Here is a 57,671-nt window from a genome sequence, read left to right as displayed (position 1 = left end):
ACTTCGTTTAGCCACATGGAATCTGGAACACCTCGCTGAGTACAACGGAAGCGGATGCCGACCTCGAACAGACGCAGATTACGCCGCCATGCGGGCGTATGTAGACCTCGTAGATGCGGACATCATCGCCTTCCAAGAGGTCGAGAATGAAGCCGCTGCTGAACGCGTGTTCGATCCGGCCAAGTACGAGATCGTGATTGAACGACGGGTAGGATCAGGGCGACGCACCGAATGCCGTGGAATGCCTGGCCAGTTCATGAACCGCCAAGCCACGGGTTTTGCGGTTCGTCGCGGCATCACGTTCCAGAGGCACGCAGACTTCACCGACCTTCAAGCCGGAGGTCCCGATCTACGCTCGGCGGTGGACATAACTCTTCAGCCGCCCGGAGGCGAACCGATCCGTCTACTTTCTATCCATCTGAAGTCGGGGTGCTTCGAAGGCACGAGCCGTGGCGACTGCCCTCGGCTCTTCCGACAAATCCCGATTCTAGAACGATGGATCGATGCGCGTGCTCGTGCTGAAGAACGCTTCGCGGTCATGGGCGACTTCAACAGATGGCTCGGCGTTAGCGGCGACCCCGTCTGGGCCGAGTGGGACGATGCTGATCCTCCCAACGCGGACTTGACCCTGGTGTCCGGCGACGAGGGCGCCACGTGTGATCGACGCTATCCGCACTTCATAGACAACGTTGTCGTCGATCGGCTGACGGCGCCGGCGATCAGCGGTTTCCACGAATGGACCCACGTAGGACCGATGTTGTCCGACCACTGCTTGGTGTCGGTGGAGATTGCTCCATCTTGATCCCGCTGGCGTCGGGTGGAAGGTGTCTGCTTCTCGCCGTCACGCGATCAAGTTAGGTCGGTTCTGAGATCGTAACGGTGACGGTTCCAGTAATCCTCACCCAAGTCGGCTGCTAGTTTCGCGATGATGCGGCCCATGCGTTCACGCAGAGTCGAAATAGAAGCGAGAAGTTCCTCTCTGGGAAGCGCTACGTTGGCGTATTCGCCGCCTTGGTCGAAGCCGCCTTGTCTAAAGTGAAAGCGCTCCCCGACGCGGACAGCGATCATCTCCCAGCCTTGCTCGACGTCTGACCACATCTCTCCGTCAGCGGCATCTCGTAGCCAATCGAACACAAGCTCCATTGAGTCCAGCGTGTCATACCAAGCGAAGCCGATTGCTCCGCCGTCCCATGAAAAATGCAGCCGTAGCCACATGTGATGGCTGAACTCATTGTACGAGTGGCCGTATTGGCGGGCCAGTTGCAACACGGCCTTGTAGTGGTCCACGAGCCCTTGCTCGTTCGGAAGAACATCCTTGGACGCGAGGTCGTAGCGTTCAGCGCTCGTCGTGGCGGGTGCGGGAAGAGCAATCGCACCTGCCTCATCCAGGGAGTTCGGGTCCGGATGGTAAGTGGGCGGCAGGGAAAAGGTAATTTCCGCGTCGGCATTCGGCGTCACCACGGACTTGGCGATCCATGAGCGGTCTTCGACATCGAACATCTTCGCCATTCCCCATAGCTGCACGTTCAAACCTGCACTGAGAAGCTATCGCCTGCAATCGAGCAGTGTCCGCCTCGGCCAATGGCGAAAGAGTCTGCCTTTCGCAGGAAGCGGACCCTTTGAATGCGGGTCGCGAGAAGGTAATCAACTTCGCAATGAAGAACCGGCCCTTCCTTATTATCGCGCTCGCCGCAGCCGTTATCGTGTGGTCTCTTTATCAGAGCCTCGGTGGCATTGAAGGAATGCAGCGCGATCCAACCGTGTCGCTCGGCGTCATTGGCATCGTGGTGCTGATCTCCGTGCCCTTCTTCTGGTTTCGCTATCATCGCCTCCAACGCGAACCGATCTACGAGGCGGTGCGTGACCCAGAGCCCACTGCACCACCCGACAGTCAGCTAGACCGAACGCCACTCGTGTTTGTCGCATCCCGCCTCAAAATCCTGGGATTGCTTCTCTTTTCGGTGCTCGCGTTTTCAGTTGTCGCGCTGATGCTGTGGACGCAGCCCGGTGTCTGCGGCGTGGTCGGAATCGCCACCACAGCACCGTTCATTGTGTTCACATTGGCCATGGCCGTCATCGGTCTGGTGGTGCTTGAGCGTCTAGAAATCACGCCGGAGGGTCTGAAGCACTCCACCTTTTGGCGATCACGGTTGTGGTCTTGGGACGAAATCCGCGACTTGACTTTGATTAAGGGGCGAGCGTTCGGCCTGAGTTGGACCTCTGGCATTGTCTTCAACCGATTTTCTTCTGATCGGTATGCATCGGGTCCAGCGCGCATCATGCTGCGGCCAACTTGGCCGATGGCCTCTGACAAGCTGGCGGATATGTTGAACCGCGCGAGGCTTCGATGGTCGTCACCGAAAGCCTCCGAGTTCGTCCCGGTGCGGAAGGGCCTTTCGCACTATCTGCCCGCAGCGCTCGCGTGGCTGTTTGTTGGCATCATGCTCTATCTGCTCATCGGTCGTCCGTGCGCTTGATGGCCCGCGATTGCTCCCACGTTCATGATGTCTGCTCCGGGCCAGCAGCAGAGTCGGGACGATCCGAAAGCCCAAGCGGACAATCTGGACGGTCCGGAGCTAAGTGCTAGTCTCGGCGGATGCCCTTTGACGCTGGCCCACGACGCCCGGAGCCGATGCCCGTACATCCGGTGGACGAGCCGATCGATTGGCTCGATTGGGGTCTGCGGATCATCGTCTTCGGCTCGTTGCTGGTGCTGTGGCTGCTGTGGGCTGCCACGTCGATGTGGAACGCCGTACTTCAGGGCTGGGGACTCTCCTGAACAGCATGCGGATCGGCACCTGGAACGTCGAGTACGCCGCCGGCGCCGATAAGAACGCGAAGCGGATGGAGATCATCCGCGCAAATCCCGCTGACATCTGGGTGCTGACCGAGACACACGACGATCTCGACCTCTCTCCCACCCACATCGCGGTGCATAGCCATCAGCGGCCCACCGGGCGTCCTGGCGCACGATGGGTTTCGATCTGGACAAGCTTCGAGGTCCTGTATCGCATCGATGTCGTCGATCCGGAGCGGACCGTCGCCGCGATGTTGCACACGCCGCTCGGCCCGATGGTCGTCTACGGCACCGTACTTCCTTGGCATTCCGATCGCGGCAAGCACGACGAAGCTGTCGAGGTGCCGTATTGGTCAGAGCATCACCGAGAAATCCGGCGTCAGGCGACGGAATGGTCCGAACTGCGGGATCGTCACAAGGACGCGCTGATGTGCGTGGCCGGCGATTTGAACATGACCATCGGCGGACCGCATTACTACGGCACGAAGCTTGGGAGATCGCTGCTGGCCGAGGCCATGGACGCCAACCGTCTGACATGCGTGACGTCAACGGATCGGCTGCCGCCCGGCGCACTTCGGTATCCGCCCATCGATCACATTCTTCTCTCCGACAACTACGCCACGAAGACCGAGGTTGCGTCAGCTTGGGAGGGCATACAACGTGGGATGCGCTTGAGCGATCACAGCGGGTTGGTCGTCGCCATTTCGGCATGAGGCATCATGATTTTCGAACGAGCATTGGACGGGGATTTCATCAAGGCTCTCAACAGACTTTACGTCGATGGGTCCTGGTGGAAAGACCTGCTTGAAGATGAAGACGTCTTCATCGCCGTACGCGGCAACTATCTGAACGCGTACTTCCAGGGGTGCAGCCTAGCCAAGATTACGTTCGAACAGGGCGAAGTGTGTACATCCACGCACTACAAGTACCTGCTGCGATCCATCCGCTCGCCGTACATCAAGGCGAAGGCCGGAAAATTTCAATACCCTGACGCCTGGAAAGACCCCGGCAGCGTGTTTGCACAGGGCCTGCATGAAAGGGATACGCTGAAAGCGGCTGCTGAGGTTTACAGCCGAGGCACCGAGCGCGAATTCGTTTCAAACGTGATCACGTCAAAGGTTATCAAGGACCTCGGAAACGTCATCGACGTTGAGATTGCCTTCAGCGTGCCCTCCACGGGTGACACTGACGACGCCACCACGCCACGTATCGATCTTGCTGCGCTCGAACGAACATCTGACGGCGTACAGCTTGTGATGTACGAGGCCAAGCTATTTCAGAATCAAGAACTCCGGTCCGGAAGTGAGCAGGTTCCCGTGTTGGGACAAATCGCTCAGTACGAGGCGGTACTTCGGGAGCACCATGATGACGTTAGGCGCTCATATCTGAATACGGCTCGCATCGTATTAGCAATCGACGGCCTTCCTGTGCCCCGAAAACTTTGGGCACGGCGAATCGTTGAGAACGAACAGAGCTTCAGCGTTTCGCCAAAAGCGCGACTGATCATCGGCAACTTCGACAACGATCAGAAACACGGCAAGGCCTGGAAGCCACACCGGGAGAAACTTGAGCGAAACATTGGCGCTTCTCGGATTTTTGCGGCTAAGGCTGCCAAGACCATTGGCGAACAGATTTCACGAGCATCGACGTGACGCTCACGCTCACAGTCCATCGCGCCACAGATCAGATCGGCGGCAACTGCATCGAACTTCGAAGCGGTGACGAACGACTGATCCTTGATGTCGGTCGTCCGCTTGACGCACCGAAGGATGCGACGGGGCTTATTCCTTCAACGCTCGACGTCACGCGTCCTGCCACGATCCTGATCTCTCATCCGCATCAGGATCACTATGGGCTGCTTGAAGAAGCCCCGGCGCACTGGTCGGTGCGATGTGGCGAGCCCACGCGGCGGCTCATGGTCATTACGGCTAACGTCACCGGGCGCACGATCCCCCAGGCGATCGAACCCTGGAGCACGGGCGTCGCCTTCAACATCGGACCGTTCCAGGTCACGCCGATGTTGACGGATCATTCCGCTTTCGACGCCCACATGCTTCTGATCGAAGCCCAGGGCCGGCGCGTTCTTTACTCTGGCGACTTTCGCCGTCACGGACGCAAATCGACGTTGGTCGAATGCCTGATGCGTGCACCGCCCGAAGACCTCGATGTTCTTCTGATGGAGGGAACGAACCTCGGTTCGGATAAGCCGTGCGTGACTGAGTCCGACCTGGAGGGCCGTTTCGTCGAGCTTTTCCGCAAGACGTCAGGTCGCGTGTTCGTGGCTTGGTCGGCTCAGAACGTTGATCGCACAGTGACGCTCTATCGGGCATGCCTGAAGACGGGACGGACGCTCGTCATCGATCTGTACACCGCCGAGGTGATGGAGATGCTGGCCGAGTTTGGCCGGCTGCCGGCGCCAGGATGGCGACAAGTGAAGGTCGTCATGACGGCTGGCCTCAGGCGGCGTTACGGCGGCGTAGATGGCGACGTTTTCGCGGAGCGAATGGCGAAGCTTGGCATGTCGGCGGCGGCGCTGGAGCAGCCCGACGAGCCATTTGTGGTGATGACCCGCCCATCCTTGATCAGAGACTTCGTTCGAAAAGGCGTCGTGCCCACGAGCGATGACGCGTGGTGCTGGTCGCAATGGAGAGGATATCTGAATGCGCCTGATGGAGCGGCTGTGAAGCAATGGTTCGACGCGGCTGGCAGCCGGGCCGACCACATCCACACTAGCGGTCACGCCTCGACTTCTGATCTTCGCGAGTTCGCCAATGCAATTAATCCGAAGACTCTGGTGCCGATCCACGGCGTGAAGTGGGATGAAAATCAGGAAGGCTTTCCGCCGATCACGCGGTTGAAGGACGGGGAGCCGCTGGCACTTTAGGGGAGTAGGCACCATGGAGGCGCAACTTATTTGGAATACGGATGACGAGGAACATGAGAAAATCCTTCGAAAGCTCTTCCGGCAGGCTGTCCGCCTAGAATGTGCCGTGGCTTTCCTGAAATCGTCCGGCCTCAATCGCCTTAGGACACCGCTTCTTGCTTTCTTGAAGAGAGGCGGCGTAGCGAGATTTGTTGTTGGGTTGGATTTTGCCCTAACCGATCCCGATGCGCTCCAGCAGTTGCTTGATTGGACTAATAAGTTCAATCTCACTCTTTACTGCATTGACAACGGCGGCTCGTGTACTTTCCACCCCAAAGTCTACCAATTTGAAACCGCCGCGAAGCGTCGCAGCGCTCTCGTGGGTTCCGCGAATCTGACCGCCGGTGGCTTGGGCGACAACTACGAGTGCTCGGTGCTCCTCCCGTGCAAGGAGCAGGACATTTCTCCCCTGCTGACATCAACCCTCGAAGCGTTGAAAGCGACTCCCTTCAAGAAGGCAGACCTAGCCCAATATCGGAAAAAGCACGCCATCGCGCGCCGAGCACGAGATCGACAATCAGCGATCATTGAGGAACTGACCGCAGAGCAAACTCAAAATGATTTGGCAAAAGAGCTTGTTCTTTTTCGAGCGGACTCTTCGAACCTCGGTTACGCTGCTCAAGCCAAGTGGCGGGCACGCTCTGCTAGAGATGCGCGCCGCGCAATGAGATTGATTGCCTCCCAGCCCTCATCGCCCTCTGCCCTCTACAAGCGCATGGCATCTCTTTCCTCATGCTTTCACTCACGCATTCCAATGTTTTATGCTCCGTCGATTTCACGGAGACCCCAGGCCTTTCGCAAGCTGGTTCAAGCTGCACTAAATGCAGCTTCTCTGTCGCCGTCAGACGCTTACCGTGCACTGGAGGCGAACGCAGTCCCTGGTGTTGGTCCGAACTGGCTCACAGAGATGCTACACGCGGTAAATCCGCGCCGTTTCGCGGTGCTAAATGCAAACAGCAATGATGGGCTACGCAGCGTTCGCCCCAAACTTCCGAAGAGTACTGGTCGGAAAAGTGTTACGCCGGAGCGGTATGAGGTGTTCTGTATTGCTGCACGCGACGTTGCCAATGAGCTTGGGTTACCCGATCTCGGTCAGCTAGACGCGCTGCTAAGCCGACTGTTCTTTTCCAAGCAGGCCGCAAGTCGTTGACTTTCGTCTTCTACGATACCGAGACCACCGGCACATCGAGGCACTACGATCAGATTCTCCAATTTGCTGCGATCTGTACCGACGATGACTTGAACGAGATCGAACGTTTCGAGCTACGATGCCGTCTCCTGCCGCACGTCATTCCCACTGCCGGGGCTATCCTGCTTACGGGCGTCTCTCTGGATCGGCTGCTAGACCCCACCCTACCGAGCCACCACGACTTCATCTGCCAATGTCACGCCAAGCTCACCGAATGGTCGCCGGCAACATTCATCGGCTACAACTCTGTGCGCTTCGATGAGCCACTACTTCGGCAGGCATTCTATCAGAACCTGAAGCCGATCTATCTGACTAACACTGACGGCAACGCCCGCCAGGATGTGCTGCCGCTCATGCGCGCCGCAAACTGCCTGTCGCCCGGCACTTTCAGGATGCCCACCAACGATGAAGGCAAGGTCTCGTTCAAGCTTGATCGCGTCGCCCCGCTGAACGGTTTTCCAGACCACGATGCCCATGACGCGCTCGGAGATGTGCTCGCAACAATTCATCTCGCTCGGCTACTGAAAGAACGTGCACCAGATGTGTGGCGCCGTTCGCTGACGTTCTGCAATCGGACAGGTGTCGAGAGCTTTATCGACGAGAACGAGTGTTTCTACCTGATTGATACCGTTCGCAACGACGGTGCGGGCTACTTTTCCGTCCCGATCGGCAGACCGAAACATAAAGATCGTCAAGTCATCTGCCTCAATCTCAACGTTGATCTAGCTGAGATCGAAGCGATGGATGCCAACGAGCTGGGCAAGTGGCTTCGTAAGAGCCCACGCCCGGTTCGGCGTTTCCGGACGAACGCGGCACCGCATCTGCTGCATCTCGACGAAGTGCCGGAACATCTCTTTGGAGAGATGACCGCTCGCAAGGCTCGGCTTCGTGCTCATCGCTATATGGACAACAGCAAGCTGCAACGGCGGATAGCCAAGGTGCTGGAAGATGATGAGCGGGAGTACGAAGCCGGGACCACAGTCGAAGAGCAAATCTATGACGGCTTTTATTCAAACACGGACAAGCGTCTGCTCGACCAATTTCACGCGGCGCCGTGGTCAGAACGCTGGGGCATCTCCAAACAGTTCGAAGACAAAAGGCTCAAGTCGCTTGCCCGTCGGCTGATCTACTTCGAACAGCCCGACGCCCTTCCCCCATCACAGCAAGCCCAGGTGGTCCGCAAGATGGCTGCTCGAATGCTGGGCCATGAGAAGGACGGCGATTGGACGTGCATTCCGACCGCTACGAAGGAATTGCGGGAGCGGTGGAGAGAAGCTGACGAGGCGCAGCGCGCTTTATTGAAGCCGCTGCGAGCTTATCTGCAAAACCGGAAGAAGTGGGCAAAATCCATGCTAGGCTCCTGATCGGGTACCAGAAAGGCGCAACATCCCGACTTACCCAAGTATAGGACGCGGTCCTGCCCCTTTGCGGATCGAATATGCAACAGACGGGCGTCGAAGATCGGCTTACGCATCTCCGGTGTGCCGCATGCGACCCTCACTTATGCCGAACCCTTCAAAAGCTCCGCGAGTGACTGGATGCTTCTGTCTACCTGAAAATCCGCACTGCGACGACGCGAGGCTTCGGAAATGCGCCGAGCGAGTGAGGTTGTCTCCAGGACGCGCGTAACACTTCGAGCAACACCTTCTACGGTCGCGCCGTCTACGAGCAATCCGCTCACACCGCTTTCGATCAATTCTCGGTTCCCAGGAATATCGCTTGCAACCACAGGCACGCCGGCCATCATCGCCTCCATGATCTGATGACTGCGTCCCTCATACTCAGACAAAGATAAGAACACATCGGATGCCGAGAGCAACGCGAGGTAACTATCGCGCGGCATTGGACCGATGAAGAGACTGTGTTCGTCCACACCCGCTTCTCGTAGCACGTTCTGCATTTGCGATAGGCACGGCCCTTCGCCGATCGCCAGGAATTTGCACGCGTTGACACGTCTGCACACGTGGACGAATACGCGACACGCCTCAACAAGCCGTTTGTGCGGCACAAATCTTCCTGCAACGAGGATTACGCGATCAGTAGGCCGGAGCCCGATTTTTATCCGCGCACTATCTCTCTCCGAACCAGCGCGGAACGATGTCCCTCCATCGATCAGGACGACGCGAGCAGCAGGAACATCCCAAGCGTGTACAACTCGACGCAGATATTCGCTCGGAACGATCACCGCACGAGCAGATCGCGACACTTGTCGCTGGAGACCACCCAACACACGCACCTGCCATGGCGCTCGACCTCGTGCGCCCGCGATGTGATCATCCAGCGAAACAGTGTATGCGAATCGTAGCCGACCCTGCTCCCACGCATAGTCTCCAGGCACTCTCAAGTAGTATGGTTTTCCTGTCGCCAAGCATGCAAGCAGCGTCGGTACGCCTACGCTTACAGTGTCCAGCGCGAGCACCGCGTCGGCAGACGAAAGCGCTCCAGCAATTCGCTTTGAAAATGCGATGTGACGTGAGCCACGCGGCATACTACGCACGGCGCTAAAATGTTGGACGTCAACTTGGATACCCCATTGCGGAAGCAACTCGCAGAGGTGAGCGCAGAACGTGGCCGGCCCACCAATTTCGGACTGCGATAGCCCGGCGGCGACGACCAGCTTCACGGACAGGCTCTAGTGCATCACGCCCGCCTCGCCACTTTTTCCGCGAGGATCGCCAACAACAGACCGAACATTACGAACCCTAGAAGTGACTCGCTCAACAACATCATCTCTGCCTGCTGGTTCAATGGATCGGCCACGGAGTTTCCAATGAAGGTCATCGCGCTGACATAGAGCACCGTTGACAACTTCCCTGGAGGAACGCCACCGACACTGAATTGCGCCCCCTCCCCCAGCGAGAACGGGAGCGGCGGCGCAAAGTAGGCAGCACCGAGAGCCACAGAAAAACACGCAATGACGAGTAGGCACCAGCAGACCCAAAGGAATAGGTTTCTGCCGTAGTCCGACGTAAGCCACCAAAGAAAGAAAAAGACGCGAAACGCCAAGTTGCCGCGATTGGTATACCGAAGTGCATATAGGTAGTATTGATCCCGCGCGTATCTGTAGAAGACGGGGTCGACGTAAGACGCTCTGTCGAGGTGCGTCTCCATCACGACTGTGCCACGAGAGAGAAAGCGATCCTCGGTGTATCTCACGAATCCCAACGATGCACCGTTGAGCCGGCTTTCTCGCAAGTCCGCATCCTCCAAATGCGCCTTGTTGAGATTGGCTGAAGAGAAGTCCACGCGCCGCAAGGTGGCCTTTTGAAACTGCGCGCGGACTGCCTGGGTGTCCGATAGATTGAGATCGGTCAGCCTGCTTCCCTCGAAACGCCAATAGGAAATGTCGAGCCGTCTACGATCGGAAGGGACACTCCTCCACTGTTGGCGTTCAGCCAAGGGAATGATCGTGACATCGAAACCTCGGAGATCGGGCACCAATATTTCTTGACCGTGCACGTCTCGCACTTCGAGTGAAGCTGTGCCTGCTGCGGCGGCGATGTGCTCTGCGCTCGCTCCTTCAGCGAGCAGTCCAAGGACGGCGCGAACGGTGTCCGGTGTCCAACGTTGGCGCCAACGCTCAACCTGCCGCCAACTCGGATAGCGCCCGCCACCGCGCTTCCGTCGATACTTCAAGGGCTGATCCCCCGTGACGTATTCCGAGTATTCGGTTGTCTTCGCCCCAACGGGCCTTGCAGATTCCGCAGGCTTTTCACTCATGGCAATCTAACCTAGGCCGAAACGCCAAATTCTGGGCATCGGCCAAGTCGTATCATAAGATGCGACGAGGTGGCGGGGGCAAGTCGAAAAATCATGAGGGTGCCGGTGTCGTGCACTAACCGGATCGCGACGCTCAGGGTAGCCTTGCGACCGGGGAACGGGCTTACGCCTCGTACCCTCAGAAGCGAGAAACACTTTCTAACGCCCGTTCGCCTTGTCGTAGAAGGCTGATAGCTGCTGCGCGGAGACTGAGATACGCTGAGAAAAACGGCTCGCTGCTTCCATCCTTTCGGCCTCGTCGCTTGGCGACATCTTTGCGATCTCTCGCCCCCATGCCTGCGGACCAGAACCCAGAGAAAGTCGACGAACCAAACCCGCGACTGCGACAGCTTCCTCAGGCACTCCCTCGGACATCACAATGGGCAATCCGGACGCTTGAGCCTCAACCGCCGCAAGACCAAGCCCTTCCACGCGCGACGGAAAAACGAAGACATCCATCGCACTTAGCAACTCGGGGACATCGCTTCTAACGCCGAGCAAGGTGACCTTTTCTCTCGCGCGGGTATAGGCCAACGTTTCGATCTCGGGCCTGAGGGCACCATCCCCGATCAGCAACAAATGCACGTTCGGTCTCCGCGCGGCACACGCGGCAAATGCGTTTATTAGAAACGTGTGGTTCTTGAAACCAACGAAGCGTCCCACATGCCCAACTAGGAGCGTTGCAGGGCTGATGCCTAGTGAATGACGCATTCGAAGTCGCGCCGCTCGATCAAATGCGAAGCGTTGCTCATTCACCCCATAAGGCAGCACCATAGCGAGTTTGCGGGCATCGAGCCCTTCTTTGCAAACATCTCGTAGTGCCGACATGGATGGGCTTAGATATGCGGTCGCACTTGCGCTCAGCATCTGTCTTGCCACCACAGAAACAACCGGCTTCGTGTCAAGACGACTGCCATGACATGCAGATTGCGTGTGGATGTGCGCAATGCGCACCCTTATTCCCGCGAGCGCTGCGGCACCTAGAACAAACCCGCTGCCCAGATGGTAATGCGAATGGACAACCTGTATTTCCGAGTGCTCACGGAAGAATCGCAACAGCCCCATCATCCACGCTGAAGCGCCCTCACCGGATGGCACGCAGTGTAGCTTGATGTGGTTGGGAAATTCCCTCGCCAAGGGCGTCTCGGACCCCGCCTCCAGCAACAACTCCATTTGGTAGCGAGACGTGTCTACAAGCGGCACGACCTGAGACAGCCACGCTTCTATCCCGCCGTGGCCGAGGGAGCGTAGGACATGCAGCACGGTGATCGGCGCAGGCTTCACCAATCAAGTCGCACGATGGGAACTTGGACGCCGTCGAGACCAAACCAGGGGTCTTGCTCCTGCACCAAATAACTCGTGTGTTCCGACAGGAAGTGCATGATGAAGGTGCGCCCGCCTGCGACTGCGGCCACAGCAGCACCCGCGCGAATGTACTCCTCCAGTCGGATACACGCCGCCTCCGTTCGGCCTTGGGCGGCGCCGATACAAAATCGTAAAAACTCGACCATCTCGTGTTGCGTGGTGCAAAGGAGTTCTGACGAGTCGTAGCGCACCCGAATGGGATGCTCCGCGATCGACACTCCTGACAACTTACAGTTGGCAATTAGTTCAAACGCCCATTGGAAGCTGGGGTCTTCGGGACACTGTTCTAATGCTTCTCGGCTCAGCACTCTCATTCCAGTCGCCACGTCCGACAGGCTGCTACTGGAAATAAGGTTGAATGCAGCCACTGCAAATGCGTTTGCGGCACGCTTCGCACTTGGCACTAGATGCAACTTATCGGGATCACAAAAACGACTCCCAAGTACTAGCCCCGCCTTCGTGATCGCCTGATGGCGAAACAGGCCGACGAGGTCAGCGGGGTCATGTGCTCCATCCGCGTCCATGGTACCCACAACGTCGTAACCGCGCCGCATTAGCTCTCGGATTCCTACGGTTAGAGCACGACCAAAGCCGACATGTTCGCTGCACGAAATTACCGAGGCTCCGTTTTGCGCCGCTATCTCCGACGTTGCATCTTCGCTTCCGTCGTCTACCACGTAAACGCGCGTGTGAAGTCCGACCGCTTCTTTCACGACGCGACCAATCGTTTTTTGCTCATTCCACGCAGGGATCAGCACAGCAACACTGGTCATCGCACGCTCCCGACTGCCTCAGAATACACGTCCGACGACATTGAAAGGAACGCGCCTTCCGAAAAGTCACTCCTGACTGTGCGTTGTGCGTTGCTGATGAGGCGCTGACGGTCTTCCGAACTGCAATTCGTCAGACGCTGAATAGCGTCAGCAAAGGCGATAGGCGTTCTTTCGCTCGCCATAACGCCGTTGCATCCGTCAGTAATCAATTCAGGCACACCGCCTACAGCCCAAGCAACGACGGGAATTTTGCGCGTCATTGCCTCCAGCAGCACGTTCGGTAGTCCCTCGGATAGGGACGTGAGTAATAGACATTGAACTTTAGGGGCGTGCTCCCAAACCGATGAACCCGGGGGGAACGCCCGAATGAAGCCAGCCGATCCGCTAGCGCCTAACTGCCGGACCAACGCCTCTGCCTTCTCGCCAATGCGCGGGAAGCAAATCTCTGCTTCGATGCCGCGTTCGCGTAGTAGGACGAGCAGTGGAACTATCAGGTCCACGCCTTTCACATCCTCAACGCGGTGAAGGAAGCCTATGCGTAGGACAGCATCCTCGACGTAATCGCCTGCGACCGCCGGAGAGACGCCGGGATAGACCACCCGCAAGTTCTCGTCGGCGAGCCCAACGCCGAGAAGTTTGCGTCGAACGTCGTGACAAACTGCCATTGTCAGTGAGAAATGTCGCCCCGCATCCATCAGGCGCATCGCTGTCTCGTTGCTCCATTCGTCGGGCCTATAATGCCTGCCGCCGTCCTCCCAACGGGTTTGTGTGACGCCCAACACTGAACGAACCGCCGGAATTCGCACCTGGGACAGAGCCCACGAGAGATACACGTCGCAGAAGACGTGGTGGCTGTGGATGACGTCCGGTTTTATTTGGTCGATGGCAGCAGCCAACGCGGTACCGATCAGCGCCTCTTCTCTATAAGCACTTCGTCGGATTTGCAGCTTTCGCACCATCCCCAAATCGTCGTTACAAGCGTCTGCCGATTCAAAAATAGCCACCACCGAGCTTGAGTGGGTTGGTCGAAGGCCGCGCACAAGCTGGCGAACTTGCGTCCACATCCCTCCCAACTGGAGCACCGGCATCACATGCAAGACTCGCATTGCACCCCATCATTAGCGATGTCGGCGTAAGTCATGAGCCCGAGGGACGCATTGCCAACCACTCAGAGTCGATTATGACTCGCCAAGGGGAAGTAATGAAGTCGGTGCTCATCACCGGAGGCGAAGGCTACCTAGGACGGCACATTCGCCTAGCCATCGAGTCGGCAGGCATCAGAGCCGTCAGCCTGGACAGGAGTGCGCCTGCCAAGGACCGACCGAGCGCAAGTTCATTTGTGGGCTGCATCAGCCACACTCAATTGATCGAACAGATAATCGAAGACTTCGACGTGAGTGGCGTCATCCACGTAGCGGGCTCAAAATCTACAGCTAATTCTCTAAGCAAGCCCCAGGAGTACTACACCAATAACGTTCACGGCAGCTTTGAGCTATTTAGGGCTGCTCTGCGTGCTGGCGTTAAACGCATTGTATTCACTTCGTCGGCGGCAGTGTATGGGCCGTTCGACGTACCTGCGCGAGAACACGACAAAGCTCGACCTCGCACGCCTTACGGTCGAAGCAAGCTGCTGGCTGAGCAGCTACTTGCGTCAATGTGCACACACGCGAATGCGACCTACGCCATTCTGCGATGCTTCAATATCGCTGGCCAAAACGCATTGTTCTCGTCTCACTATCGGAGGGCGTCTGATCTATTCAGTGTGACTGCGAGCGCTTTCGAGGCCTCGCCAAATCGCATCGATGTGCATGGAACTGACTATCCCACACACGATGGGACTTGTGTTCGGGACTTTGTTCACGTGGATGATGTTTCCGAAGCCCATGTGCTCGCCCTCGCCTATCTCTGGGAGGGCGGCAGAAGTTGCCTCGTGAATTGCGGCACCGGTTACGGAGCCTCGGTCCTTGACGTGATTGCCGCATTCGAAACTGCTACAGGACGGACATTGTGCAGGCGCCCAACGGCGCGTCGTCCCGGCGACGTGCCCTTAAGCATCGCTGACACTTCACTCATGGCCGCGCGACTAGGGTGGAGCCCTTCGCGCAGCGACCTCTTAAGCCTCGTTCACTCGACGATCGCTGTCGGAACACAGGAGCGGTGACTCTCAATTTCGTTCGTATTCGAGAGCCGCTTGGCCGGCCCTGCCCCATCAATCGAAACTCTCCCTAGATTCCCTCAAATCTATCTCTCGTAATTGACTCTCTCAAAACATGAGGCTACAATCGTTTTTGATAGACAGTTGGAGAACGAATGGCCCTGGTGGGTTATTGCCGCGTGAGCACGGGGTCCCAGGACCTCGGCCTGCAGGTTGCGGCGCTGAAGAAGGCCGGCTGCAAGAAGCTGTTCTCAGAGACCGCCTCAGGCGCACAGCGTGACCGTCCAGAGCTTTCTAAGGCGCTGGAGTACCTTCGCGAGGGCGACACGCTGTGCGTCTGGAAGCTGGATCGGCTGGCACGCAGCCTCAAGCAGTTGATCGAGACCGTCGAGCAGCTTGGCGAGCGTGGCATCGGCTTCAAGAGTCTCAGCGAGAGCATCGACACGACCACCCCCGGTGGACGCCTCGTCTTCCACGTCTTTGCTGCGCTCGCTGAATTCGAGCGGGGCATCATCCGCGAGCGCACGAGGGCTGGTTTGGAGAATGCGCGCCGCTTGGGGCGCAAAGGTGGCCGTCCACGATCGATGTCGCCAGATGATGTCGCGGCTGCCCGAGCCTTGTTGAACTCGCCTGACATCACGGTCGAGGCCGTGGCCGAGCGGATGGGCGTGTCGCCGGCTACGTTGTATCGCTACTTCCCGGGCGGAAGATCGGTCATCTAGACTGGTTGCTCGCGCAGGCGACCTGTGGCGGACTTTATCAAGCGTGCCATGCCCGGAGGGCGCTGGAGAGCCCGCTTTAGCTCGCCACAACGGCGGGATCGGGATAGTTGCGCGCAAGGGGACTCGCAAAAAGCTGCCAGACGCCCTCCACGGCCTCGTCGATCGCCTTCTGAACGGCAAGGTCTGTTAGGTCCAACATTCTGTATATGCCGCCCTCCGCCGTGATCGCTTCCACTCTTCGATAGGTGCTCGCGTGATTGCGAGCGTACTTCACCAAGCCCTTCAACTTCGGCAGCGCATCCGTGAAGTGAGTCGAATGCGGATCGACAATGTCCGCCGCAATGGACCCGTCAGCGAGTTTGGAGAAGAAGACAAAATCGGGACGAACGATTTTCGACTCGCCCGCCTCTTCATACACAATGCCGAGAGAGTCTTGCGATGCGCGACCGGGGTTTCGGTACCATGCGACAAATCCAGGTCGCTGCATTTCTGTCGATAGCACCTTCTCTTCCCACGATGAGCCAAAATCGACTGGAAAGAGCTTGTCACCACCGCACAGTAGATGGTGCTGGAAACGGGGAAGATCGATTTTCTTGCCGTCGGTTTCCAGCGCGGTCGTTGGCTGTATCCAAACGGTTGGACGAGCGAGGTCCACGTCCATAGGCCGAGCACTCATCTCTTGGACCTGACGATAAATCTCCTGACGCTCATCGGTGAGCGCCTTGATCGCCTCCTTGTGCTCGGTCAACCATTCATTCGCCACCTTCTCGGCTCGATCATTTAGGACTTGTGCAGTCGCCGGCACCAGACCGAGCGCTGCAACAACCGTGTGAGCCTCGATCAGTGCATTCTCAGAGTCATCATCGTCGGCCCCGGAAGCGAGATGTTCGCTGTATGTGGTTGCGACATCCGGACTGATGATACGCCCTGCTCGCTTATAAGCGTCTTCGATCACTGCGTAGTCAGACGCTTCCAAGAAGTCGTTGAAGGTCATGGCGTTCGTGTGCAGAGCAGACGTAACAGTCACACCTTCCACCGTCAGCACCGCGCTGCGCGCCCTTTCGATTTCCGCCTCAAACTCATTCCGCGCGCCGTCCAAGACCTTGTGCAGTTCGGCGTGAGCTTTCTTGCCGGCGTCCGGAAGAAGGCCGTCGGCAGCAAGCTCATGCGCCAACAACGTCAGTCGCTTCACCGGTCGAGACTCTCGATTTCCCTTTGCTTGAGACGGCAAGCTCAGGAGCTTCGTCCACACGTCTTCCGGAACGTCGGGATTGGGCGTCATTTCCTCCGGATTGATTAGAACACGGCGAATTGGAGGGCCGTCGCCAGCGTCGCCTCCCGTCATGAGCGACGCGACGACTTCCTGAACGGATTTCTTGTCGAATTTGGGCAGAAGGCAATCGACAGAGTTTAGCCGCTCGTTGCCGGGAATACGTCGAGCCAGCGGCGCCCGAACCATGCGCCCCAAAAGTTGCGTGATATGAGTTCTGTCCGTTGCCGCGCGGAACGACACCATGACTTCAGCACGGGGGCAGTCCCAGCCGGTGCTGATTGCATCCTTCGCGATCAGAATCCGAACGTCCTTCGACTCCTGAACACGTTGCGGCTCGATATACGGCACGGAATAGCTGCCGAACACCTCGGTCTTATGCTCGCCAAAAACGTTTGCCACATGCTCTGGCCGCAGATCGGACCACCTCTCGAAGATCGTGTTGAGAGCCTTTCCGATGTCGTTCCGATCGGGCGTATTCTGCACCTGCAAGACCATGAGGGGGACCACGGCGTCCACTTCGCCTTGCTGCGTCGCGTAATTCGCCCAAGCCTCGGACAACTCCTTCAACTTGTCCGTGCCGCGCCGAACAAGGACTGTAGAGAAGTCTCCCTGCTCGTCAGGAATTTCAAGGATGATGACGTCTTTCAGAAGACCGGAATCCTGGACCTTCTTTGGATCGACAACGACGTTCGAAAGCGTATCGCGTCCCTTCGCGCCCTCCATCGCCTTGTTGAAGCGGTCAACCGTGGCGGAGATGCCCCAGACAACAGGGACCCCAGGCACTGAACCCGTTCCGTTTATAAGCTGTTTGACGATAGTTGGCTTGGCGTCGGCGCTCTCCTTCATGCCCCGATGCGCTTCATCCAGAACGAGGTACAGCGTCAGACTGGGGTCTTCGATCGTGTTCTGGATAATGTCCCAGATCGTGAACGACCGAAGGTCCGGCATGATTTTAAGCTGAGCATCGTCTTCAGTTGTCCCGCCGCCGGGATCGTGGCCGCGCACCAGAAGGCTGTTCTTCCCGAGCTTCTGCGTGTTGAGAAAGTAGATTTTACCGGCCTCAAGACTGTCTCGGTTGAAGGTGTTTTCAATCGTGACAAGGTCCGAAATCGTCAGCTTGTCGGACGCCTCATGCAGCCGCCACATGGATTGAACGTTGAGTGAAGGATCGTCGCTGAACCAGATAACGACCGCGCCTGGGTCAGATTCAAAATTGTAGTCGTCGTTCCCGTAAAACAGTGCTTCGAACACTGCGGCAGCCATCACCGTTTTACCGGCCCCCGTCGCCGCTGTGAGCGAGAAGGCGTGTCTGTCGCCGTCCTCATGCCAGCGCCTGCGCGCCTTCTTTAATCTGTCGAGAACGTCTCTTACCGCCTCTTCCTGGTAGTCCTTGAGCGTAAACTTCATGACTCAACGCCCCATCGAGAAACGGAAGTTGTTGAGATATGACTCATAGAGTCTCACCGCCTCAACACGCTCCGGCAATCGACGCGTAACGGACTGAAAGCGGCGTTCGTCATCTGTCACGATGTAGGCGATGCGAATCGCCGCATTCTTCTTCACGGCCTTACAAAACGGCGTGGTCTGATCGAGATCGATTAAGAGGCCGTACGTTTCTACAACATCCCATCCTTGGGCTGGTATCTTTTGAATCCGGCGTCCTTCACACCCAGCACGCATCCACAGAAGTGGCGCTATGCGCTCGAACGCGCGGTTGTGACCGATAGCGACCGGTGTTTCGTATGTGAGCGTGAAAAATTCTGCGTTCTCTTCGAACCCCTCCGACATCGGGAATTCGTCGTTAAACTTATAGTCGCCTTCGATGTCCTTACCGTCCGGCGTTCTGCCGGTGATGGCCGCTTCAATGCGCGGTTTTGTAACGTAGTCGCAGATACCCCACTTTTCCCAGTCACTTTCGCCCGGGCGAAGACCCTGCTTGCACAACGCCACCTGTTCGTCGGGACCGACTTCATTGTTTGTGATGGAGATGCACTGGCGTCGTCCTTCGTCCTGCCTGTTTAGGCGCATGACGGCATGTGCAGTCGTGCCTGACCCACTGAAGAAGTCCAAAACCACTGCCGTGGGGTTGTCCTCCACAAAAAGGCGCAGCACGTCCTCAACCGCGTACAAAGATTTTGGGAATGGAAAATTCCTGCCGGGAATAATCTGCCTAAGCAGCATAGAGCCGTGCTCGCTGGCGCTGTGGCTTACGTTGTCCCAAACTGTTCGAGGGGCGGACCGCCGCCCTCCATCTTCGCTAAAATATACTCGAAGGGACCCCGAAGGTGTCCGCCCCTTAACAACGAGAGTGCCGTCTTCGATTGCCTTTAATTGTTCCGACGTGAGGTAGAAGATCGGAAACTGGTTCTTGGCCGCATCTACTTTGCCGACCCGAACCGCTCCCATCGCCAACAGTGACTTCAAGGTTTCGGGCACAACCGACCATCGCCCATCTTCACCATTTGGGCGAGGCGTTGGCCACACGGCGTGCAGGCCTTCCGGCGCCACGTAGTCTCTGGGGCCTTTGTCCGCCGGCAACGCTTCGCCAACCTGCACAATGCGTCCCGACTGATCGAAGAGGATCGGGTAAAAGGCGCCGGGTGATTTGCTCCGAATCCCGTTCGCGCCCGTGCGCGTCAGACCTCTCCACCTAACTTCCTTGCCAGCACTGCCTTCTTTGATTTGTCCCTGGACCTCCATGGTCCCAAACTGACAGACGAATATGTACTCATCGACGCGAGAGAATCCGTCCCGAGGAACACCTTTGGGATTGATTACAGAAGAGAGCATTTGAATGCGTGCCTCTGGAAATATCTGCTCCAGAAGCAGCCCGAGGCGGAGATACTCTTTCTCGTCAATCGTGGCGATCAAAACTGAAGAGGCTGGATTGAGGAGGTCTTTGGCGATCACCAACCGCCGCTCCATCATCGCAAGCCACTTCGAATGCCTATAAAGGTCGTCTTTCTCCACATAGTCGTTGTTGTACTTCCAATCTTTGGCACCTGAGTTGTACGGAGGATCGATGTAGATCGCGTCGATCTTTCCTCGATGCGTGAATGTCAGCGCTTCTAATGCGTGAAAGTTCTCGCCATTTATCACCGTATGGAAAGGCTTGTCGCTGCCGCGTTCCTGTTTTCCCGTGCTCACTAGGCCGGGATAGATGTAGTCCTTAAACTCCGCCACAACGACAACATCTTCGACCGGAACCTTCTTGCGTTCTGCGTCGGGTTCATTAGGCGGCACCAGAAATGCCGTTCGCTTTCCATCTTGTCTTTCGAGACGCAGGACTCGCCAAAGCCTCTGATCGCCCTTCGCATTCGATCTTCTAGGAGGGAGGATGCGAACCTTGTCGCCTTTACGTACGAGTCTGCCGGGCAACTCTACACTCTCGGGGCGATGGCGCTCGAAATTCAACCCGAATGAGCGGCGTGACGAAAGAACCTTGAACTCGCGCTCAAGCTCTTGGCCGAGCGCCGCGTCTTTCGCCTTCGCTTGCGCAATGAGATCAGTAAGCCTTGACAAGCCCTACCCCTATTCCCGCCCGTCTTGTCGTTCACGCTCCACCTGAAGCGCGAACAAGCAGCTAAGCGCGCGGCAGCTTCCCGATGGCCTTCTTCAGCATCGCTTCGATCCGCTGCTCGCCGTGCTTCAACTGGCATTCCCAGATCACCAGAACCCGCCACCCGAGCATTCGAAGGGCCTTTCGCACTCTTTGGTCCCGCTTGGCGTTGCCCTCTAGCTTGGTGCGCCAAAATACACTGCGAGTCTTTGGAATTGAAGCTCGCTTGCATCGGGGATGTCGATGCCAGAAACAGCCGTGAACAAAAACGACGAGGCCGTGCTTCGCCAACACGAGATCAGGGCTACCCGGCAGATCGCGCCGATGAAGCCTAAACCGCAAACCCATCCTGTGGGCGGCACGACGGACGACTAGTTCCGGCGTCGTGTCCTTCGAGCGGACAGCGGCCATGTTCGCCGAGCGGCGAGCGTCAATAAGGTAGCCCATCAGCTACGCGCGTAGCACGTGCCTCTCTGCGCGGACAGAGCTTGAGCATGTCGCAATTCACGCACCGATCGGGCCGACGCGCAGACGGGCCAGCGTCGAATCTCCGATCGCGAATATCCTTTGCCACCGTCACTATCTCTGCCCTCACTTCGGTTAGCTTCTCATCGGATAGCGTAACGGCCATCTCCGCCTTTGCGGTATCACGCTCTCCGATATACCGCACGAGACCGTGCTGTGGATCGTACTCCAATTCGGACTTGGCCGCTAAGCCGTACACGCCGATCTGAAACCCCATAAGTTCAGCCGTGAGGCCGGACGCATTTTCTGATGTCGAGTCACCGGATTTGAAATCGATGATCGTAACGCGAGGCGGATCGTCGAGGCGAACGACGTCAATCGCCCCCGTGATAAGTAGGTTCTCTTCGGGTATCAGGGTCTCGAAGGGTTTCTCGGGTTCATATTCAAGCCGAGAAAGCTCTCCCTCATAGCGATTCACGTAAGTCACCACCCCTTCCGAAGCCTTCTTCAGAAGATTCTTCAGCGGCTCCCCTGTCGTGTAGCGCATATAGAAAAGGCCGGCCTCCTGGAGCTTGGCTATTTCATCCTTGAGTGCATTCGGATCGCTGGCCCGCGCTGCCCACGCCGCCGGATCAGCATGCACCGCGCGCAGTAAGTTGTGGACGCCCCGACCGTAACCGAACTCCTGCCCGATCGTCGGCGTAAACCCGAGAACTACACGAAGGTAGAAATCGTGTGGGCACTCCATGAAGTACCTGATGTCCGAGAATGAGGTAGCGAACCGCTGATCTCGGTTGAAGGCGCTCGGCGCGTACTCAATGGTCGGGCCAATATCCGGCGGAACGTTTGCCGAAGCAACGACGCCGCCGACACCGGCTACCATAGGTGCCAACTGCATCACGAAAGGCGACGTCTTCTGTCCGGAGCAAGTGATGAATAGGAAACGCTCCGCCCGCGTCAGACCCACATACATCAAGCGGCGCTCACCGTCGTAGTTCGGGTTGTCGGCTTGGCGAGCCGGATCGACCTCCGGAAGCGCAGCTAAGTCGTAGGGCACTTGGTCCACACGCTTCGCCTGATTGCTCGGGAAGCGCAGTGCATTCACGTCCGCCACGAACACGACCGGGAATTCGAGGCCCTTCGATGCATGGATCGTCGTGATGGAAACCGCGTCTAAGTCGGCCAGCAGCGGCGCTTCCTCAGCCTTTGCAGCACCGGCGCCCCACTGAAGCAAAGCGATCGCTTGCCACTTCAACTGGTTGGGCGGGGTCCAACCTGATGTTTCTATGCTCTTCACCAGTTTGCTGATCTGACCGACGTGGAACAACGCCGCCTTCGCGGCAGTGCCATCTCCCCATGAAGGCATCCCCGCTTCGTACAAGAGCCAGTGGAAAATTGTCTGCGGAAAAACGCGCCGCAGCGTGCTCGTCGCCGAGAGCCATCGCACCGCCTCTCTACAAGCAAGACCAGTCAGAGACGTTGTCACCTGACCGTTTTCGCAGCGTTCAGCGATGGCGCGGCTTAGTCGAACGAGTCGATCCTCGACACCCGGGGGAACGTTAATTCCATTACCCCGCAAAACGTCGGCAGCCTTGGCGATCACATCCTCAGTTGAAGAACTGGAGTTGAGGACGCTCTGAGCGCGATTGGCTAACGCCTTCGGGTTTGTAGCGCCACCAAAGAAAGAGGTGATGCTTGCCGCTCGCGCAAATGCCGCAAGCACCAAGAGCACTTCCGGCTGCGAGAACAAGTCCGGCCCCGCTCGAACCACCGCAGGGATGTTTCTTGCGCGCAGTGCATCCTGATAGGTACGCACGTCGGTCGCCGAACGGACGAGGATCGCCACGTCGGAGTACTTCAGACCCCGAACTGAGCCCTTGTGGTCGTGTTTTGCGCCGTCACCTAAGTCAGGGCGCACAAGCTGCGAAATCGACTTCGCAATCCAGTCGGCCTCATCGCCTCGCGTGGCGAGCCGAGCAAGTGCAACGTGAGCCGAGTTGTGATCGACGCGAGCGGTGTTGCCATGCGACATATCCGGGTTCGACATACCGGCAGTATCTTGAATTGTCTTCGACCACCCGTTGGCCAGCTTGATGATCCTTTCCGTTGATCGATAGTTCGCTGGAAGCTCCAGAACCTCACCATTCTCGGACGCTGCTAACTCCTGAAAAAGTCGCCCCATGAGATCAACACGACCGCCACGAAACGCGTAGATGGCCTGACGATGGTCTCCGACGGCGGTCAGCCGGCCAGCATCGCCAACGATCGATCGAATGATGTTATCTTGAACCGGGTTGATGTCTTGCACCTCATCAACGACCAGGGCCTTCCATCGCGCGCGAAATCGCTCCGCGAACTCGGCATCACTCAGCAGCCGACGCTGCAACTCGGATTGAACAGTGGGGAAATCGAAGAAGCGTCGCGCCCGGAGGTAAGCGTAGTACCGAGCCGTGGTCTCTGCGAACGCTTGGTTCAACGCTGAATTGCCGACCGGTGTGTTGAGAGTCGCAGCAGCACACCAATCCCGTTCGTTGTGAAGGTCTGCGGGGGGTGCCTCAGTGGGAAGGGTTACGTCGAGCACACCGTACTCGTTCAAGAGATCGTAGCCCGTCATGAAGAGGTCGATCGCGGCGTACTTACCGCCGGCGACGCCAGCATCCTTCGCCTGCTTCTCAAACGCGGACATCGCGAGGACACTGAATGAACCCTGCGCGATGAGCGACATCCGCCCCGCGTCGTCGAGCACATCAGACATGTAGTAATCATTTGGCGCCAACTCGCGCAGCGCCTGCAAGCAGAAGCCGTGAATTGTGCCGATGTACATCCCACCAATCGAGACTTCTTCGCCTTCCGAGGCGGTGAGTTGCAGCCATTTGCGAATGCGAAATTTTAGCTCTTCAGCGGCAGCCTCAGTAAACGTAAAGGCGACTATCTCAGACCTGGGATAATCTTCGACCGCGATCCACCACGCGACGCGGCGAGCCATGACTTCGGTCTTGCCCGAGCCGGCGCCGGCGATGACGAGTAGACGTTCCGCCGGCGAACTCACGGCAGCGGATTGTTCGTCGTTTAGATTGGCCGTCAGAATTTGTCGGGCTTCATCCGGAGATACGGGCACGGCTAGCTCCGTCCGCGACGCTTGCATGATCGCGTCAGTACTTGTCGCAACGCAGCCGCATGACTTCGCGCAAGCCCCGGAGGGAAGGCATTGCCGATCATTTGCGCCGCCGGGTAACGACCGCGTTCCATGCTGAAGTAGTACTTCTTGGGAAAGCCTTGCAGCAATGCCGCCTCGCGAAGCGTGATGGCGCGGTGCTGCTTGGGATGCAGGAAGCGGCCCTTCGAGGGATTGATGCAGCCTCCCGTCACGGTTGGTGCCGGAAGGGACCACGACATGCGTCCATACACATCGTAGAAGCCGTCGCAATCCAAGTGGCACTGAAGCTGTTCGGATTTCGGCAAATCACTGCGGCTGCCGCCATTCAAAGGTATCTTCTTGATCAACGCATCTACATGCGGCGCCCTGTTCACTTCGTAGTCATGTAGCGGATCGGTGCCACTACCCGGCTTCGGCAGTCCGTAGATCGCCGTCTTCACAGTCCGTCTCGACCGAGCCCGCCGGCCAAATTGAGGTTCGAAATCTCGCGTGCCGATCAGAATCATCCGACGCCGGCGCTGCGGCACGCCGAATTCTACGGCGTCGAACACATCCGCCTTGCACCGAAAGCCCAGCGCCTCCAATCGAGTGGTCACCTGCTTCAGGCGTGCGTCGTCGAACAACCCAGGCACATTTTCCAACATGACAGCACGAGGAAGCGCTTCTTCAACAATCCGCACGAACTCGAATACGAGGTCGTTCATCGGCTCATTGATCTTCACACCGCCGTTCAGTGTTCGCAGCGACGAAAACCCCTGGCACGGCGGACAACCGGCGACGAGATCAAGCTCACCCTTTCTCAGGCGAGCGCTGCGAAGGAGCTTCCGACCCGTGACTGACCGAATGTCATCGCTAATGACGGCAGTAGTCGGATGGTTCTTCTTGTAAGTCTCCACGGCGAGTGGATCGACGTCGAGCGCCGCCCGAACCTCGAAGCCTGCCTGCTTGAGTCCGAGCGTCAGCCCTCCGCATCCAGAAAACAGATCAACTGCCTTGAGCTTCACCGCCGCCCCGCCGAATCGCACCGCACCCATCGAAGCTCTACGACAAGGTGCAGAGAAGGTCTTAACGGTCGTTGCGGTTGCAGATCAAGATAGCGGCGCTCGCGAGACCGCTCCTTTGGCAGCGAGCTACCACCTCGGTTCGACCTCGTAGGCGATCGTCTTCAGCGCCTTATTGGCATCCCCTCGCGTCCCGTAGACGCCCAGCAGCTTGCCGGCGTCATCGACGTTCGCGATGCGAAACAAGCTCCACCGCTTGTCCTTGCCTTGGGCGATGCGAAATGCCCGACCGTTCTTCCGGCAGAACAAGTCCTTCGACTGGCCAACCTTGATCCACGGGCTGTCCGCGCCGGCGAGAAACATTTGCTCCAAGCGGGCCTGCTCTTCTTCTCGAAGACGCTTGTACCGCGCCTCTCCCTCGACCCTCAGGCGCTCTTCTTCGGCTTCGATGAACTCTTGAAGCGCGCCGATGATCGCCATCATCTCGGTCCCAGCCGCCTGCTCCATCTCGTACAACGCCAAGCACGCGTCCTTCACGTCCTCGTTCGGATAGCCGTTAGACGTGGTTTCCTCCCAGATCGCACGGAGGCGCTGGTTCACGTCGGTTATCGTCAACTCGGGACCTGGAAGCTGATTGAGGAACGCACGGAGGCCTTCAACAGGAATCCAGCAGTACGCTGCCGCCTTTGCAACGTCGTCGCGCACGCCATCCCACTTGCGCCAGACCGAACTTGCTTGATCGAGCGAAGTCAAAATCTCCTTCGCCAACTTGTTCACGCTTTGCGGGTCGCGGATGTGCTTCAGCGACGGGCTCTTGACGTACTCAAGGAGCCTGTACTTGACGGCCCAGAAGCGATCGCTTTCCATCAACCTGCCTCCGTGGGCAGCGCTACCTACGTGGGATCACGCCATTTTGGGATGACCCTCGTCAAGAATTCGTCTTGCCGACTTAGTAAGCGCCGCCCTGGTCAACCCGCACTTGAAGTGGGGGATCATTGGCATAAGCGTCACCCGAACAAACGCAACCCGCTCTGCCACAGGCTTTGAATAGGCGTGCTGCAACATTTGCCAAGTGGTCTTGAGGCGATCGTCGATGGGGTTGTCGATGTTCAATGACATAACGTTCTCTGCTCCCATTGAATCCCACTCGCTTTCGAGGACCGATATCAGTTCCTCTAAGAAGGTGCCGTAACTGGGATCGGGATCGCAGCCAATGCCTTCTCGATAGCACCTCGCGAGATGACGCACGGGGACGATATCAAGCGCCTGTGCGGCGACCTGGAAACATTCGAAGGCACGAACTGGATCGACCGCCACCCCGATCCCATCCCTGTACATCACACCGAGGTTGTTGATCGCGGGAATATGACCCTGCTTTGCGGCTTGTTCGAAACAACTGCGCGCCACATCGGTATCCACCGTCCTTGACCGCAGCCACCAACCATCCGCATGCGTGCGCGCAGAGAAGCTGAGGCACCACCCTATCGAGTTGACTTGTTCGGCTGTTGGTGGGGTGGACGGTTTAGTCAGCCAAATTCTAAGCGCTTCATCGTCGTTCAACCAGTTTGGAACAGCGAAGGTCTCAGTTCTCAGCGCCCCGTTCTGATCAACCCTTACACAAGAGACCTCGACCATGGTCGGATCGGAGGGGGACCATCGCCAGAACGCCGGTGCGTCTCGAACCCAGTCGCTAGCGACATACAAGTATTTGCTCGGCAAGTGCTCCCACTTCGGAACACGAACACGGTCGAACTTGCCAACGCCTGCAATTTCCTCAGCGAGTAGCGGTCGCCAATCGTACGGCGACATAGGTAGTGGTTTGGCCTTCTCGGGCGCTGTTGGCGCCAGCACCGGCTCATCGTGCCATCGGTGCTGCGGTACACTCGACCGTTGGTGATCGGTGCACCAATGTTTTGGCCAAGGCGGACCCAATTCATCGAAAAAGACCCGCCCCCCAGACGGGGCTCGATAGAAATAGACGCAAGCACCGCACACAGGGCAGAGAGCATTGGGATTCATGAATGTCGCATATCTAGGTTTGCGATCGGTTCGCCAATCTAGGCCATCAATCGCGCGCGAGTGTCGATAAGGACTAGCCCCCGTATCACCGCCCCATCCACAGTCGCAATCGGGGGCGTGATTCCATGCGTTGCATCCCACTTTCCACTCCACCGTTTGACGCGCTGATGCTCCCGCGAATGAAGGACGAGATTCCTTCCTTGCGGTCAGCGTTGTTCTCGCAAACAGCGACGACTCGGGAGTGGAAACAACGACCGCGCGAAAAGCCCCAATCGGCTATGGCATCACAGGCGCCATACGCGCAGGATCACACTGCGCGGTCTTTCAACTCTCTCAGCATCGGGCGGAAGACGTTGACGAACGCATTCAACGTCTCGGCGATCCAAGCCTTCTTCTCATCTTCATTCGCAAACGACGTCCAGGGTCGTTCGCGCCCGAACACGATGCCGTGCTTCTCCGAGCGAGCGAATGATCCCTCCGGTAGCTGAGGCAGTATTTCTTCGCGCAATTCTTCCAGCAGTGGGTTGAGTGTCTTCTGAGAGAGAGGGCCACCTTCAACTATCGCACTGATTGTGGGTTCTTGGCTGTTTCTATGGCTGCGCGACGGATGGCTCAGATGAGTTTCGATTGGCGAAACGCCGCTCGATTGCCCATCAACATTGGCGGCGGACAGATACCGACCAAGCGGCACTTCCTACGCCTTAGAGGTCCGCATTGGATCGCCGCCTACGGCATCCACGACAATCCCCGCTTCTATAAGCACTACTGGAAAATCTGGACCTGGATGGACGTCATACCTGCCGACGACCTTCCAGAGTTTAGGCGCCGCTTCGGCCCCTACCCCTGGCTTGCAATCGTCCCAGAACTCTCGTTCAGCGAGGCGATCAAGAAAATGAAACAGTATTGTGATCGCCGCGAGCGCTTCATGGTCATTGACGAGCGCGTTAAACGGGATGATCCGGCGGCTCCATGGGATATCGGATTGACCAAGTCAAAGGGCGGTCGCGTGGCGCCGGCTTACGATAATGACCCGGACAAACCGTTCTTCGAGCACAAATAGAGGATCACGATTGTCAGTCCCAATCGCCTTAAATAGTCTAGGTGTCGTGGCGATGTCGGGGATACAAAACAAGGCACGTTCGTCGGGGGCTCTCACCGCCCTGGTTCTCTATTGGCTCGCGTGCGGATGCGGGTTGCAGGCTACGAGCCCACAGGAGCCGCATATCAACGTCACTGAGGACGACTCAACCGTTCGCGTTTTGACGGCACCTATTGCGCCTTCTGCTTCCGCCTCGCCGCCCCCGACTGAACGAGGGCGTGCCGACATTTCCAGAGTCGTCCAAACGGGCGAGCAACTGATCTCATATTCAGGTTCGCGAACGCCACCCGATCTACAAGCAGTGCACTTCGCCGAGGTTGCCCGTATTAGAGGGAATGATCAGTGGGCCGACTATCCGTCGCAATTTGACCACTGGCATCAAATCGACCTGGATGGTGACGGTCAGGTTGAGCGCCTTGTGTTCTTCACGATTGAAGGGTTCGGTGGCGGCAATAGCTATTCGCGCTTTTTGATCGTCTACCGCTACGTAGAACCCGTATGGTTCGCCTCAGATGTTGTAGGCGTTGGCGGCAAGGGCGACTACCAAGTCATCGGCGACGAAGTTCGACTATCTGGACGAATGCTGAGCGTCGGAGCCAAATTCTACGACGATGAAGACGGCATGTGCTGTCCGAGCATCCCAGCCGACATTCAGTTCACAGTAGGACCCGGCGGACGCCTTGAGCCCTACATTTCAGATGAGCATGCGGAGTTAGTGGGTAATCGGCTCGCGTACTACACGCTCACCCCGCGCGAATAGTTAGTGGCAATATATGCAAGGGGGGCTTCAGGGAAGTAGTGCTCTGAGATGCACGTCTACTAGCGTGGAATCCGGCTCACGAAAGAGTCCGCCTCGGTAAGAGCGTCCCGCTGAGAATCCTGAATCCGACGAATGTCATTGTTACCAGCCTCGACGTATTCGTTGATGCAGTCGATGTAGTTGTTTGCATCTGCACGAAAGCTCTCCCATGCATACCGGTCGTCGCTGTACGGGCGAGACGGTGCATAGCAGCGGTGATCGGGATAGCCCATCATCGACAAATTGCTGGGTCCGAACACTAGGGCTGCGGCTGTGCCCGTTATGAACGTCGAGAACAGCGCGACCAAAGTCATTTGCTTTATTAATTTCGGCATTGTGGCCTCCCCACCGCCCACCATAGCCTGAGGGGATGGCTCAGCAACCGGGTAGGCACTTTCCTGAGGGGCATAAGAGCCTCCGACTCTTCGTTTTCGCTTCACAAGTTGCGTTGTTTCGAACCACCGCCGTTTGATAACGCGAGACCTCGCCAGGTATTCCGGAATGCTCATGGGCTCACGCGCTGTGGCAGGACAGGTCGTGGGCGCATGAAGAAGCGAGCGCCAGGAGAGCGCCTGACACGCGGGTCGATTGTTTGGATCGGAGACCGATGGATGACATCGATTCTGCTGGAAGTCACTCAGGAGTCTTCAAAAGGCACCTGACCTCTTCCAAATCTTCCGGCCCGACAACAGCAAACTCGCCACCAACACCTAGCTCTCGTTCACGCAGATGCTCAAGCAGCCGTGTCTCAGCGGCGAACGCGTCATCGAACGAACCATACTCCCTGCAAGCCATCACCCGCCACTCAAGTGATAACGACGGCGGAAACCCGAAGTTCAACTCGGCTTCCCGTCGCTCGATATCGTTCGACATGCCTACTTTGATCGCACAGGTGCCCGACGAGCGATTAGCGAGCATGGTCTCCGGCACGCCATGAAGGACCATCAAGTAAATACTGCATGGCCCATCCGTGATCGTGAATTCACGACGCCCACCTTTTGGCTTCGGGCCTCGCCTGAAGTTTGGCTGGCGTGGTTGAAACTCATCTGGCCCTCGGCCTTCCGCTGCCCGGCCAAAGCTCCAGATGACTCGAACCGGCGTTGAAGCATCAGCTTCAACCGCTCTTCCCACCCCGGCGAACGTGAAGGGAGAACGGTCCTTGCCGCGCCAAAAGACGTAAACATCGAAATCGCCGCCAATCATCTCTTGGATGCGTGGCTGGTCGATCCGGGTATTGGACTTTCCAAACCAGATCAGGTCCCGGCCATCCCAACGGTTGGCGTAGTCGTGCCCAGTTCGGCCTGCGTTTCCGACGTTCGCGAAAATGAAGTAGGCGTCATCGTGCTTGGTGTAGCCGGTGTCGAAATCGCCGCCGCCACGTTTCTCTTGCGGATAACCGATGATGTCTGCGACCTGATCACGGGTGTAAAGCCCATTGAGCCGGAGTCTGTCGAGCCATCGCGGTGCTTGGCGTTCGTCATTGTTCATGACGACTTGGAATCCCAGCGCCACCAACACGGGTTGGACCGTTCTTTCACCCCCGGTGAATTCGCCACTCCGAAGTGGGCTCGCATCTGGCGACGTGAAACCATGTGCCACGCCCGCAATGGCCTTTGAATCGTAGTAGCGGCCATTGTGGACGAGAAAATAGCTGCGCGATTGGCCGAAGCCGTATCGGTCGAGAAAGGCCTCACGACCAAGTTGATCGAACTCGACAATGGCTTGAAGAACGCTTTCTCGGGTGAGGTTTTTGAGTGCCATCTGGGAGCGCTCAGTACAGACCGTCAGCGTATTGTTTGACCACGCGCTTCATCAGGCGGACATAGTGGGCGGAGTGTTCGGCGGGGTTTCTGACGACGTTTATCGGGACCACGATCTCGTAATACACATTCAACCCAGGCCTCGATATCAGCAGCCGAAAGAGCTTTCGCGAGATGAGTCCGGCTTCGTACAGCCTAGCCGAACTGCCGAAGTAATTCGACACCAGCCTGGAGTGTCCCCGAATTGCTTTTGCCGCGTCTGGGTCCGTCTCATTGAGAGCAATCCAAGCGGCGCCCGAGTCAGGAAAGCTATCTCTTCGCTCTCGCCAAAATCTTCCAAGCTCCAACAGCGCTTCACGCATCGCGGGATCGCCATAGTCCTCCATCAGACGAAGATAGGCATTGACCTCGTTGCCCTGCGCCGTTCCTCGGGCTTGAGCCAAGCTGGTGAGCGCCGCGATCGCTGACGCTACCGCCGACACCGCCGCCAACCCGAATACCCAGTTTTCCATAGTCCACTCCGCCGCATCGCAATTTCGTCAGGACAGCGAAGTCGATGTCAATAGCTGGCACGGGCTGACGCCCGAGTCCTCCCCCTGTTGATCCCTATGCGATCGGCTTGGCCGACTTCGTGTGATCCATCGCACCCAACTCGTTCAGAAACGACCAGCACGCCAAGTGAATCTCATCGTCAGCCTTCATCGACGCTGACGTTAGACTCGACAAGCACTGCTCCATCAATTCGCGCCGGCGTTCATCGGCATTCTTCACCATGCCGTGCCGCTCGAAGATGCTACGAATGCGCCGCTCCGTCACGCCGCTTAGTCGTGTATTTCCCACACCCTTCATTTCGTCGATCACCAAACGGCCCCCGATCAGTGGCTTCACTGACACAACAGCGCGCTCCTCCCCGTTCACGACATAGAAAGCGAGCGAGCCGCTGGCGACCTGATCAGCGTAGGCCCGCATGCAGTTCTGAAATTCAAGCGCGATCCGCCGGAGATCGTCGAGGTCCGCAACCGGCCTGACATCGGGATGGTCGATTACCGGTGGCGCAGGAAAAACGTCCGACTTCCTCACCACTTTCAGAAGCATCTCAAAAAAATCGTAACGCGAGCCCGAAGCGGTGATGGAAACGAGCAGCAGTGCGGCCTTGTCGGTTGTGTCGCACACACGGGCCAGTACGCTCGCCTCAATGGGCCGACGTACATGACGACACACCTTTGCGGCCCGGAGCATCGGCGGAAGCTCGTGCAACACCGCTACCAGGGCAGGCGTCACTTCACGGGCATGCCGCATGACCGTCATGGCCTTTTGGCACACCACAAGCGACCAGAGCTTGCGATAATCCTCGAAGGCCCACAGCGGCAGGGGCATCGACGATAGGATGCGTTCGAGGCCGTTCGGGTAAGGGTCTGCAACCAAAGTCGCTGCGTCGTGCCACTTGAGCGACCGCAGCCTATCGAATTCAATCACATCCGGGTCAGAGCCGGTGATCAGCATGCCGAGCAAATGCATGCGCGCCGGCGCAAGCTCAAAGAATGGCTGATGCGGAAATGGAAAGTGGGCGGCGATGTCGTCCGCCAGATCGGGCGCCAGGGCTTTCAGAGCGCCGGAGATGCGAGGAAAGGGTTGCTGCATACGAAGGCCTTGTTGGGTCATCTTCGCATGCGGGGTTCCTCCTTCGTCATGCCCCTTCACTATCCGCAGCGTTTCAAAAACTCAAGACGCCGAGCGAAGACCCTGGGAGGCCCCTCATGAAGCACGGACGTTCGGTTTGTAGTTATAGGCGAGAAGTCGAGCACGCGCCCTCTCGATTTCATGATCCGCGAAGAGTGGATGCCACTTCGGATTCTCAACCACCACCGCTTCAACAGTGAGTTTTAGGAAGCCGCGCTCATACAAGCGAGTGTACCCATCCGACGGCTTGGCTGCGTTGATTAGTTGCTTAGCAGTCGCCACGCCGCCTTGGCGCGTCAGCATATTGTGGAACTCGGAAGCGGTGTATTTCGCTTCCTCTTTAGCTCGTACATAGACTTCCAGCATCGCAGCGTCGAACTGCTTGGCGAGATCAGCCATTTCCTATCCCTTGAGCATCTTTTTCACCGCCTCGAACCGGGTTGATCCTGTCTCAGACCATTCCTCAAACCCACAGCGCCGGGGCGGGCGGTGCCGGTGAAGCAGGAGGCGCAGGGGGATCGACGAGTGTAGCAGCAACAGGCACCGAGAACACTTCGTGGTCGAAAGCGACGCCAACTGCGGTAGGCGCCGCCAGCTACGCGATCCGCAAGAATGGCCACACCGTCAACGTCACCAACAACGCACGATCTCGGGCACGGTTGATTAAGACAGAAGAGACTAGTTGAACACGCCGGCCTTCCAGTCATCAATGAACGGCATTGGAAACGTTGAATCGTGTCCCGCCCGATAGGTTCGAGTCTTACCAGTCGGCAAATGGGTGATCGTGACGGTTTGATACCATGGGCCGATTTCCGCGACCGTAGCGCCGGCTGGTGCAGGCGTGGGGTCGTCCACGCAGCGATATTCGAAGTCCTGCGGCTTGAGGTCCGTGTTCATTGTGCGGTTGACTTCCTCGAAGAACTCATTGGCTTCCATCTTCCGCTCCCATCGGCGCAAAGTTTGACCTACCGCACGCTATGCGGCTCCGTCAGGATTCTGGCAACTTGGTAAGATGGCAAAGAAACTTTGAATTGTGGCCTCTGAGGAAATATTGCCGGTGACGCTGTGTGGCCAGACGCTGTGTGGCCATCCGCAGTCTGGACGGCGCCCTGGTCGCCGGCAGCACGAGGCGGCGAATGTGTCTCACTGTCTCAGCGTCTCAGCCCAACCATACTGCTCTCCGGAGTCTATAATATCTGAATCCGGAATTTCCTGACGAGTATGGAATCGCGTGAGACACTGAGACAGTGAGACAAGCCCCATCACCGGCTGCTCCCTTGGTGTGGAGCGGTGCCGATGTATTGGGGTTCGTGGTTCGCTAAACACAGCGATTGATAGTGATCACGCACCTGGACCGAGGTCTTCGACCGCCAGCTTTCATGGTTGCGGACGATCCAGAACCGCTGCTTCTCGCCGTAGACATGAAGGTTCGTGCGCTGCTGACCACGATCCGGCAGCGGTTCAACACCCGCCTTCCGCAACGCTTCGAGCAAGCTTGACTGCGTTACGCCGGGCGCGATGGCCGTGGCCCACGCCCACAGCCAGCGATGACCCGCGATTTCCAACCGAAACGGCCCGTCACGCGCTTCAACAGCGTCGCGCACGGCGGTCTCCAACCGCGATCGAGATGACTCGATCAATTCGGTCTTCGCCGCCGTCATCGGCGGGCCGCTCTTGGCAAAGAAGCCAGACAGATCAGTCGTGCTGAGCAGATGGGCGACGGCAGCGACGAAGTCCTCCGATGGCTCCCAGAACCGGCGGAAGTAGTTGTCGGGCATGGTAGGCACGCTCAACCGGCGCACAACGAACAGACGTCGGTCGCTGTCTTCGATCTTCATCGGCACGGCTTTGTTCGAGAAGATCACCACGCCGCGTGGCGTGTCCATGTTACGGAATGGCATGCCCTTCTCTTCGGCCAGGAAGTCCTCATCAGCCAACACCATTTTGATGGAATTGTAAAAGCCAACACGGTCCTCGCTCTGGACTTCGTTCATGCCGAGCAGGACCCGGTCGCCAAGCTGCATCCGAAAGCGGTGATCGGCGTGATCGCCCTCCACCATGTGGCAGTTGCCCTTGCCAAACACGTGCGAAAGCAGTTCGAACAACGATCCCTTGCCCAAGCCCTGGTCGCTCAAGACCATCAAGGCGTGCGCGATCTTAATGCCGGGCCGTTGGTAAAGATGAGCAAGGTAAGCGAGCGCATGGCGCCAACCTTCCTCGCCAAACACACGCTGAAGAAGTTCAAGAAAGGCCGATGCGTCTCCCGCCTTAGGAACCACGGTCGGCGCCCGGTAAGTGTTGAGGATCGGGCTGGCGCCGAGGTTGGAGAACCCAGATGGCCGGGACGGATCGAACCGACGTGCATCCGCTTTCCGCAACAAGCCGTCAGCGATCATCATGTCAGCCGACAGAAAGCCACGTTCGTGCGCGTGCCGATCATCGAAGCTCTCCTTGGTAAGACCACGAGCCACAATGCCGGGCTCGGTCGCCTCAAGGTCGAAGAAGCGCCCTTCCGTGACGGACAAGATGTACCTCTTCAGTGCGAGAACGTTGTTCGACTTCCGACCGTCGGCGCCGAGCGTCAGCGGCGTCGTAATCGGCTCTGCGCTCTGACGGAATGGGCACGTCTTGCACGCGGGGGCGTTGAGGCCCCGCTCAACGAACGCGCACGTCACCGGTCCATCCGCTTTCAGAGCTTCGCCAAGTTTCTGATCGGTCTCAAACGGCGTGTACTTGGGGTAAGGCGCCGAGATGGCATGGGCCAATCGTTCACCGCCATGGCAGCGACCGATCACACCGAGTGCGTGAAACCAATCATTGTAGCCCGTGCTCTCGGCGTTCTCGACAACATCGCGCATCCAGCCGCAGCCTTCAGCCACGGCGGCGAAGTTCTCCTTCGGTCGTTCGCCCTTCTTCAGGTCCTGCTTTGCCCATTCGATCGAGCGGATCAAATCCCACGCCGCAGCCGTGTCGCCAGTCGTGACCGACACACCCGTCGAAGCGGTTCGCGCTGGCTTCTGCGGCTTACCGATCGGCACGCCGAAGCGCACGATCTCATCGACGATCGTCTGGAGCGGGTAGCGTCGGCTGTCGGGATCGGTGCGCCAACGAACCGGCAACGGCGTCTCGCCTTTGACGTTGAAGGTGCCCGGCAGGCGCCCAAGACGCGGTAAATCGGATGTTGAATCGAACTTCCAATCGAACGTCTCAAGAGCGAAAGTGCGAAACGCTGAACCGAATGCGGCGGCGACATCCACCATGTCCGCGCGCGTCTGCGCGCTGTCGATGCCGACGGGCTCTTCTAAAATCCAGTAGGCGTGCAGCCCCCGGCCCGTTTCCACGATAATGGTCGGCGGTAAGAAGCCGCCAGAGGCGAACATCTTCAGCGCCTCGACATCGTTGACCGGCAGCCGGTCTTCCTTCTTACCAGGGTTCTTGAAGTCGATGTCAGCGAAGAACGCCGGCACGCTGGCGACGTCCTTGAGCGATCCCCGGCTATGACCGCCAATCGCCGTGGTGATCGGGTTTACCTGGAAGAACACGTTGGCGTTCAACAACGGCGTAACAGCGTCGGTGAGCGCTGGTGTCTTCGTCTGATCGACGGGAATGGAGAAGAACCGCTTGGTGCCAGCCGGATCGAAGATGGCGATGTTCATGTAGCCGTCGGCGCAGCCACGATAGAGTTCAGCGCCGAACGAATGGGCGCAATTCGAGTATAGGTTGTAGTCCATTGTCTTTCTCGCACCGGATGGCGAGTGTCCCGCCCTCCGTACCGCTATTTAGAAAGTCGGCTCCGTCTTTTGATTTTGCGGCAGGAGGGCGGGCTCTCGATGTGCGAGATCGACGTCGGTATTTACACGCTCGGCACTCGTTACGGACGCACAGCGCCACACCAGCCAACGCGTCAGGCGATTGAACTCGGCCTGCCCCAGGATGCGGACCCATGGTCGAGCCGAAGCCGGGCTTGTGCACCTCACGCCGGCAGTAATGGAAGACGGCGACGTCATCTACGGCCCTGCCTCCTGGTGGCCATCACCTGCGTATGCCATCGGAGTGCGGTGAACTCCGTCGTGAATTCACCGTCCAAAATCGTTTCGAACTCATCGACGCGCGAAGGCACGGTCACCATCATAGTGGTATGGCCCTCGCCAAGCTCGCGTCCCTGAAGCAAGCGGACCAAGTCCGGGCGATCAGCCGGTAGCGTGTATCTCAGGTGCTGGATCAGATCGAACGCTTCGCCGCTGGAGGCGATCGCATCCTCGTCCATCGGCTCAATCACGATCTCATAGAGGAAGTGCGGCAGCCTCAACCACTCGGGTGTGGTTAACTTTTCAAGACACGTCGGGCAATTGCACGCATCAATCGAACCCAACCGAACGCAATCGTCGGTCAGGTTTTCACTTCCGAGTGCGACCGCACCCGGGAAAAACAATTCAAACATCTCAAAAACGAAAGTCCATCCAGCAAATGCTGGCAGGTAATATGAAAGCCTTCATATCGTGATTCTGTGGATATGACGACGCCGGGTCTTACAGCGATAGAACTCGCCGCAGCGTGACTTACTGCTCTGACAACCGCGATCCCCGATCGTTGTTTGCTCGGACGCAATTCTCTGCGCCTCAAGGATCGACGTGTTGACGCTTCCGTCCCACTTCACTGGGATGATCGCCGTCGTCCGAAGTCGCCTTCGTCGGAGATACCTCTCAACGATCCGTTCCACGATGTCGCCGTCGAGCGGTTCACGTCCGCCCAGTTCAATTAGCTGCGCGGCGACGGCTTCGACGGCAGCCCACACTTGGGGGCGACGCATGATGTCCCGGGTCCTGCACCAGACGCGGTCCAATACATCCCAGCGTTTGGCTTCATCCTTGTAGAACGGCAATAGCGCGTCGTGAGCGTGCTCCAGATCACCGTCACCACCGTCGGGGAAGCAGACGTCGTCGAAGAGGTCGCCATCCCCCAGAAGCTCAGCCTGCGCGAACGGGCCGGCAGCGGCGATGAAGGCACGGTTGACCGCTCGTGCAAACGCCATCGCTCCATTGTCGGGATTTTCGATCAGGCTCTGAACCGTCAGTTCGGCAGGCTGGTTTCCAAAGGACGTTTGGCACAGCCCCATCACCGTCAATGCTCGGGCCCGATCGTCGTAAGTTAAGGTCGGTTCAGCGAAAGCTCTGACGTCGTAACAAATGTGACCCAGAAGTCCGACATTGGCCACGGCGTGCCCGGCCTCGTGAAAAGCGCTGCGCTCGAGTTCGCCGGGCTCGATGCTATCGATCGGAATTGGACGCGATGTTCGTGCGGCCTCGACGCTGGACGTGGGGTTGATGTTGGTTCTCATTGAATACGCCTCGCTCTCTCCGGATGACGACTCAAGTCGCGATCCGACTCAAATCGTGGCATGATTTGCGGGCATGAGAGTCGCACTGGGCGATCTTCTTTGGCGCCGGCACACCGACGTTCGCTCTAGGTGGCCATCGGGGCGCTGTTCCGCGATTAAATCCCCGCGTACGCACTCGGGCACTATCGGCAAGAACTACTGCGGACCGCTCTCGGACATCGTGGTGCCCGGCGCGATGTTCAGTCTTCCGCATCGAATTACTTGGCGTATGCCGACTTCGGCCACGTATTGCCGAGGGCGCGAAATTACTACTGGGCTCCAATCGCCCCTCTCTCGCGCGATCGAGGCCGAACAGTAATTTGGCACACAGTAGTTTTTCGCTGAGCCAAGTCATACAGCAGCGCGAAGTCCGACATCACAGTATTGGGCGTGGTTCGAAGCGGCCTTTCCACGCACGCCCGACGCACTGCCTTTGATTCACGCCGTCCTTGCTGATGCGCTCACCGAACGCGTCCTGTCGCGCGCGCTGATCGCTCGGCGGACCACACTCAACGTCGTGGACGACCAGTAAGAGATGATCCTCATCTCGATGAGAACTTGGCTTTCTTCTTGAGCCACCGCCGGGTACAAAAGTTCAAGAAGGGTCGCACTAACGACGATGAGGCGCCGCCGCTTCGAACGGCGCGTGGTTTGCTACCGATATAACCAACGGCGTCGCCTGCACGGGCCCGAAGACCCTTCGACATAACCTCTTCGTCGTCGCCACGAATTCCGGATGATCTCCGAACGCCGCCGTCAGTGCCTCGACCGCCGGCTTTCTCGCGCCACGCAAGGTCCAGATTGTAGCAACGGCGGCAGCGGCGGCTGGCGTGAGCCGTGACACGAGTCCCTGAGCGACCTCGCCACCGGCACCTTTCCTGGAAGCGATCTTCGCCACGTCGTGTGCGATGTCAGGCATGGCGGTTTCCAAGATGCCTTGGGCGGCACGACCGAATACAGCCGCCATGTCACGACGACCGCTCTGCTGTGCGGTTAAGGCGCGATCGACCAGGAACTGAAATTCGAGGGATGCGGCGAGCGAGTCGGTAGTCAGCACTCGTTATTTAGTTCCCCGCGAAGTGCTCTTAGATCGATCCTGGGATGCGAAAGTTTTTCGATCGCTTCAGCCAAGATCGGCAGAGCGAAGCCCTGACCTTCTTGGTCCCGACCGTATTTGTCGCCTTCGTCGGACGACGCGTGACCGGTAAGAGCGTCGTTCAGAGCCTTTGCCACACCGGCATTGCGGAGTCTGCTCTTGAAAGTATGGCGAAAAGAATGAAACGACTTTCGCCTGTCAGAAACGACCATCCTCGAATACTCGGACCACCATTTCGACCAATACGCAGTGACTTTGTCGCTCTTGTCACGTTTCTTCGCGTCACGCCACCGGAGCAACGGAAACACGTGAACGTGATCGGCGCGACGCTGAACTTCTACGAAGTCCAAAAAGCCGAGTTCGAGAAGGACGGAATGGATCGGCACCTTTCGATGCGACGTCTTATTCTTCAGACTACGCAGGAAGCCTGGGTCCACACCGTCGTATCGCTCCTGAAAGTGAATGTACCTGACGCCCTCTTCTGTTTTCAGATCAGTGATTGCAAGCTGTCCAAGTTCTTCAAGCCGCGCACCAGTATAGGCAGCGAGTAGCGGAATCCATTTTTGCGCTTCAGCGCCCGCCCTGTTGTCCGACACCGACGTCCCGCGAAAGATCGCGCATGAGAACAAACTTCCGATCTCCTCATCCGTGTATCGTAGCTTTGATGGAGACACGCTCTCAGCCTCTTGAACCGAGATGTTCAGCATCGGGTTGACGAGATTGTTTTCGCTGTCATTGACGGCATCGGCAAACACAGCGCGAACCGCCGCGAACACCTTCTCGTTCAGCGTCTTGGCCGACAACCGTTTGTAGGGTGCTGCGCCCACCGTGGTGTATCGCGCCACAACGGCGCGAATGGGCTCACGGCGCAAAGCGCTTGGAACGTTAGCCGGATACTGCGCCATCAGGTCTCGAAACTCGATGCAATGCCGACGCGTAATTTTGTCGAGCGGCAGATCACCGTGGACATCGATGAACCGATTGATCTGTGTCTCGAATTCCCGTGCAGATTTACCCGCGTCCTGACCATGCCGTTCACGCTTGCTTCGCCAAGCAACGAAAGCGCTCCACACCGTTATTGTGCTCTCGTCGGCGTGCAGATGCGTAGGAGCAACGATCGAACTTGAAGTCGCAGTGGAGTCGATTTCGCCGGGACGAATGGTGCCGTTTCGAAGATTATCTTCATACTTTACGACATCATACCACGCCGCTTGGAAAATCGGGCGAAGGCGCTCCATCGCGGGATGTTCTCTACTGATACGAACGCCTTGACTGCTGAGTGCGGCAATCAGCTTGGTGTCAAATTGCGGAATGTCCCTCCATCGCCCAGCCTTTGAAAGGCCATCGCGAAGTTCGTGATGCCTTACAAGAAAATCGCGATACTCCGCGAACCGAGTGGTCGCGTCAGGAATTTCTTCGTCCGGTTGATTGAAGGCGCGAAGCTCTGCTCGCGCCAGTTCCGCCAATTTCCACTGGTCAACCGCTTGGACCGCCTTCCTCGGATCAATCGCGTCGGTGGAAGGATGTTCGCCTAGGCGAGCCGCCTCGATCACCCGCTCGAACTCACGAAGGATCGGTGGAGCCAGCCGCACCGCATCGGCATAGCGGGTAGTCCCGAGCCGGCGCGTCATGTTCTTCTTCCCCACCCGCTCCCGACAATCCTCAGGCACAACGAGGATGACCTCGTAGGTCCCATCACGAAGAACCCGAGTGCCAGGAACCCTCTTTTTGTTCTTGCGGATCGTGCTGGCTGCCATGGGGCATTTGTAGTGGCAGTTTGTAGTGCGTGAAGTGGAAAAAATCCTCCAGTATCAGGATTTACTATTGTTCCAACACACTAGGGCGCGGCTGGCGGAGAGGGAGGGATTCGAACCCTCGGTACGCTTGCACGTACTCCGGTTTTCGAGACCGGCCTATTCAGCCACTCTAGCACCTCTCCGGAGGCTCGCTTAATGGCGAGCGCCGGCCGCTCTTGCAAGAGCGGCGCCCAGTTTTCCGGGGGCGAATTCACTCCAAGGGCCGCACGCGCGCGAGCGTCACCACCGTGTCGCCGAACTGGATCGGGGTGGTTTCGGCCGGGCGGGCGGCGCGGATCGGCGCAGCCGGGCGCGCGGGCGCGCCGGGCGTCTGGCCGATAATGAACCACTCGCCGGTATCGCCATCGCCGGAAAGGACGATCTCGATCGCGGCGCCGTCGCAGGCGCGGCCCTGGCAGGCGAGGCTGACGAACTCGCCCGCGCCGTCGCGTTCGCCGAAACCGGCCGAGACGCCGGCGACGCTGGCGCTACGGGGCGCTGCCGCGCGCGGGATGCGCAAGCTCGCGCGGTAAGCGCCGTTCATGGCGAGGGTGGCGCGGACGATGCGTTCGCCGCCCGCCTCGGCGACGGCAATGTCCGTCAGCGTCGGCGCGGGCGCCGGCGCAAGCGCTGCCGGCGCGGCCCAGCTCGGCAAGCGGTCGCCGGGCAGGACGCGCTCGGGCTGGAAGTCCGCCGCCGCGGCGATCGGCGCCGGCAAAGGCCGCGCCGCGCTGCCGGCCAACACGCGCGCTCGCCCTTCGTCGACGTCGACGAAGTAATTGAGATTGAGCGGCGCCGGCCGCGCCGATGTCGCCGCAGGCGCGAGCGCCGCGCCGATCGCCGCAGCGATCATGCCGGCGCCGAGCACGGCCGCTGCGCCGCGCCAGCGCGTCTCGCCCTGGCCGCGCACGAGCAGGCCGAGCCAGGTCATCGCCGCCAACGCCATCAAGGCGGCGGAGGCGAACGGAAACTCGAATCCGAGCGCAAGCTCGGTGAGATAAAGCGCCGGCGCCCAGACGAGCAGCGTCAGCAGCGCCGCGGCGATCGCGCCAACGGTTCGCGCCGGCGTCCAGAAGAAGCCGATGGCCGCGAACAGGGCGTAGGCCAGCGCCGGGATCGCGAACAAGATCGAAATGCCAGGCAGGAGGAACGATGCGACGAACCCAAGCAGCGCGAACCACAGCATCGCCGCCGCCCCGATCAGTTCGCCGTTGCGCGGCGCGCGCGTCGCCATCAGCGCCAACGGCAGCGCCGCGAGCGCCGCCAGCGCGCACCAGGCGCGCGTCCAGGCCGGCATCGCGAACCAATACGTCCCGCCCGGCCGCAGCGCATCGAGCGCAAACCCTGCCGCCGCCGCGCTCAAACCCGCTATCAGCAACACCGCTGCCGGCGCCGCAAATGCGCGCCACCGGCCCTGCATCTCCGCGCGCCAGAACGCGAACGCGGCGATGAGCACGCTCACGCCCAGCGCGCCCTGCGCCGCCCAAGCCGGCGCGCGCACGAACAGGCGCGAGGCGATGTCGGTGTACACAAGCGGCGTCGCATCGCCCCGGTCCGGCCCGCCGGCGAACGCGCGCACCGTCGCCAGCGCGCTGTCGCCCATGTGCTGCAGGCTCGCTACGTCGGCCGAGGCGAGCGAGTCCTGCGGCGTGTGATAGTGTTCGAGCCCCTCCAGCAGCGCGATGTTGACGACGTCGAGCCCCGGCCGCGTCAGCGCCGTCACATCGGTCGAATTCGGCAGCAGCGCATAGACGTCGGCCATCACCGAATTGGCCATCCCCCGCGGCGCCCGCGCAAACGCCGCCGCCGCATCGGCGTTCGGCTGATTGCTCTCGAAAAACACCGCCGGCCCCCGCGTCCCCCGCGCCTCCAGATTCACCAGCGCCCCGACCTCCTCCATCCCCCCGCTCTGCACGAAAGCCTGCGCGCCGAGCAGCGCTTGTTCCTCCCCGTCGCTGATCAGAAAGATCACCCGCCGCTCCAGCGCCTCGTCCCGCAGCATGCGCGCGATCTCGAGCCACGCCGCCACCCCCACCCCCGCATCGCTCGCCCCCGGCCCAGCCGGCACACCGTCATAGTGCGTCGCCGCCAAAATGGCCGGACCCCTTTCCGGACCGGCGCTGAACAGAACATTGCGCACCATCGCGCACTCGATGCGCAGCCCCTCGCCGCGGCAGACGAACTGTTCGCGCACCTCCGGCGTGAAGCCGAGCGCGCGGATCTCCGTCAGCAAACGCGCGCGCACGACGTCCTGCGCCGCGCTGTCGACCGGATGCGGGCTTTCGTCGCCGAGAATCCGGCCCAAACGCGCGCGCGCGGCGGCGGCGTCGAACTGATGCGCCGCGTTGGCGGCGCGCAGCGGCGGCGGCTCGACCAAAGCGCCTGCGCTCATCAAGGCCGCAAACAGCAGCGCGAGTATGAAAAGCGCATAAGGGAAAGGGCGGCGAGCGGGCTGCGGCGGCGTGTCGGTCATCGCCGCCGCTCTAGCATTGTTCCCGAGCTATTGCGACGGCACGTCCCTGAGCGGCGTCGCAAACGAGGGGCCGCCGCCGAAGGCGCGGTAGATGGCGATCGCCGCGCGCGCGGCCTGCGCTTCGGCGTCGATCCGGGTGAGATTGGCGTCGATCAGCTGCTGCTCGGAGCGGAGGCGATCGGCCAAGCTCTGGATGCCGGCGCCGTAGGCCGCGCGCGAGCCGCGCGCCGTCGTTTCCGCCGCGGTTTCGGCGCGCCGCGCCGAATCCAGCCGCAACCGGCCTTGGTCGAGGGCCACCAAAGCATTCGAGCCTTCGGCGATCGCCTGCGTCACCACTTGGCGATATTGCAACAGCGCCTGGTCGAATTGCGCGTCGCGCTCGCGGATGCGGGCGAAGCGCTGGCCCCAATCAAACAACGGAATCGAGATCAGCGGCGTGCCGGTGGCGAACGTCGCGCCGGCGCTGACCGGATCGCCGATCAGCGCATCGGTGGTGAGGACCGCGCCGGTGAGATTGAGCCGGGGCAACAGATCGTTGCGCGCATTGGCGACACCGGCGGCGGCCACCAGCGCCTGCGCTTCCGCACGCGCCACGTCGGGCCTGAGGCGCACCAGGTCAGCCGGCGCTGCCGGCGCTTGCGTCAGATTGAGCACGGGGATCGGCCGGCCCTGCGCATCGAGCACGGCGCGCACATCGGCCGACTCCGTGCCGGGCGCGAGGCCGCGCAGCACCGCGAGCACGTTTTCGGCGCGCCGCTCTTCGATCACCAAGCCCGGGAGACGCGTGCGCGTGGCTTCGGCCAAACGGCGCGCGTCGGCGGCGTCCGCTTCGGAGGTGATGCCGGCCTCGTAGCTGATCTGCAGAATCCGCGCGAGCTCGTCCGCGGTTTCGACCGAACGCGCCAGCGCCGCGCGGCTCGCCTGCGCGGCGCGCAGATCGACATAAGCCTGCGCCACATCAGCCGCGAGCGCGACTTGCGCGGCGCGCACATCGGCCACCGCCGCGCGCGTGTTGGCGCGCGAGCCGACAAACGCCGCCTCGATGCGCGAGAACAGCGGGATCTCCCACGCGACCTGCGCGCCATAGGAGCCGGTCATCTGCTCGCGTTCGACACCGCCGCCCGCCGTCGGCAGCGCGCCGTCTTCGACCGCGCGCTGGTATTGGCCCTGCCCCGTCGCGGTCAGCTCCGGCAAGAACTGAGTGACGGTCGAATGCGAGAGGGCGCGCGCTTCGCGCACGCGCAACAGCGCCTGCTGCACGCTCGGCCCCTCGAGCAGCGCCTGATCGACGAGGCTGACCAGCGCCGGATCGTTGAACTGGCGCCACCAGTCGGTGACCGGCTGCTGAGCCACGGCCGGCGCGTCAGTCCAGTTCGCCGGCAGGGTGGGATTCAGCGGCCGCTCGTCGGGCATGGTGGAGCAGGCCGTCAGCGCCAGCGCCGCAAGCGCAGTCGCCAAACCCCGCCGGATGGAACGGGCTGAGTTCATATTCCGTTGCTCCACAGACACTTAACGGCTCCGGCGGCAGCCTCTGGCCTGCACGCCGCGCCGCTCGACTTGGGATCTGAGCTTGACGCCGTCCAGGCTTAACATTTAAAGAACGAACATTCGTTTTATATGCGATGCAGCGTGGCCCGGCAAGCGGCCTCTGTCTGTGTGTCGAGGTTCCGTGGCGCGACTAGCTGACCCCCAACTGGCTGAGCGCCGCCGGCGCCAGATCATGGACGCGGCCATCGGCTGCTTCCGCCGCCGCGGCTTTCACCAAGCGACGATGCAGGAGATCTGCGCCGAGGCCGGCATCAGCGCCGGGGCGCTCTACCGCTATTTCGCCTCCAAGGCCGAGATCATCGCCGCCATCGCCGAGGACCATCGAGGCGAGGGCGACACCGCCTTTCTGCGCGCCGCAGAGCAAGAAGGATTGATCCCCGCGCTCTGCCTCGCCGCGCGCAACTTCCTGCAGAAGTTCGCCGATGGCGACGGCGCGCTCATCGCCGACATCATCGCCGAAGCGTTGCGCGACGATGTGCTCTCCGCCTCGCTGCGCGCGACCGACGTGCGCAGTGTGAAGCTTTTTGCACAAGCGATCGAAACTGCCCAAGCGCGGCGTGAAATCGACGTCACGTTGGACCCAGAGGAAGCGGCCGAGACCTTGTACGCCGCGATCGAAGGCATAGGTCTGCGGCGGGCGTTCCTGCGCGACACCGACACTGACGAGGCGGTGGCGCAGTTTTGCTCGCTTGCGGAACGTTATCTGAGCTCCCGCCCATGAACAAACCCGAACGCCCCGAGATCTTCAACAAAGCCCAGGGCTTTTTCAAACGCGCCGCCGAAGGCGGCGGCCGCGCCTTCCGCAATGCGCGCGACGCCAGCCAGAGCGCTTGGGCGCGCGCCACCGCGTCCGAGACAGAGGAAGGCCATCGGCGCAAAGTGCTGATGCTCTTGGGCGGCGGCATTGTCGCCATCGTCGCCGTGCTGTTCGTGCTGTCGCGCTTGGGCGGCGAGGGCGCCGTGCGGACGGAAGTCGCGACCGCGCAAGCAGTGACGGCGATCACCGTGGGCACACAGAGCTTCAGTCCCGCCATCGCGCTGAACGGCGAAGCGCGTCCGGTGCGCGACATCCAAGTCGCGGCGCCGGCGAGCGGCGTGCGCGTGCTCGAAATCCTGGTCGACGAAGGCGACTACGTGCGCCAGGGCCAAGCCATGGCGCGGCTCGACACCAATCTTGCGCAGGCGCAGATCCGCGCCGCGCAAGCTTCTGTCGCCGAAGCGCAATCGGCAGCCGTGCGGGCGCGCGGCGAGTACGAGCGCGCTGAATCCATCCGCGACTCCGGCGCGCTCTCGACCGAGGCGATCGAAGCGCGCCGCGCCGCCGCGATCGCCGCCGATGCGCGCCTGCTCGCGGCGCGCGCGCAAGCCCAGGAAGTAAACGCCCGCCTTGGCGGCGGTTATGTCCGCGCGCCGGCAAGCGGCCTCGTCATCGACCGCATGGCCGAAGTCGGCCGCGATGTCGCCGGACAAGTGCTCTTCCGCATCGCCGCCGGCAATCAGCTGGAAGTCGCCGCGCAAGTCGCCGAGGGCGAGGCGCTGGCGTTGCAGGAAGGCGCGCCCGCCGTGTTCACCCTGGTCGACGGCTCGACCGTGCAAGGCCGCTTGCGCCGCCTGCCCGCGTCGATCGACAGCCGCACGCGCACGGGCGAAGCCTTGTTCTCGCTCCCAGAGAACACGCGCGTCCGCGCCGGCATGTATTTGCGCGGCGAAGCGCAGCTGCCGCCGCGCGATGTGATCGCCGCGCCGCAAAGCTCGGTGCTCTACGATCGCGGGCAGGCGTACGTGTTCGTGATCGCCCAGGTGCGCCGCGAAGGCGAGGAAGAGCCGGTCTATCTCGCTCAGCGCGCCAACGTCGAGCTCGGCGGCCGCAGCGGCGAGATGGTCGAGATTCTCGCCGGCCTCACGCCAGGCCAGCGCATCGTCGGCTCCGGCGCGGCGTTCCTGCAGCACGGCGACGAAGTCCGCCCGCTTGCGCAAGAAGCGCCCGCCGCCGCGCAGGCGCCGAACCCAGCGCAGCCGACCGGGCTGCGCGGCCGGGAAGACTGAGACATGGCCTGGAACATCTCCGCCGGCGCGATCCGCAATCCGATCCCGCCGATCCTCTTGATCCTCGCGCTCGTGTTCGCGGGATGGCAGGCCTACAACCGGCTGCCGATCAATCAGTTGCCGAACGTCGATTTCGGCGGCTTCACCATCACCGTCGCCCAGCCGGGCGCGGCGCCGGTGGAAATGGAAACGCAGATCACCCAGCGTATCGAGAGCGCGCTGACGGCGGTCGAAGGCGTCAAGCGCGTCAATTCCACGATCTCGCCCGGCGTCTCGACGACGACGGTGGAGATGGAGGGCGAAACCGATCTCGCCCGCGCCGTCGACGACGCGCGCGACGCGATCAACCGCATCCGCGCCGAGCTGCCGGCCGACATCACCGAACCGGTGATCACCCGCATCGAAGCGGCGAGCCAGCCGATCGGCTATTACGCCGTCGAAGGCCAGGGCATGACGCCGCAGGACATTTCCTGGTTCATCGACAACGATCTGCAGCGCGAACTGCTTGCCGTGAGCGGCGTCAGTCAGGTGCAGCGCATGGGCGGCGTCGATCGTGAGATCCGCGTCGAACTCGATCCCGCGCGCATGCTCGCCTACGGGGTCTCGGCCGATCAGATCAACAGCCAACTGCGCGCCCGCAACGTCGACCTGCCCGGCGGCCAAGCGCAAGTCGGCGGCCAGGCGCAATCGATCCGCACGCTCGGCGGCGCCGAGACCGTGCAGGAGCTGGCCGAAACCCGCATCGCCACGTCCGACGGCGGCACGGTGCGCCTCGGCGATCTCGGCACGGTGACCGACAGCGCCTCCGATATGCAGTCGATCTCGCGCTATAACGGCCAACCGGTGGTCGGCTTCCTGGTGCTGCGCACGCGCGGCGCATCGGAAGTGCAAGTGTTCGACCGTATGGACGAGCGGCTGCGCGAGATCGAGGAAAGCCACCCCGGCATCACCATCACCGAGATCGGCTCGACCGTGGAATTCATCCGCGGCATGCACGAGAGCTCGATCCACGCGCTGATCGAAGGCGCGCTGCTGGCCTGCCTCGTCGTGTTCCTGATCCTGCGCGACTGGCGCGCCACCCTGATCGCCGCCGCCGCCATCCCGCTCTCGATCCTGCCGACCTTCGCCGCGATCGAAGTGCTGGGCTTCACCTTGAACATGGTGACTCTGATCGCGCTGGCGCTCGTCACCGGCGTCCTCGTCGACGACGCCATCGTCGAGATCGAGAACATCGTCCGGCACATGCGCATGGGCAAAGGCGCCTACCCCGCCGCGCTCGAAGCCGCCGACGAGATCGGCCTCGCCGTCGTCGCCACCACCTTCTCGATCATCGCCGTGTTCGTGCCCGTGAGCTTCATGTCCGGCGGCATGGGGGTGTTCTTCAGGGAATTCGGCCTCACGGTCGCGATCGCCGCGTTCTTCTCGCTGATCGTCGCGCGCCTCATCACGCCGATGATGGCGGCGTTCTTCCTTTCCAACAAAGGCAATGAACACGAAGCCAAGCCCGGCACGCTCACGCTCGCCTATCGCGACATCCTGAGCTGGTCGATCCGCAATCCGTGGAAGACGACCGGGGTCGGCCTCGGCGTGTTCGTCGTCTCGCTCGGTTTGGCGATGACCGTCCCCGCTGTCGTCATTCCACGCTTCGACAGCGGCATGATCCAGGTGCGCGTAGAAATCCCGCCGGGCACGCCGGTGCTGCAAGCGGACCGCATGCTGCAGAGCATGTCGACGCGCATCCGCCAATCGACGCCGGAGGTGGAAGGCGTTTTCACCTCGATGAGCGGCGCCGACGGTTCGGCGCCCGACGCCAACATCTTCATTCAGCTCACCGATCGCGATGACCGCGACCGGTCCGCCTACGCGATTCAGCAGACGCTGCGGCCGATCCTCTCCGAGTTTCCGGACTACCGCTCCCAGTTCATCCAGGATCAGGGCGGCCAGACCGGCTCAGACATCACCGTGCAATTCGTTGGTCAGGACCCGACACGCGTGAACGCCGCCGCCGAGCGGCTGGCCGCCGCGATGGGCCAGCTTCCGGTGCTGGTCGACGTGCGCGCTTCTTCGGCCGTGCGCCGGCCTGAGATTCAGGTGCAGCCGCGCGATACTGACATGGCGCGGCTGGGCGTCACATCGGCCAGTCTCGCCTCCGCAGTGCGCATCGCCACCAGCGGCGACGCCGAACAGAACCTGCCGAAGTTCGATCTCGCCGATCGGCAAATCCCGATCCGCACCACGCTGCGGCCGGACAACCGCACCGATCTCGACGTCATCAGCGCGCTGCCAGTGCAGTCGTCGCTTGGCCCGCCCGTCCGGCTCGATGCGGTCGCCAACGTGACGTTCTCGCTCGGCGAAGCGACGATCGAGCGCCGCGACCGCGAGCGCGCGGTCAGCGTCGGCGCCAACGTCGTGCCGGGCGTCGAGCTGAGCGAAGCGCAGCAAGCGGTGTTCAACCTGCCCGAAGCGAAGGAGCCGGGCCAAGGCGTGCGCCTCGCCACCGGCGGCCAGACCGAAGACTTCGCCGAGATGACGGCGGCCTTCGGCACGGCGATGCTGTGGGGCGTGATCCTGATCTACATCGTGCTGGTGCTGCTGTTTAAGGACTTCTTCCAGCCGATCACGATCATGACCGCGCTGCCTCTTTCGCTCGGCGGCGCCTTCGTCGGCCTCATCGTCGCCAATCAGCCGCTGTCGCTGTTCGCGTTCATCGGCCTGCTGATGCTGATGGGTCTCGTCACCAAGAACTCGATCCTGCTGGTCGATTTCGCCGTCGAGCGCATGCATCACGGCATGAGCCGCAACGCAGCCTTGATGGAAGCGGGCATGCAGCGCGCGCGGCCGATCATCATGACGACGTTCGCGATGTCCGGCGGCATGCTTCCGGCCGCCCTGGGCTGGGGCGTCGACGGCACGCTGCGCCAAGGCATGGGCGCGGCGGTGATCGGCGGGCTGATGCTCTCGACGCTGCTCTCGCTGGTGTTCGTGCCGGCGATGTTCGTGCTGATCGATCGGCTGGAGCGCTGGGTGCAGGGCTTCCTGCCGAAGCCGCAGGCACGCGAAGAGGACGACGCCGTGCGCACGCCGGCGGAGTGATTGCGAGCATGGCGACGCGATGCTAAGGCTGGTCCATTGCTGTGGAGCAACGTATGCGCAGCTTGGCCTATTTCTTAGCTATCGCCGTAGTGACTGTCGCGGCGCCTGCTTCCGCGCAGTGGAGCATGGACAACAGCATCGGCCTTCCGCAGCTCGGCTCCGTTGGCACCTCTCATCATTGGGACCGATGCACCCATGAGGAGCATGTCTTCGACCCGGCCGAATCAATTGCGAGCTGCGATCGTCTCCTCGCGGAGAACGACTCTCGCAGCATGAGCGGTTACATCCTTTGGTTTCGCGCAATGCGCCACCGTGATGCGGGTCAGCACGCTCAATATGAGTCGGACCTGAGGAGCGCCGGAGACATTTTCTCACAGGACGTCACCGCTAATCCACGAAGCTATGACGGCTACTACAATCGCGGTCTCGTCGCCGCGCGATTAGAGAATTACGATGCCGCTCTTTCCGATTACGAGCGGGCCGCCGCGATCGAAAGTATGGCGCCAGCGCCTCACCGAGGACGAGGCGCCATCTTATTCAGGCGCGGCGACTATCAAGGCGCAAGCGAGGCGTTCGACCGCGCCGCTCGCATTTCCGCGCGCGGCTATTCGACCGACCCCGGCCTTCACGCAGACCGTTGCGAAGTGCGGGCCGCGCTGCGCACAGATCTTGAACGAGGTTTGAGCTTTTGTAACCGCGCGGTCCGCAACTCCGATACCCCCTCCTCGGCGCTGACCTCGCGCGGCTACTATTTCTTCATGCAAGGCGATCTCGACCGCGCCGCCGCGGACTTCGCTAGAGCCGTCGAAGAAGACCCGTACAACGCCGCCGCGCTCTACGGCCGCGGCGTGGCGGCGGTGCGGCAGGGGCGGAGCGCCGAAGGCGAAGCCGACATGGCGCGAGCCCGCGAAATGGATCGGCTCGACGTCGAATATTACGCCAACGCCGGCCTGGCGCCCTAAGCGCAACGCGCGAGTCACTCGATCTCGAACTTCACGCCCTGCGCCAGCGGCAGCGTGCGCCCGTAATTCACGGTGTTAGTCGCCCGGCGCATGTAGGCTTTCCAGGCGTCGGAGCCGCTCTCACGGCCGCCGCCGGTTTCCTTCTCGCCGCCGAACGCGCCGCCGATCTCGGCGCCCGACGGGCCGATGTTCACGTTGGCGATGCCGCAATCGGAGCCGCGCGCGGAAAGAAACTGCTCCGCCTCACGCAGATCGTTGGTGAAGATCGACGACGAAAGCCCTTGCGGCGCGGCATTGTTGAGCGCGATCGCTTCGTCCAGCTCGCGATACTTCATCACGTAGAGGATCGGTGCGAACGTCTCGCGCAGCACGGGGCCTTCGTGGGCCAGCATCTCCGCCAACGCCGGGCGCACGTAGAACGCGCCGTCGCCGCCGAGATCGATACGCTCGCCGCCCGTCACGGTCGCACCTGCGCCGCGCGCCTCAACGAGCGTGCGCTGCATCGCCGCGAACGCCGCACCATCGATCAGGGGCCCGACCAGCACGCCTTGCTCGAGCGGATTGCCCACCTTCACCGACGCGTACGCCTGCTTCAGCCGCGGCGCGAACGCGTCATAGACGCTCTCATGCACGAACAGCCGCCGCAGCGTCGTGCAGCGCTGACCGGCCGTGCCCATCGCCGCGAACGCCACGGCGCGCAGCGCCAGATCGAGATCGGCGCTCGGGCACACGACAGACGCGTTGTTGCCGCCGAGCTCCAGCAGCGCGCGCCCGAACCGCTGCGCCACACGCGGCCCAACGGCGCGGCCCATCGCCGTCGAACCAGTGGCCGAGACCAGCGCCACACGCGGATGATCGACCAGCTTTTCACCGACGCCGCGCCCGCCTTGCAGCAGCGCCGACAAACCTTCCGGCGCCGCCCCGCCTTGCGCGCGAAACCGCGCGGCGGCGCGCTCGAACAAATTTTGCGTCGCCGCCGCCGTCAGCGGCGTCTTCTCCGACGGCTTCCAGACGACGGCGTTGCCGCACACCAGCGCCAGCGCCGCGTTCCACGCCCACACCGCCACCGGAAAATTGAACGCCGATATGATGCCGACGACGCCCAGCGGATGCCACGTCTCCATCATTCGATGCTCGGCGCGTTCGGTGGCGATCGTCAGGCCATAGAGCTGGCGCGAGAGACCGACCGCGAAATCACAAATATCGATCATCTCCTGCACTTCGCCCAAGCCTTCGCTGACGATCTTGCCCGCTTCGAGCGTCACCAGCCGACCAAGCGCCGCCTTGTGCGCGCGCAGCTCTTCGCCGAACAGCCGCACCAGCTCGCCGCGCTGCGGGGCGGGAACGTTGCGCCACTCCAGAAACGCCGCATGCGCCCGCTCGATCTTGGCGGCTGCGCTCGCCGCATCATCCGCCGCCGCTGCGCCGATCCGCTCACCGGTGATCGGCGAATGCGAGATGAGACTGCCGCTCGCGGCGCCCACGCCCAACGCCGCCAGCGTCTCCTGCGCCTCCTTGGCAATGCTGATCATCATCAAATCCTTTCGCGGCGAGCCTATACGCGCCCGCCGGCGAACCTGCCATCCCTCGCCCCGCGCAGCGGGGGAGGGACACGCGGCGAGCCGCGAGGAGGGAGACAGTGTAACTCCCCTCCCTAGCCCCTCCCCCGCTCCGCGGCGCGAGGCGAACGCTTGCCGCGCCCACTATTTCATATATAAACTACCGCCATGCGCATCGCCTGCGCCGGCGGCGGTCCCGCCGGCCTTGTCTTCGCCATCTCGATGAAGCTGCGCGACCCGCGGCACGACATCGTCGTGTTCGAACGCAACGACCCGGGCGACACGTTCGGCTGGGGCGTGGTCTTCTCCGACCAGACCATGGAGAACCTCCGCGCCAACGATCCCAAGAGCGCCGACGCCATCGAAGCCGGCTTCGCCCATTGGGACGACATCGACGTCCATATTCACGGCCAAACCATTACATCGTCCGGCCACGGCTTCGTCGGCATCGGCAGGAAGCGCCTCTTGAACATCCTGCAGGACCGCGCCCGAGAACTCGGCGTACGGCTCGCGTTCAAGACCGAGGTCGAAGCCGATCCAGCGCTGCTCACGCAATACGATCTCGTCCTCGCCAGCGACGGCGCCAATTCGAAATGGCGCAACGCCCACGCCGACCACTTCGGCGTCGATATCGACATCCGCCCGAACAAATACATCTGGCTCGGCGCGGACAAAGCCTTCGAGGCCTTCACCTTCGCCTTCGAGCAAACCGAACACGGCTGGATCTGGGCCCACGCCTACAAGTTCGAGGAGAATGCCTCGACCTTCATCGTCGAATGCAGCGAAGCCACGTGGCGAAGCTTCGGCTTCGATACGATGAGCCAAGACGAAACCTGCCGCACGGCCGAAAAGCGCTTCGCGAAATATCTCGACGGCGCGAGCCTCTCCACCAACGCCAAGCACCTGCGCGGCTCGGCCTGGCTCAACTTCCCGCGCATCGTTTGCGAGACGTGGCACAAGGATAACCTCATCCTGATGGGCGATGCGGCGCACACCGCCCACTTCTCGATCGGCTCCGGCACCAAGCTCGCCATCGAAGACGCGATCAAGCTCGCGCAAGTGCTGCATGGCGGCAAACCGCTCGCCGAGGCGCTGGCCGAGTACCACGCCGAGCGCCAAGTCGAAGTGCTGAAGCTGCAAAACGCCGCGCGCAATTCGACCGAATGGTTCGAACACATCGATCGCTACGCCAAGCTAGCGCCGCTGCAGTTCGCCTATTCGCTGCTCACCCGCAGCCAGCGCGTCAGCCACGAGAATCTGCGGCTGCGGGACAACCGCTTCTTACAGAATGTAGAGCGATGGTTCGAAGCCAATCTCGGACCGCCGGCGCCCTCGCCGGCAAGGGCCGTAGAGGCAAGCTCCGAAACCTCAGCGCGTGGCGCAAACGTCGCTGCCGGCGAGGGCGCCGGCGGTCCGGGCTCGACACCCCCCATGTTCGTGCCCTTCCGCCTGCGCGACATGACCATCGCCAACCGCGTCGTCGTCAGCCCGATGTGCATGTACTCGGCCGTCGACGGCGAAGTGAACGACTTCCACCTCGTCCATTACGGCGCCCGCGCCAGCGGCGGCGCAGGCCTCATCTTCACGGAGATGACCGACGTCTCGGCCGACGCTCGCATCACCCCTGGCTGCGCTGGCATGTACGATCCAAAGCACGTCGCCGCCTGGAAGCGCATCGTCGATTACGTGCACACCCACACCGCCGCGAAATTCGCGCTCCAGCTCGCGCACGCCGGCCGCAAGGGCTCAACCCGCGCGCCGTGGGAAGAGGATCATCCCGATCAGCCGCTCGAAAGCGGCAATTGGGAGATCATCGGCCCTTCGCCGATCCCCTGGTCCGACCGCAACGCCATCCCGCGCGCAATGACGCGCGCCGACATGGACCGCGTCAAATCCGACTTTGTTCGCGCCACGCTCATGGGGGAGCAAGCCGGCTTCGACATGCTCGAACTGCATTGCGGCCACGGTTACCTGCTCTCGTCCTTCCTGACGCCGGTCAGCAACCAGCGCAGCGACGAATATGGCGGCAGCGTCGAAAATCGCCTCCGCTTTCCGCTCGAAGTGTTCGAAGCCATGCGCGCCGCTTGGCCGCGACACAAGCCGATGAGCGTGCGCATCTCCGCCACCGATTGGTGCGAGGACGGGCTCAGCGCCGAAGACTCCGTCGCCATCGCCGAAGCGTTCGCCAATGCCGGCGCTGATCTCATCGACGTCTCCGCCGGCCAGACCACGCCGCTCGCGCGCCCGGTCTACGGCCGCATGTTCCAAACCCCTTTCTGCGACCGCATCCGCAACGAAGCCCGCGTCGCGACCATGGCTGTCGGCAACATTTTCGAGCCGGACCACGTCAACTCCATCCTCGCCGCCGGCCGCGCCGATCTCTGCGCGCTGGCGCGTCCGCACCTGGTCGATCCGTTCTGGACGCTGCGCGCGGCGGCCGAACTCGGCTATGGCGGCGTGCACGCGCCGGTGCAGTATGACGCCGGCGAGCGTCAGCTGCGCCGCAACGCGCAGCGCCGCGAACCGGTCACGGAGAAGGTATGAGCGATCTCAATGGCAAGCACGCCTTCATCACCGGCGGCGGCACCGGCATCGGCCTCGCCACCGCGCGCCTGCTCGCCGCCCGCGGCGCCAAGCTCACGCTCGCGGCGCGCAATTTCGCGCGGCTGGAGGCGGCGGCGGCCGAGCTCGGCGCTTTTCCAGTCTCCGTCGACGTCGCCAACGAAAGCTCCGTCGCCGCCGCGTTCGAGGCCGCGCGCGCGCACCACGGCCCGGTCGGCATCCTCGTCAACAATGCCGGCGTCACGCCGTCCGCGCCGCTGCACAACACCGAGCTTTCGATGTGGAACGAAGTGCTGGCGATCAATCTCACCGGCGCCTTCCTCTGCGCGCGCGCCGCGCTCGCCGACATGTACGCCGCCAAATGGGGCCGTATCGTCAACGTCGCTTCGATCGCGGGCCTCAAAGGCGGCATGTACATTTCCGCCTATTGCGCCTCCAAGCACGGCATGGTCGGCATGACGCGCGCGCTCGCTTACGAAACGGCCAAGCGCGGCGTCACCGTCAACGCCATCTGCCCCGGCTATGTCGAAACGGACATCGTCACCCGCGCCGCCGAGAACATCGCCAGCAAGACCAAGCTCAACGAAGACGAAGCCCGCGCCATGCTCTACGCCGGCAACCCGCAAGGCCGCTTGATCACGGCGGAGGAAGTCGCCAGCGCCATCTCCTGGCTCTGCAGCGAAGGCGCGGCTGCGACGAATGGAGCCGCGATCCCGATGAGCGGCGGGGAAGTTTAGTGAGACGCTCCTGCTTTCGTCATCCCGGGGCAATGCGAAGCATTGAGCCCGGGACCCAGGGGCAACCGACGCACTCGCGGCCCCTGGGTTCCGGGTTCGCGCTGCGCGCGCCCCGGAATGACGAGGGTGTGGGTCTCCCATGAAGGACGCCCGCGACACCGTCCGCCTCTCGCTTCGCCTGCTCACCACCAGCCGGCTGATCGAGCGCGAAGTCGACACGCTGATGCGCGCGCGTTTCGGCTCGACCATTGCTCGCTTCGATTTCCTCTCCGCGCTCGATCGCCACGGGCCGCTCACGCTCGGCGAAGTTTCGCACAATCTGCTCGTCTCGAACGGCAACGTCACGCAGCTGCGCACGCGACTCGAAGCCGACGGCCTCATCGAAACGCGCCAAGACGAAAACGACCGCCGCATCCAACGCGTCCGGTTGACGCGCAGAGGCGAAAGCGTATTCAAGCAGATGGCCAAAGCGCACGCCGCTTGCGTGGACGCGCTGCTGCGCGAGCTCACGCAAGCCGACAAACAAAAGCTGTCGCAGCTGCTGGACGGCGCCAAATCGTCCATCCGCCGCAAGCTGACAAAGGGAGGAGCAGCGCCATGATCGGCGACGCCTGGAAGAGCGCGGACTACCGCGCTGAGCATTTCCTCTGGAGCGTCGCCGACCGCGTCGCCACCGTCACGCTCAATCGCCCGGAGCGCAAAAATCCGCTGACGTTCGAGAGCTACGCCGAACTCCGCGACCTCTTCCGCCGCCTCCCTTATGCCGACGACTGCCGCGCTGTCGTCCTCACCGGCGCGGGCGGCAATTTCTGCTCCGGCGGCGACGTGCACGACATCATCGCCCCGCTCACCAAAATGAGCATGCCCGAGCTCATGCGCTTCACCCGCATGACCGGCGATCTCGTCAAAGCCATGCGCGCCTGTCCGCAGCCGATCGTCGCCGCCGTCGAAGGCGTCTGCGCCGGCGCCGGCGCGATTCTGGCAATGGCGAGCGACATCCGCTTCGCGTCACCCAACACGAAGACCGCATTCCTCTTCACCCGCGTCGGCCTCGCCGGCTGCGACATGGGCGCCTGCGCCATGCTCCCGCGCATCATCGGCCAGGGACGCGCCTCCGAGCTGCTCTACACGGGCCGCTCGATGGGCGCGGACGAGGGCCTCGCCTGGGGCTTCTTCAACCAGGTGGTCGATCAACCGCTGGGCGTTTCCCTGGATATCGCGAGGCAGCTTGCCAGCGGCCCGACGCTCGCCCATGCCATGACCAAGAAAATGCTGCACGAGGAGTGGAACGTCACGGTGGACCAGGCGATCGACATGGAAGCGCAGGCGCAGGCCGAGCTCATGCTCACCCAGGACTTCCGGCGCGCGTACGAAGCGTTCGCCGCCAAGCGCAAGCCGGTATTCGAGGGCGACTGATGGACAGGTTCGTCCATTACGGCTGGCCGTTCTTCGAGGACAAGCATCGCAAGCTCGCCGCGGAGGCCGAGGCGTGGGCGAAGGACAACCTCGCGCACGCCCACGGGGAAGACGCCGACCGCATCTGCAGGCGCCTGGTGCAGGACCTCGGCTGCGCGGGGCTGCTGCGCCATTGCGTCTCCGAGGCGCCGGACGTGCGCTCGATCGCCGTGCTGCGCGAGATGCTGGCCTACCACGCCGGGCTCGCGGATTTCTCCTTCGTCATGCAGGGGCTGGGCAGCGGCCCGATCGCGCTCGCCGGCAGCGATGCGCTGAAGAAGCAATACCTGCCGAAGGCGGCGAGCGGCGAGGCGATCGCCGCCTTCGCGCTGTCGGAGCCCGATGCCGGCTCGGATGTGCAGGCCATGAGTACCGTGGCGAAGCGCGAGCGCGACGGCTGGGTACTCGACGGCGTGAAGACGTGGATTTCGAACGGCGGCATCGCCGACTTCTATGTGGTGTTCGCCAAGGC

48 protein-coding genes and 1 tRNA gene (1 of these 49 running past the window's edge) are annotated in these 57,671 nt (G+C 60.9%); 21 read left to right on the top strand and 28 right to left on the bottom strand.

All coding sequences use genetic code 11. The features are described from left to right. Window positions 1-802: the 3' portion of an endonuclease/exonuclease/phosphatase family protein gene (locus tag VEA80_RS02180; RefSeq protein ID WP_325059046.1), read on the top strand. 77 nt of this gene lie to the left of the window's left edge; 802 of the gene's 879 nt are visible here — the last part of the coding sequence; the start codon falls outside the window, past its left edge; the stop codon is at window positions 800-802. Window positions 803-849: 47 nt separating this feature from the next. Here VEA80_RS02180 and VEA80_RS02175 read toward each other — a convergent pair whose 3' ends face one another. Further along, window positions 850-1,509, bottom strand: a complete 660-nt coding sequence (locus VEA80_RS02175; protein ID WP_325059045.1) for a hypothetical protein — start codon at window positions 1,507-1,509, stop codon at window positions 850-852. Between the two features lie 56 nt (window positions 1,510-1,565). Here VEA80_RS02175 and VEA80_RS02170 point away from each other — a divergent pair, with 56 nt between their 5' ends. The 7 genes from VEA80_RS02170 to VEA80_RS02140 all read left to right on the top strand — a co-directional run bounded on the left by VEA80_RS02170 (window position 1,566) and on the right by VEA80_RS02140 (window position 8,273). Continuing rightward, on the top strand, window positions 1,566-2,477 hold the full coding sequence (locus VEA80_RS02170; protein ID WP_325059044.1) for a hypothetical protein: 912 nt from the start codon (window positions 1,566-1,568) through the stop codon (window positions 2,475-2,477). A gap of 155 nt (window positions 2,478-2,632) precedes the next feature. Next, window positions 2,633-2,779 carry a hypothetical protein gene (locus VEA80_RS02165; RefSeq protein WP_325059043.1) on the top strand — a complete coding sequence of 49 codons (147 nt, stop codon included), beginning with the start codon at window positions 2,633-2,635 and terminating at the stop codon, window positions 2,777-2,779. Between the two features lie 5 nt (window positions 2,780-2,784). Further along, on the top strand, window positions 2,785-3,510 hold the full coding sequence (locus tag VEA80_RS02160) for an endonuclease/exonuclease/phosphatase family protein (RefSeq protein WP_325059042.1): 726 nt from the start codon (window positions 2,785-2,787) through the stop codon (window positions 3,508-3,510). A 6-nt stretch (window positions 3,511-3,516) separates the two neighbouring features. Beyond that, window positions 3,517-4,449 (top strand): hypothetical protein, encoded by a 933-nt coding sequence (locus VEA80_RS02155; protein ID WP_325059041.1) that lies wholly within the window; start codon window positions 3,517-3,519, stop codon window positions 4,447-4,449. After that, entirely contained in the window at window positions 4,446-5,681 is a 1,236-nt protein-coding gene (locus VEA80_RS02150; RefSeq protein ID WP_325059040.1) for an MBL fold metallo-hydrolase, read from the top strand. The genes VEA80_RS02155 and VEA80_RS02150 overlap by 4 nt, the downstream gene beginning before the upstream one ends. Window positions 5,682-5,694: 13 nt before the next feature. Then, window positions 5,695-6,870 carry a phospholipase D family protein gene (locus VEA80_RS02145; protein WP_325059039.1) on the top strand — a complete coding sequence of 392 codons (1,176 nt, stop codon included), beginning with the start codon at window positions 5,695-5,697 and terminating at the stop codon, window positions 6,868-6,870. Next, window positions 6,867-8,273 carry an exonuclease domain-containing protein gene (locus tag VEA80_RS02140; RefSeq protein WP_325059038.1) on the top strand — a complete coding sequence of 469 codons (1,407 nt, stop codon included), beginning with the start codon at window positions 6,867-6,869 and terminating at the stop codon, window positions 8,271-8,273. Before VEA80_RS02145 ends, VEA80_RS02140 begins: the two co-directional genes overlap by 4 nt. Window positions 8,274-8,410: 137 nt before the next feature. Here the strand turns inward: VEA80_RS02140 and VEA80_RS02135 are convergent, their stop codons facing one another. The 5 genes from VEA80_RS02135 to VEA80_RS02115 form a co-directional block, all read right to left on the bottom strand. Further along, complete coding sequence (locus VEA80_RS02135) at window positions 8,411-9,397, bottom strand: glycosyltransferase (protein WP_325059231.1); 987 nt, start codon at window positions 9,395-9,397, stop codon at window positions 8,411-8,413. Between the two features lie 152 nt (window positions 9,398-9,549). Next, window positions 9,550-10,629 carry a pentapeptide repeat-containing protein gene (locus VEA80_RS02130; RefSeq protein ID WP_325059037.1) on the bottom strand — a complete coding sequence of 360 codons (1,080 nt, stop codon included), beginning with the start codon at window positions 10,627-10,629 and terminating at the stop codon, window positions 9,550-9,552. Window positions 10,630-10,827: 198 nt separating this feature from the next. Then, window positions 10,828-11,952: a glycosyltransferase gene (locus tag VEA80_RS02125; protein WP_325059230.1), complete on the bottom strand. Its 1,125-nt coding sequence runs from the start codon at window positions 11,950-11,952 to the stop codon at window positions 10,828-10,830. Beyond that, complete coding sequence (locus VEA80_RS02120; protein ID WP_325059036.1) at window positions 11,949-12,806, bottom strand: glycosyltransferase family 2 protein; 858 nt, start codon at window positions 12,804-12,806, stop codon at window positions 11,949-11,951. The genes VEA80_RS02125 and VEA80_RS02120 overlap by 4 nt, the downstream gene beginning before the upstream one ends. Further along, the gene (locus VEA80_RS02115; RefSeq protein ID WP_325059035.1) at window positions 12,803-13,870 is read right to left on the bottom strand and encodes a glycosyltransferase family 4 protein; all 1,068 of its coding nucleotides are present in this window, start codon (window positions 13,868-13,870) and stop codon (window positions 12,803-12,805) included. Before VEA80_RS02115 ends, VEA80_RS02120 begins: the two co-directional genes overlap by 4 nt. 116 nt (window positions 13,871-13,986) lie before the next feature. On the opposite strand from VEA80_RS02115, the gene galE reads away from it, so the two are divergent. Together galE and VEA80_RS02110 are read left to right on the top strand one after the other, a co-directional pair. Then, complete coding sequence (galE, locus tag VEA80_RS20525) at window positions 13,987-14,967, top strand: UDP-glucose 4-epimerase GalE (protein ID WP_414731488.1); 981 nt, start codon at window positions 13,987-13,989, stop codon at window positions 14,965-14,967. Between the two features lie 149 nt (window positions 14,968-15,116). After that, a complete protein-coding gene (locus tag VEA80_RS02110) occupies window positions 15,117-15,683 on the top strand; it encodes a recombinase family protein (RefSeq protein ID WP_325059034.1) in 567 nt (188 codons plus the stop codon). Between the two features lie 76 nt (window positions 15,684-15,759). Here VEA80_RS02110 and VEA80_RS02105 read toward each other — a convergent pair whose 3' ends face one another. The 7 genes from VEA80_RS02105 to VEA80_RS02075 form a co-directional block, all read right to left on the bottom strand. Further along, the gene (locus VEA80_RS02105) at window positions 15,760-18,363 is read right to left on the bottom strand and encodes a DEAD/DEAH box helicase (RefSeq protein WP_325059033.1); all 2,604 of its coding nucleotides are present in this window, start codon (window positions 18,361-18,363) and stop codon (window positions 15,760-15,762) included. Between the two features lie 3 nt (window positions 18,364-18,366). Then, window positions 18,367-20,478 carry a site-specific DNA-methyltransferase gene (locus tag VEA80_RS02100; RefSeq protein ID WP_325059032.1) on the bottom strand — a complete coding sequence of 704 codons (2,112 nt, stop codon included), beginning with the start codon at window positions 20,476-20,478 and terminating at the stop codon, window positions 18,367-18,369. A gap of 61 nt (window positions 20,479-20,539) precedes the next feature. After that, window positions 20,540-20,962: a very short patch repair endonuclease gene (locus tag VEA80_RS20520; protein WP_325059031.1), complete on the bottom strand. Its 423-nt coding sequence runs from the start codon at window positions 20,960-20,962 to the stop codon at window positions 20,540-20,542. Further along, window positions 20,946-24,098: an ATP-dependent DNA helicase gene (locus VEA80_RS02090; protein ID WP_325059030.1), complete on the bottom strand. Its 3,153-nt coding sequence runs from the start codon at window positions 24,096-24,098 to the stop codon at window positions 20,946-20,948. Before VEA80_RS02090 ends, VEA80_RS20520 begins: the two co-directional genes overlap by 17 nt. A 2-nt stretch (window positions 24,099-24,100) precedes the next feature. Then, window positions 24,101-25,171: a DNA cytosine methyltransferase gene (locus VEA80_RS02085; RefSeq protein WP_325059029.1), complete on the bottom strand. Its 1,071-nt coding sequence runs from the start codon at window positions 25,169-25,171 to the stop codon at window positions 24,101-24,103. Between the two features lie 96 nt (window positions 25,172-25,267). Then, a complete protein-coding gene (locus VEA80_RS02080; RefSeq protein ID WP_325059028.1) occupies window positions 25,268-26,005 on the bottom strand; it encodes a hypothetical protein in 738 nt (245 codons plus the stop codon). 36 nt (window positions 26,006-26,041) lie between these two features. Further along, window positions 26,042-26,989: a tetratricopeptide repeat protein gene (locus VEA80_RS02075; RefSeq protein ID WP_325059027.1), complete on the bottom strand. Its 948-nt coding sequence runs from the start codon at window positions 26,987-26,989 to the stop codon at window positions 26,042-26,044. A gap of 784 nt (window positions 26,990-27,773) precedes the next feature. On the opposite strand from VEA80_RS02075, the gene VEA80_RS02070 reads away from it, so the two are divergent. Both VEA80_RS02070 and VEA80_RS02065 read left to right on the top strand, forming a co-directional pair. Beyond that, window positions 27,774-28,217 (top strand): hypothetical protein, encoded by a 444-nt coding sequence (locus VEA80_RS02070; protein ID WP_325059026.1) that lies wholly within the window; start codon window positions 27,774-27,776, stop codon window positions 28,215-28,217. 340 nt (window positions 28,218-28,557) lie between these two features. Then, window positions 28,558-29,016 carry a hypothetical protein gene (locus VEA80_RS02065; protein ID WP_325059025.1) on the top strand — a complete coding sequence of 153 codons (459 nt, stop codon included), beginning with the start codon at window positions 28,558-28,560 and terminating at the stop codon, window positions 29,014-29,016. 59 nt (window positions 29,017-29,075) lie between these two features. On the opposite strand, the gene VEA80_RS02060 is transcribed toward VEA80_RS02065, so the two are convergent. From VEA80_RS02060 to VEA80_RS01995, 14 genes are all read right to left on the bottom strand, one after another. Beyond that, entirely contained in the window at window positions 29,076-29,390 is a 315-nt protein-coding gene (locus VEA80_RS02060) for a hypothetical protein (RefSeq protein ID WP_325059024.1), read from the bottom strand. A gap of 298 nt (window positions 29,391-29,688) precedes the next feature. Continuing rightward, window positions 29,689-30,816: a GIY-YIG nuclease family protein gene (locus tag VEA80_RS02055; RefSeq protein WP_325059023.1), complete on the bottom strand. Its 1,128-nt coding sequence runs from the start codon at window positions 30,814-30,816 to the stop codon at window positions 29,689-29,691. Window positions 30,817-30,826: 10 nt separating this feature from the next. Beyond that, on the bottom strand, window positions 30,827-31,327 hold the full coding sequence (locus tag VEA80_RS02050; protein ID WP_325059022.1) for a hypothetical protein: 501 nt from the start codon (window positions 31,325-31,327) through the stop codon (window positions 30,827-30,829). Window positions 31,328-31,421: 94 nt separating this feature from the next. Beyond that, complete coding sequence (locus VEA80_RS02045) at window positions 31,422-32,477, bottom strand: hypothetical protein (RefSeq protein WP_325059021.1); 1,056 nt, start codon at window positions 32,475-32,477, stop codon at window positions 31,422-31,424. A gap of 93 nt (window positions 32,478-32,570) precedes the next feature. Next, window positions 32,571-32,894, bottom strand: a complete 324-nt coding sequence (locus tag VEA80_RS02040) for a hypothetical protein (RefSeq protein WP_325059020.1) — start codon at window positions 32,892-32,894, stop codon at window positions 32,571-32,573. Between the two features lie 279 nt (window positions 32,895-33,173). Next, on the bottom strand, window positions 33,174-33,431 hold the full coding sequence (locus VEA80_RS02035) for a hypothetical protein (RefSeq protein ID WP_325059019.1): 258 nt from the start codon (window positions 33,429-33,431) through the stop codon (window positions 33,174-33,176). A 326-nt stretch (window positions 33,432-33,757) separates the two neighbouring features. Beyond that, complete coding sequence (locus VEA80_RS02030; protein WP_325059018.1) at window positions 33,758-36,226, bottom strand: primase-helicase family protein; 2,469 nt, start codon at window positions 36,224-36,226, stop codon at window positions 33,758-33,760. A gap of 272 nt (window positions 36,227-36,498) precedes the next feature. Continuing rightward, window positions 36,499-36,936, bottom strand: a complete 438-nt coding sequence (locus VEA80_RS02025; RefSeq protein ID WP_325059017.1) for a hypothetical protein — start codon at window positions 36,934-36,936, stop codon at window positions 36,499-36,501. A 51-nt stretch (window positions 36,937-36,987) separates the two neighbouring features. Continuing rightward, window positions 36,988-37,833 carry a hypothetical protein gene (locus VEA80_RS02020; RefSeq protein WP_325059016.1) on the bottom strand — a complete coding sequence of 282 codons (846 nt, stop codon included), beginning with the start codon at window positions 37,831-37,833 and terminating at the stop codon, window positions 36,988-36,990. A 649-nt stretch (window positions 37,834-38,482) separates the two neighbouring features. Further along, window positions 38,483-38,929 carry a hypothetical protein gene (locus VEA80_RS02015; RefSeq protein ID WP_325059015.1) on the bottom strand — a complete coding sequence of 149 codons (447 nt, stop codon included), beginning with the start codon at window positions 38,927-38,929 and terminating at the stop codon, window positions 38,483-38,485. Then, window positions 38,923-40,725, bottom strand: a complete 1,803-nt coding sequence (locus VEA80_RS02010; protein WP_325059014.1) for a site-specific integrase — start codon at window positions 40,723-40,725, stop codon at window positions 38,923-38,925. The genes VEA80_RS02015 and VEA80_RS02010 overlap by 7 nt, the downstream gene beginning before the upstream one ends. 92 nt (window positions 40,726-40,817) lie before the next feature. Continuing rightward, a tRNA-Ser gene (locus VEA80_RS02005) sits at window positions 40,818-40,907 on the bottom strand. Window positions 40,908-40,975: 68 nt separating this feature from the next. Then, entirely contained in the window at window positions 40,976-43,237 is a 2,262-nt protein-coding gene (locus VEA80_RS02000) for a M20/M25/M40 family metallo-hydrolase (RefSeq protein ID WP_325059013.1), read from the bottom strand. 27 nt (window positions 43,238-43,264) lie between these two features. Further along, window positions 43,265-44,725, bottom strand: coding sequence for an efflux transporter outer membrane subunit (locus tag VEA80_RS01995; protein WP_325059012.1), 1,461 nt, complete (start codon window positions 44,723-44,725; stop codon window positions 43,265-43,267). Window positions 44,726-44,957: 232 nt separating this feature from the next. On the opposite strand from VEA80_RS01995, the gene VEA80_RS01990 reads away from it, so the two are divergent. The 4 genes from VEA80_RS01990 (at window position 44,958) to VEA80_RS01975 (ending at window position 50,886) form a co-directional block, all read left to right on the top strand. Beyond that, a complete protein-coding gene (locus tag VEA80_RS01990) occupies window positions 44,958-45,506 on the top strand; it encodes a TetR/AcrR family transcriptional regulator (protein WP_325059011.1) in 549 nt (182 codons plus the stop codon). Beyond that, window positions 45,503-46,831 carry an efflux RND transporter periplasmic adaptor subunit gene (locus VEA80_RS01985; RefSeq protein WP_325059010.1) on the top strand — a complete coding sequence of 443 codons (1,329 nt, stop codon included), beginning with the start codon at window positions 45,503-45,505 and terminating at the stop codon, window positions 46,829-46,831. The genes VEA80_RS01990 and VEA80_RS01985 overlap by 4 nt, the downstream gene beginning before the upstream one ends. 3 nt (window positions 46,832-46,834) lie before the next feature. Next, window positions 46,835-49,924 carry an efflux RND transporter permease subunit gene (locus VEA80_RS01980; RefSeq protein WP_325059009.1) on the top strand — a complete coding sequence of 1,030 codons (3,090 nt, stop codon included), beginning with the start codon at window positions 46,835-46,837 and terminating at the stop codon, window positions 49,922-49,924. A 272-nt stretch (window positions 49,925-50,196) separates the two neighbouring features. Beyond that, the gene (locus tag VEA80_RS01975; protein ID WP_325059008.1) at window positions 50,197-50,886 is read left to right on the top strand and encodes a tetratricopeptide repeat protein; all 690 of its coding nucleotides are present in this window, start codon (window positions 50,197-50,199) and stop codon (window positions 50,884-50,886) included. A gap of 14 nt (window positions 50,887-50,900) precedes the next feature. Here VEA80_RS01975 and VEA80_RS01970 read toward each other — a convergent pair whose 3' ends face one another. Further along, on the bottom strand, window positions 50,901-52,421 hold the full coding sequence (locus VEA80_RS01970) for an aldehyde dehydrogenase family protein (protein ID WP_325059007.1): 1,521 nt from the start codon (window positions 52,419-52,421) through the stop codon (window positions 50,901-50,903). Between the two features lie 192 nt (window positions 52,422-52,613). Between VEA80_RS01970 and VEA80_RS01965 the strand changes: the two genes are divergently transcribed. The 5 genes from VEA80_RS01965 to VEA80_RS01945 all read left to right on the top strand — a co-directional run. Next, window positions 52,614-54,989: a bifunctional salicylyl-CoA 5-hydroxylase/oxidoreductase gene (locus tag VEA80_RS01965; RefSeq protein WP_325059006.1), complete on the top strand. Its 2,376-nt coding sequence runs from the start codon at window positions 52,614-52,616 to the stop codon at window positions 54,987-54,989. Beyond that, complete coding sequence (locus tag VEA80_RS01960; protein ID WP_325059005.1) at window positions 54,986-55,744, top strand: SDR family NAD(P)-dependent oxidoreductase; 759 nt, start codon at window positions 54,986-54,988, stop codon at window positions 55,742-55,744. The genes VEA80_RS01965 and VEA80_RS01960 overlap by 4 nt, the downstream gene beginning before the upstream one ends. 139 nt (window positions 55,745-55,883) lie before the next feature. After that, a complete protein-coding gene (locus VEA80_RS01955) occupies window positions 55,884-56,345 on the top strand; it encodes a MarR family transcriptional regulator (protein WP_325059004.1) in 462 nt (153 codons plus the stop codon). Beyond that, the gene (locus VEA80_RS01950) at window positions 56,342-57,160 is read left to right on the top strand and encodes an enoyl-CoA hydratase family protein (protein WP_325059003.1); all 819 of its coding nucleotides are present in this window, start codon (window positions 56,342-56,344) and stop codon (window positions 57,158-57,160) included. The genes VEA80_RS01955 and VEA80_RS01950 overlap by 4 nt, the downstream gene beginning before the upstream one ends. Then, window positions 57,160-57,671 (top strand): acyl-CoA dehydrogenase family protein (locus VEA80_RS01945; RefSeq protein ID WP_325059002.1); only part of this gene is annotated, 512 nt, incomplete at its 3' end. The genes VEA80_RS01950 and VEA80_RS01945, both read left to right, overlap by 1 nt.

It is taken from the genome of Vitreimonas sp. (genome assembly GCF_035627415.1).
In the GTDB taxonomy this organism is placed as follows: Bacteria; Pseudomonadota; Alphaproteobacteria; order Caulobacterales; family Aquidulcibacteraceae; genus Vitreimonas.
Note: the sequence above shows the minus strand (reverse complement) of the source record. Positions and strands in the feature narration are given on the sequence as shown.

What these genes read in the sequence shown, in the direction of transcription:
- VEA80_RS02175 (WP_325059045.1), bottom strand. Translation starts at nt 1,509, where the DNA reads ATGGCGAAGATGTTCGATGTCGAAGACCGCTCATGGATCGCCAAGTCC.
- VEA80_RS02165 (WP_325059043.1), top strand. Translation starts at nt 2,633, where the DNA reads ATGCCCGTACATCCGGTGGACGAGCCGATCGATTGGCTCGATTGGGGT.
- VEA80_RS02160 (WP_325059042.1), top strand. Translation starts at nt 2,785, where the DNA reads ATGCGGATCGGCACCTGGAACGTCGAGTACGCCGCCGGCGCCGATAAG.
- VEA80_RS02155 (WP_325059041.1), top strand. Translation starts at nt 3,517, where the DNA reads ATGATTTTCGAACGAGCATTGGACGGGGATTTCATCAAGGCTCTCAAC.
- VEA80_RS02145 (WP_325059039.1), top strand. Translation starts at nt 5,695, where the DNA reads ATGGAGGCGCAACTTATTTGGAATACGGATGACGAGGAACATGAGAAA.
- VEA80_RS02135 (WP_325059231.1), bottom strand. Translation starts at nt 9,397, where the DNA reads ATGCCGCGTGGCTCACGTCACATCGCATTTTCAAAGCGAATTGCTGGA.
- VEA80_RS02130 (WP_325059037.1), bottom strand. Translation starts at nt 10,629, where the DNA reads ATGAGTGAAAAGCCTGCGGAATCTGCAAGGCCCGTTGGGGCGAAGACA.
- VEA80_RS02120 (WP_325059036.1), bottom strand. Translation starts at nt 12,806, where the DNA reads ATGACCAGTGTTGCTGTGCTGATCCCTGCGTGGAATGAGCAAAAAACG.
- VEA80_RS02115 (WP_325059035.1), bottom strand. Translation starts at nt 13,870, where the DNA reads ATGTGGACGCAAGTTCGCCAGCTTGTGCGCGGCCTTCGACCAACCCAC.
- galE (WP_414731488.1), top strand. Translation starts at nt 13,987, where the DNA reads ATGACTCGCCAAGGGGAAGTAATGAAGTCGGTGCTCATCACCGGAGGC.
- VEA80_RS02110 (WP_325059034.1), top strand. Translation starts at nt 15,117, where the DNA reads ATGGCCCTGGTGGGTTATTGCCGCGTGAGCACGGGGTCCCAGGACCTC.
- VEA80_RS02105 (WP_325059033.1), bottom strand. Translation starts at nt 18,363, where the DNA reads ATGAAGTTTACGCTCAAGGACTACCAGGAAGAGGCGGTAAGAGACGTT.
- VEA80_RS20520 (WP_325059031.1), bottom strand. Translation starts at nt 20,962, where the DNA reads ATGGGCTACCTTATTGACGCTCGCCGCTCGGCGAACATGGCCGCTGTC.
- VEA80_RS02085 (WP_325059029.1), bottom strand. Translation starts at nt 25,171, where the DNA reads ATGGGTGCGGTGCGATTCGGCGGGGCGGCGGTGAAGCTCAAGGCAGTT.
- VEA80_RS02080 (WP_325059028.1), bottom strand. Translation starts at nt 26,005, where the DNA reads ATGGAAAGCGATCGCTTCTGGGCCGTCAAGTACAGGCTCCTTGAGTAC.
- VEA80_RS02070 (WP_325059026.1), top strand. Translation starts at nt 27,774, where the DNA reads ATGAGTTTCGATTGGCGAAACGCCGCTCGATTGCCCATCAACATTGGC.
- VEA80_RS02060 (WP_325059024.1), bottom strand. Translation starts at nt 29,390, where the DNA reads ATGCCGAAATTAATAAAGCAAATGACTTTGGTCGCGCTGTTCTCGACG.
- VEA80_RS02055 (WP_325059023.1), bottom strand. Translation starts at nt 30,816, where the DNA reads ATGGCACTCAAAAACCTCACCCGAGAAAGCGTTCTTCAAGCCATTGTC.
- VEA80_RS02050 (WP_325059022.1), bottom strand. Translation starts at nt 31,327, where the DNA reads ATGGAAAACTGGGTATTCGGGTTGGCGGCGGTGTCGGCGGTAGCGTCA.
- VEA80_RS02045 (WP_325059021.1), bottom strand. Translation starts at nt 32,477, where the DNA reads ATGACCCAACAAGGCCTTCGTATGCAGCAACCCTTTCCTCGCATCTCC.
- VEA80_RS02040 (WP_325059020.1), bottom strand. Translation starts at nt 32,894, where the DNA reads ATGGCTGATCTCGCCAAGCAGTTCGACGCTGCGATGCTGGAAGTCTAT.
- VEA80_RS02035 (WP_325059019.1), bottom strand. Translation starts at nt 33,431, where the DNA reads ATGGAAGCCAATGAGTTCTTCGAGGAAGTCAACCGCACAATGAACACG.
- VEA80_RS02030 (WP_325059018.1), bottom strand. Translation starts at nt 36,226, where the DNA reads ATGGACTACAACCTATACTCGAATTGCGCCCATTCGTTCGGCGCTGAA.
- VEA80_RS02025 (WP_325059017.1), bottom strand. Translation starts at nt 36,936, where the DNA reads ATGTTTGAATTGTTTTTCCCGGGTGCGGTCGCACTCGGAAGTGAAAAC.
- VEA80_RS02020 (WP_325059016.1), bottom strand. Translation starts at nt 37,833, where the DNA reads ATGAGAACCAACATCAACCCCACGTCCAGCGTCGAGGCCGCACGAACA.
- VEA80_RS02010 (WP_325059014.1), bottom strand. Translation starts at nt 40,725, where the DNA reads ATGGCAGCCAGCACGATCCGCAAGAACAAAAAGAGGGTTCCTGGCACT.
- VEA80_RS02000 (WP_325059013.1), bottom strand. Translation starts at nt 43,237, where the DNA reads ATGACCGACACGCCGCCGCAGCCCGCTCGCCGCCCTTTCCCTTATGCG.
- VEA80_RS01995 (WP_325059012.1), bottom strand. Translation starts at nt 44,725, where the DNA reads ATGAACTCAGCCCGTTCCATCCGGCGGGGTTTGGCGACTGCGCTTGCG.
- VEA80_RS01990 (WP_325059011.1), top strand. Translation starts at nt 44,958, where the DNA reads ATGGACGCGGCCATCGGCTGCTTCCGCCGCCGCGGCTTTCACCAAGCG.
- VEA80_RS01985 (WP_325059010.1), top strand. Translation starts at nt 45,503, where the DNA reads ATGAACAAACCCGAACGCCCCGAGATCTTCAACAAAGCCCAGGGCTTT.
- VEA80_RS01980 (WP_325059009.1), top strand. Translation starts at nt 46,835, where the DNA reads ATGGCCTGGAACATCTCCGCCGGCGCGATCCGCAATCCGATCCCGCCG.
- VEA80_RS01975 (WP_325059008.1), top strand. Translation starts at nt 50,197, where the DNA reads ATGAGCGGTTACATCCTTTGGTTTCGCGCAATGCGCCACCGTGATGCG.
- VEA80_RS01970 (WP_325059007.1), bottom strand. Translation starts at nt 52,421, where the DNA reads ATGATGATCAGCATTGCCAAGGAGGCGCAGGAGACGCTGGCGGCGTTG.
- VEA80_RS01965 (WP_325059006.1), top strand. Translation starts at nt 52,614, where the DNA reads ATGCGCATCGCCTGCGCCGGCGGCGGTCCCGCCGGCCTTGTCTTCGCC.
- VEA80_RS01960 (WP_325059005.1), top strand. Translation starts at nt 54,986, where the DNA reads ATGAGCGATCTCAATGGCAAGCACGCCTTCATCACCGGCGGCGGCACC.
- VEA80_RS01955 (WP_325059004.1), top strand. Translation starts at nt 55,884, where the DNA reads ATGAAGGACGCCCGCGACACCGTCCGCCTCTCGCTTCGCCTGCTCACC.
- VEA80_RS01950 (WP_325059003.1), top strand. Translation starts at nt 56,342, where the DNA reads ATGATCGGCGACGCCTGGAAGAGCGCGGACTACCGCGCTGAGCATTTC.